This is a genomic window from Pedobacter sp. Leaf216 (assembly GCF_001421515.1).
Taxonomy (GTDB): domain Bacteria; phylum Bacteroidota; class Bacteroidia; order Sphingobacteriales; family Sphingobacteriaceae; genus Pedobacter.
The window spans coordinates 1-57,671 of record NZ_LMKM01000008.1 but is presented as its reverse complement, the minus strand read 5'-3'; the positions used below and the strand labels follow the sequence as shown (position 1 = coordinate 57,671).

The following is a 57,671-nucleotide window of genomic DNA, read 5'->3' as shown; positions in this document are numbered from 1 at the left end:
CTCATTGGAACTGGAAGCAAGGAAAATCAGTTGAGGTATGGGCTTATTACAATAATGCTGATGAAGTAGAACTTTACCTGAACGGGAAATCTTTAGGTAAAAGATCAAAGCATAATGATGATTTACATGTGCTTTGGAATGTGCCTTTTGTGCCTGGAACATTAAAAGCGGTATCACGCAAAAACGGGAAAGATGTTTTAGTACGAGAGGTTAAAACCACAGGAGAGCCGGCAAAAATCGAATTAATAGCTGATCGGAAAAGTATTAAAGCTGATGGAAAAGATCTTTCCTTTGTAACCGTACGCATTTTAGATGCTGCCGGAAATGTAGTGCCGAATGCTGATAACCTGGTAAATTTTAAAGTAGATGGGGTTGGCTTCATTGCTGGCGTTGATAATGGGTTTCAGGCAAGTTTAGAACCTTTTAAAGCCAATTACCGCAAAGCTTTTCATGGTTTATGCTTAGCCATTGTACAGTCAACAGAAAAAACCGGAACGATTAACTTGACAGCATCATCAGCTGGCTTAGTTTCCTCGTCATTCACAATTAACACTGGAAAATAATGAGCACGTACAAATTTTTAACCACAAAGACACGAAGAACACTAAGCTTTTATTCTATCGGTTGGTGTCTCACCGACCGAAAATATGTAAAATAAAACCATGGCCGGTGGAGACACCAACCATTAGAAGAATAATTAAAATAAGATAAGTGGAGAAGACGATCAATTTAAAATTATTCTATCGGTTGGTGTCTCACCGACCGAAAATAGGTAAAATAAAACCATGGTCGATGGAGACACCAACCATTAGAAGATAAATAAAGTGGAAAAGACGATTAATTTAAAAGGAATAACCTGGAACCACAGTCGTGGGCTTTTGCCGATGGTGGCCACGGCACAGCGATTTTCTGAATTGCACCCAAATGTGAACATCACTTGGGAGAAAAGAAGTTTACAGCAATTTGCAGATTTTTCAATCCAGGAATTGGCCAAGCGATTTGATCTTTTGGTAATTGACCATCCCTGGGCAGGTTTTGCCGCAAAAACAAAATCAATAGTGCCTTTGGATCTTTACCTATCTCCAGAATATTTAAAAGATCAAAAAGAAAATTCTGTTGGGCAATCTTACGAGAGTTACTTTTATAATGACCATTTATGGGCCTTACCAATAGATGCGGCAACACCTGTAGCTGCTTCAAGGCCTGATATACTTGCTGAAAAAGGGCTGCAACTGCCTCAATCTTTTGATGATTTATTGGCACTTGCAGATAAAGGTTTATTGGCCTTTGCTGGTATTCCAATTGATGTTTTAATGAATTTTTATACGCTTTGCTGTTCCGTAGGAGAAGATCCTTGCCAAAATGATGAAGAAGTGGTTTCTATCGAAACAGGAGTAAAGGTTTTGAAAATGTACCGTGAATTGGCTTCAAAAATGGATCAGGCCAATTTCAACAGGAACCCCATTCAAATATATGAAGCAATGACTTTAGACGATGAAATTGCTTATTGTCCTTTCGCTTATGGTTATTCAAACTACTCGCGTAACGGTTACGCACGCAAAACCTTACATTTTCACGATATGATTTCTTTAGATGGTAAAACCAATTTGAGAAGCACATTGGGTGGAACAGGCTTAGCCATTTCTGCTAAATGCGAAGCATTGGAGATTGCTGCCAAATATGTAGAATTCGTAGGTTCACCGGCTTGTCAGTCTACTTTGTTTTTTGAGAATGGTGGTCAACCTGGGCATTTAGCCGCATGGAAAAACGAAGAAGTAAACCGTCAGAGTCAAAATTATTTTTCAAATACCTTACCGGCACTACAAAGGGCTTTTCTTCGTCCACGGTACCATGGCTCCATGTATTTTCAAGACCATGCAGGTGATGTTGTTCGCGATTATTTAATGAATGGTGGAGATGAAATACAGGTTTTAAAAGCAATGAACGAATTATATCAAAAATCTAAAAGTTTAGTATTATCATGAACAGGCCGTTAGAAGGACTTTTGGTTTTGGAGTTTTGCCAGTTTCTGGCTGGACCCTCGGCTGGTTTAAAACTGGCAGATTTAGGCGCACGTGTAATCAAAATTGAACGTCCAAAAACGGGAGATGCTTGCAGGCAACTATCCATCAAAAACCTTTTTATAGATGAAGATAGTTTGCTTTTTCATACGATAAACCGCAATAAGGAAAGTTATGCAGCCGATTTAAAGAATCCTGACGATTTAGAAAGATTAAAAAAACTAATTAGCAAGGCCGATGTAATGACGCATAATTTCCGTCCGGGGGTAATGGAAAAGATTGGCCTGGATTATAAAACAGTTCAAAAGGTAAATCCTAAAATTGTTTATGGTATGGTAACTGGTTATGGCAACGAAGGCCCCTGGAAAAACAAACCCGGACAAGATTTATTGGTTCAATCCGTTTCAGGTCTAACTTTTCTATCAGGAGTTGATGTAGATGGACCCGTTCCATTTGGTCTTTCCGTTTCTGATATCATGTGTGGTAACCATTTGGTGCAGGGAATTATGGCGGCTTTAATCAAAAGAGCAAAAACCAACAAAAGTGTTTTAGTGGAAGTAAGCTTATTGGAATCAATTTTAGATGTACAATTCGAAGTATTAACAACTTACCTAAACGATGGTGGAAAATTACCTGATAGAAGCGGGGCGAAGGGAAGCGCACATGCCTACTTAAGTGCGCCTTATGGCATGTACGAAACTGCCGATGGTTATATTGCGATGGCAATGGGCAATCTTCCAAATATCTGCGCCATTATTAATTGTGATATCACAGATTTATACGTAGAAGCAGGATCAGCCTTCGAAAATCGCGACAAGTTGATTGTTCGCTTGGCAGCAACGTTTAAAAATGAAAGTACCAAAACCTGGGTCGAACTGTTAGAAAATCATGGTATTTGGTGCGCTGAGGTACTGAACTATCAAAAGGCAACAGCTTTAAGCACTTATAAAGACCTGCAGATTGAACAGGAATTGGTTTTAGATGAAGGTAAAAAAATAAAGACAACCGTTAGCCCGATTAGGTTGGATAACGAAAAGTTATTTGCCAGTAAAGCAGCACCAAAACTTGGTGAGAATACTGTAGAAATTAATAAAGAGTTTGAATTAAATTAATTATATCAATTCGTCACCCTGAATTTATTTCAGGGTCTTATTGGTAAAGATGCTGAAATAAATTCAGCATGACGAGTCAAGAATAAAAAAATAAAATTATGCTACCGCTTGAAGATTATTTAGTTATCGATTTCAGCCAGTTTCTTTCTGGCCCATCGGCAGGTTTACGCCTTGCCGATATGGGTGCGCGCGTAATCAAAATTGAGCGATTGGGCGTTGGCGATATCTGCCGTACACTATACACCTCAAACCTGATTATGAATGGCGAATCGTCAGTTTTTCATGCCATTAACAGGAATAAGGAAAGCTTTGAAATAGATTTAAAAAGCGAAGAAGATTGCGAAATGGTCCGCGAACTGCTAAAAAAGGCAGATGTAATGATTCATAACTTCCGTCCCGGTGTGATGGAACGCCTGGGTTTCGATTATCAGTCGGTTACCGCTTTAAATCCTTCAATTATTTATGGCGAAATATCAGGTTATGGAACCGCTACTGAATGGAAAAATAAGCCAGGCCAAGATTTACTTTTACAATCAGTTACCGGCCTAACTTCTTTAACAGGGAATGCCGGTAGTGGTCCTGTTGCCATGGGTTTATCCATTGTAGACATGTTGACTGGCGCACATTTAGCACAAGGACTTTTAGCCTGTTTATACCGAAAAGCCATCAAAAATGAAGGTGGATTTGTGCAGGTAAGCATGATGGAATCGGCCTACGATTTTCAGTTTGAAACCATTACCACTTTTATGAATGATGGAGGAAGCTTACCCGAGCGTTCAAAAAAGAATAATGCAAATGCATATTTAGGCGCTCCTTATGGGATTTATCAAACAGAAAACGGATATTTAGCTTTGGCAATGGGTTCAATTCCACAGTTAGGCAATTTACTAATTTGCGAGCAACTGGAAAATTACGTTGAAGTGAGCGAAGCATTTGATAAACGGGATGAGATTAAAGCTATTTTAGCCAATCACCTTCTCTCTGCAACTACCGAAAAGTGGCTTTCTATACTCGAGCCAGCCGATATTTGGTGCGCTGATGTGCTAAACTGGAATGCGTTGATGACACACGATGGATTTAAAGTTTTGAACATGATCCAGGAGGTGAAAATGGTAGATGGTTACAAATATCAAACCACGAGGTGCCCGATCCGTATTGATGGCGAGTTGCTTACTTCATCAAAAGGATCGCCTAAATTAGGACAGGATAATGAAAAAATTATCAAAGAATTTATAACACAGCATACCACTGCAAATGCATAACCAGATAGAAACTTTCAGAATAGCCATTCGTAAATTTGCGCCTTTTGAATCTGCCATGCAGAAATTCTGGGATCAATATTGTATGGTTTCAGGTTGTAAAATGAAGTTGGAAATGGTAGTGATGGATTTACACGAGCTTTACAACAGTACCATTGCTCAAAAAGGTTTAGCCAAAGGCGATTTCGATATTGCGCACATCAGCACCGATTGGGTTGTAGAAGGTTATACCAATCATGATTTTGAAGTTTTAAATCCTTACATCAATAAAAATAAACCCGACGATTTTCCGAGAGGCTGGAGCAAGTCGCTATTAAGTTTACAGCGTTTTGGCTGGGAAGTAGTTGGTCTGCCTTTTCATGATGGGCCCGAATGTTTCATTTACCGCAAAGATCTGTTTGAAAATGATACCGAAAAAGCCAATTATTTAGCACAATACGGTAAAGCATTGGAAGTACCGAAAACCTGGGAAGATTTTCATCAGATCGCCAGGTTCTTTAACCGTCCACAGGATAACCTTTACGGAAGTATCTTCGCTTGTTATCCTGATGGCCACAATACCGTTTTCGACTTTTGCTTACAATTGTGGACTAGAGGAGGAAGCCTGGTTGATAAAAATAACCGCATTGACATCAATACACAAGCGGCGATTGATGGGCTTAACTTTTACCGCAAGATAGTGAACGACAAAACTGCTGTTCATCCAAAATCTGCACAATTTGAATCTGTTGCTGCAGGGATAGCCTTTTCACAAGGTGAAGCTGCCATGATGATTAATTGGTTTGGTTTTGCGGCCATGTGCGAAGTAGATGCAAATTCAAAAGTAAAAGGCAAAATTGATGTTGAACTTTTACCTTCAGCCGTTAATCAAAAATCAGCTTCTTTAAACGTATACTGGCTTTACACTATTGCGAAGGGGAGTAAAAACAAAGATATCGCTTATGATTTTCTTCGTTTTGCATTAGATAAAGAACAAGACAAACAACTCACCTTAGAAGGCGGAATTGGTTGCCGGATTTCAACCTGGAAAGATGAGCAAATCAATCAAATTATTCCATATTACCACAAATTAGAAGCTTTACATGAGGTGGCCAACATGTTGCCTCAAAAAACAAACTGGGCTGCAATAGCGGCTATAATCGATCAGCTGGTTCTGCAGGCCATAAATACCGATCAATCTACCGAAGAATTGATTCAGCTTGCACAAAACCAGATTAATGAAATTGACAAATGAGCATTGATATCAAATATAAACCAGAATTACCCAAAACCAAACAACCCATTATAATTATTGGTGCTGGCGGCATTGTAGCCGATGCACATCTCCCTGCCTATAAAATTGCAGGTTTTGAGGTCCACGGCATTGTAAACAGAACCAAAGAACGGGCGCAGAAACTGGCAGATGCCTTCGATATTCCAAACGTGTACAATTCGGTTGATGAAGCGGTAAGGCTTGCACCTGCAAACGCTGTATACGATTTAACCATCATGCCCGAACAATATATTGAAACGCTAAAACAGTTGCCTGATGGCAGTGCTGTACTGATCCAAAAACCCATGGGTGATGATTTTACTCAGGCAAAGGAAATCCTCGAGCTGTGCAGATCCAAAAACTTAAAAGCCGCTATAAACTTTCAATTGCGATTTGCCCCATTTGTAAGTGCTGCAAAATACCTGATCGATAAAGGATTAATAGGTGAGTTGTATGATATGGAAGTTCGCGTAACTATTAAAACGCCTTGGGAGATTTTCCCTCACGTAATTATTCATCCGCGTTTAGAAATTCAGTACCATAGCATTCACTATGTAGATTTAATTCGCTCGTTTTTGGGTAATCCGGAAAGTATTCTGGCTAAAACCCTTAAACATCCGGCTAAAAGTTTATCATCATCACGTTCTACCATTTTATTCGATTATGGCGATACTATGCATGCCGTAATTAACACCAATCATGATCACGATTTCGGTCCAAATCACCAGGAAAGTTATATTAAATGGGAGGGAACAAAGGGGGCAATTGTAGCTAAAATTGGCTTATTGATGGATTATCCGCATGGCGTACCTGATGTTTTTGAATATTGTATTGTAGAGGATGGAAAACAAGCAGAATGGGAAACCGTTAAACTGGATGGTTCCTGGTTTCCTGAAGCTTTTATCGGCACAATGGCCAATTTAATGCGGTACAATGAAGGATCAACCGATATATTGCATACCAGTGTAGAAGATGTAATTCAAACCATGGCAGTTGTAGAAAGTGCATACAAATCGAGTGATATTGGTGGGGTTAAAGTTAAAGAGCAGTTAAATAATTAATTAAATCGTCATTGCGAGGCAGGGATTGAGCGAGCTGAAGCAATCTATTTTGCGAGAAAGATTGCTTCGTTTCGATGAAAAATCGAAAACTCGCAATGACGGATTATAAACTGAATCGTCCTCGTTTGTAACGAGGATGTACGAGAAAAGCGATTGTATCGCTTATAATATTATATATAACTGAATCGTCCTCGTTTGTAACGAGGATGTATGAGAAAAGCGATTGTATCGCTTATAAGAAAAAAAAATTATGTATTTCAAATCAACATTTTTTGAAGATTACCAATTACAGGATAAGCGCAAAACCTTAGGTCGTACCATAACTGAAACCGATTTTGTTGTGCATGCAGGCCATACAGGCGATTTTTTTCCGCACCATATGGATGCAGAATGGTGTGCTACACAACCCTTTAAGCAACGAATCGCACATGGAACCATGATTTTTAGCATCGGAATCGGTTTAACAGCATCAGAAATTAATCCCGAGGCAATGAGCAAAGGATATGATAAACTACGTTTTGTAAAACCAGTTTTTATTGGCGATACCATCCACTCCGAAATAACCATTTCTGAAAAAGGAGATAGCAAAAGGCCAGAATATGGCACCGTAACCGAGCACGTTGAAATCATCAACCAACACGGAATAGTGGTACTCGTATGCGACCACCTTTTAGTAGTGAAGAAAAAGTGAGATAAATAGTCATTGCAAAGAATAACGACGCGGCAATCTTTTTTGTCAATTCAAACAAAAAACCAAATATAATGAACCACAGCACACAACCAGAAATTATAACCGAGGGCGATTCCTCATCAAGGAAGAAGTATTTATTGCCATTTATACTTGTAATCAGTTTGTTTTTCCTTTGGGGAATGGCACATAACCTCGATTCAATTCTGATTCCTCACCTAAAAAAAGCCTGTAATTTAAATAATAAACAATCAACCTTAATTGATACCTCTGTTTTCTTCGCTTATTTTCTAATGGCTATTCCAGCCGGAATAATTTTAAAAAAATGGGGATATAAAGCCACTATGATTGCTGGTTTATTGGCATTTGCTTTCGGTGCATTCCTATTTGTGCCTGCTGCAAATAATTTATCTTACATAACATTTTTGATAGCACTTTTTATTATTGGTTGTGGCTTAACCATGCTCGAAACTTCAGCAAATCCTTATGCAGCCGTATTGGGCGATCCTGCAAAGGCAACAAGCAGATTAAATTTAGCTGCATCTTTTAACGGATTGGCAGCAATGGTTGCCCCAATGATTGGTGGTTTATTTATCCTCTCGGGTAAATCTCACACAAAAGATGAACTGGCTGCTATGACCGACGTTAGCCGAAATAACTACTTCTTGGAAGAGGCTGCATCGGTGAAAACGCCCTATATTACACTAGGAATAGTGCTATTGGTTATCGCCGCGATATTCTACTTTATAAATCTTCCCGAAATTAAAACGAAAAGCATTGATGGTGAGGCAAAGGGAAGCTTTTTCGGTTCGTTACGCCACAAACATTTAAGATGGGCTGTTATAGCACAGTTTTTCTATGTGGGCGCACAGGTTTGCGTAACCAGTTTCTTTATTAGAATGGCGCAACAGGGAGGAGGTTTTGATGAAAAAACCGCTGCATCATACTTAGTAGTTTATGGATTTCTATTTACCGCAGGCCGTTTTGCCGGTACAGCGCTTTTGCAATTTATATCCTCTCATAAATTGCTCACCATTTATGCCGTTATATCAATTTTATTGTGTTTAGTGGCCATATTAGGTAAAGGTTCATATGTGGTTTATGCCTTGGGTGCAATAGGCTTTTTTATGTCGATTATGTTCCCGACCATTTTCGCATTAGGAATTGAGGGTATTGGAGACGATACCAAACCAGGTTCGTCATGGTTAATTATGTCTATTGTGGGTGGGGCTATTTTACCCTTTGGAATGGGAAGTTTAATCGATATGTATGGAGATAATATTCAGATCGGTTACAGCATTCCACTGGTGTGTTTTGTTATTATTCTTTATTTCGGTTTAAGAGGGTATAAAATAGCGCACAAATAATATCATCATTGAATAAGAGGAGCTAAAAGCAATCTATTCTCTAATAAAGATTATTTCGAGGGTTAAAAGCCCCTTGGTATTTAAAGAAAATTAAAAATGAAATTTAGGTTTAGCAAGATTTTAATATTCATGCTGTTGTGGAGCTTTTTTTTGGCTGTAAATGCTCATGCGCAACAGAATGAAAATGCTAAACCCTGGGTATTTTGGTATTGGGTTAAAGGTGCGGTTTCCAAAGCCGGCATCACAGCCGATCTTGAAGCTATGAAATCTAATGGTATTGGAGGAGCTTATTTAATGAGTATCCAGGGACCCGATAAAACGCCGGTTTATTCGCCACCTGCAGTTCAGTTAACACCCGAATGGTGGAAAATGGTTGAATTTGCCATGAGTGAGGCGAAAAGGTTAGATCTGAAATTAGGTATGCATGTGAGTGATGGTTTCGCCCTGGCCGGTGGACCTTGGATTACACCAGAACTTTCCATGCAAAAGATGGTATGGTCGAAGATAACTATCAATAATTCAAGCACTAAAATCACTTTACCTCAACCTGAATCAAAAGAAAATTATTATAAAGATATAGCAGTTTATGCGTATCCATCTCCCGTAGGGGAAAATATTTCTACCAGAACGGTTATCCCAAAAATTACAGCAAGCAATGGTGCTGATGCCACTGGTTTGGTTCAACCTGGCAATAAGAAAAACTTTGGTTCAAATGAACCATGCTACATCCAATATGAATTTGCCAAGCCTTTTACTTGCAAAACGATAACCATCAAAGTTAGTGGCAACAATTATCAGGCACAGCGTTTAGCCATCGAAACAAGTAATGACGGTAAAGTTTTCCGTTCGATTGGGAGGTTAGAACCACCTCGTCATGGATGGCAAGACACCGATGAAGATGTTACACACTCCATCAAGCCCACTACAGCCAAATTTTTCCGTTTTATTTATGATAAAAAAGGATCAGAACCAGGTTCAGAAGATCTGGATGCGGCTAAATGGAAGCCATCATTAAAACTGGTCAATTTGGAGCTATCATCCGAAGCGAAAATCAACCAATTTGAAGGTAAAAACGGATCAGTTTGGCGGGTAAGCAAAAGAAGTACTGACGCTGAAATTGCCAGGAATTTATGCGTACCGTTGAATAAAATTATTAATCTTTCCCGTAAATTAAATAAAGACGGGATTTTAAACTGGAAAGCACCGAAAGGCAATTGGACAATTTTGAGAATTGGCCATACTTCAACCGGACATACCAACGCAACCGGTGGCGGTGGAAAAGGATTGGAATGTGATAAATTTAATCCAGATGCAGTAAAATTACAATTCGAGAATTGGTATGGTGAAGCTTTAAAGCATGGTGGACCCGAAATCGCTAAAAAAGTTTTGAGTGTTTTCCATGTAGACAGTTGGGAGTGTGGCAGTCAGAATTGGTCGCCAGTGTTTAAAGCTGAATTTTTAAAACGTAGAGGTTACGATTTAACGCCTTATTTACCCATTATGACTGGGTTACCGGTAGAAAGTGCCGCAGTTTCTGAAAATTTCCTTTACGATGTAAGAAAAACCATTTCAGAATTGGTGGTTGATCAATTTTATAAAACTTTGGCGCAATTGGCCAAAGAAAAAGGAGTAATATTTACGGCCGAAAGTATTGCACCAACCATGATGAGTGATGGTTTAATGCATTACAAAACTGTCGACATTCCCATGGGTGAGTTTTGGTTAAACAGCCCTACACATGATAAACCGAACGATATGTTAGATGCCATTTCTGGCGCACATATTTATGGGAAAAACATAATTCAGGCCGAAGCTTTTACTACCGTCCGTATGGATTGGAACGAAAGTCCAGCCAATATGAAAACCTTACAGGATCGTAATTATGCCCTCGGAATCAATAAATTGGTATATCACGTTTTTACCCATAACCCCTGGACAGATCGGAAACCTGGAATGACTTTAGATGGCGTTGGCCTATATTTCCAACGCGACCAAACCTGGTGGAAAGCAGGAAAAGCATGGATAGAATATGCAGAACGTACTCAAAATTTACTACAACAAGGAAAACCAGTTGTAGATATAGCCGTTTTTACGGGTGAAGAATTACCCCGCCGTTCTGTTTTACCAGATCGTTTGGTTGAAACCTTACCCGGAATTTTTGGTGCAAAAGTAGTGGCGGCTGAAAAGAAACGCCTCGCAAATGTTGGTGAACCTTTACGGCAAATCCCATCCGGTGTAACCCATTCTGCAAACATGGCCGACCCTGAAAATTGGGTAAATCCGTTACGGGGCTATGCTTACGATAGTTTTAATCCTGATGTATTGAAAACAGCAAGCGTTAAAAATGGCAATGTTGTTTTCGAAAGTGGTGCATCTTATAAAATTTTGGTAATCCCAGGCAACATGAAAATGAATCCAAATTATCAGTATATGAGTTACGGCACTGTTAAAAAACTGCTGGAATTAATTAAAGCTGGAGCTAAAATAATTGTTGGAGATAAGCCTTTGTATCAAATTGGTTTACAGAAAGTTAGTGATACCAAATTTAATGCTATTGTAAATCAAATTTTGGATAAAAATATTGCGGTTAATTTTATCAAAAAGATTGCTCTAGGTACGGTTATTAAAGCTCCATACTATGGTGAGAATTTTGATAAAATAGGAGTTAAAAAAGATATTGAGATATATGACATTGTGCCAATTGAGGATGTTGAAATTCAACCTGCAAATAATATTGCCTATACACACAGAGTGAGTGAAAAAAAAGAAATTTACTTTATTTCAAACCAAGAAAATAAGGACAGAAACCTATATTTTTCATTTCGTGTAGCCAATAAAGTACCACAAGTTTATGATGCTGTTGCCGATAAGTTAACTGACATTAATAATTGGTCTAATGAAGGAGAGCGAACGGTCTTTACTTATAAAATCGCTCCTAACCAAAGTTTATTTTTTCTCTTCGAAAAGGAAACTCCTAAAACTCAATTTAATAGTGGCAACAACTGGTCAAGCTTCAAAACCATTCAGGATATTTCCAAATCCTGGCAAGCGAAATTCGATACGGATTATGCCGGGCCGTCAAAACCTGTCGTTTTTAATGAATTAACCGATTGGACGCTTAATGCCGATAGCCTGGTAAAATGTTATTCTGGCACAGCTATATATACTAAAAACTTCACCTTTAACGGAGATCTTAAAGCTAAAATCTGGCTTAATTTAGGAGAATTCTCCAGTATTGCAGAGGTTAAAATCAACGGTGTAAATTGTGGCACTTTGTGGACAGCCCCGCATCGCCTGGAAATTACCAAAGCATTAAAAAATGGTGAAAATCAAATTACCATCGAAGTAACCAATACCTGGGCCAACCGTTTAATTGGTGACAGCAAACTGCCAGAAAATAAAAGAATTACCAAAACAACTGCACCTTTCCGATTAGAAGGCAAACCTTTAAACCCTGCGGGATTGCTTGGACCGGTAGTAATACAAGTGGAGAAGAAATAAGATATGAGCATTTTAAAAATTAATTTATTAATTGTATTTTCTATAGTTTCGGTCTGTGTTAATGCACAGGATAAAGCTTTGGTAAATACATCAAAATCTCCATATGCCAAATTGCATAGTATCAATATGGCTGATGTAACCTGGACAAACGGTTTTTGGGCCGATCGTTTCAAGGTAGCTATAGAAACGATGGTGCCCAATATGTGGGCCATTTATAACGATCCAAAAATTAGCCATGCTTTTGAAAATTTCAGAATAGCTGCAGGATTAGATACCGGGTCTCATTCAGGGCCGTCTTTTCATGATGGCGATTATTACAAAACTTTAGAAGCTGTCGCTGTTTTATATGCTTCAACTAAAAATCCAAAGTTGAACGAAATGATGGACCAGGCCATTGCAGTAATTGGTAAATCGCAGCGTGAGGATGGATACATTTACACCAAAGCAATGATTGAGCAACGGAAAACCGGTTCAAAAAATCAATTTCAGGATCGCCTAAGCTTCGAATCATACAATATTGGCCATTTAATGACAGCCGGTTGCATTCATTACCGCGCTACAGGAAAAACAACTTTACTTAACATCGCTAAAAAAGCAACCGATTATTTATACAACTTTTATAAATCGGCCTCACCAACCTTGGCACGTAATGCCATTTGTCCATCCCATTATATGGGCGTGATAGAAATGTACCGCACCACAAAAGATCCCAGATATTTAGAACTTGCGAAACATTTAATTGCGATTAAAGGCAAAATCGATGATGGAACAGATGATAACCAGGATCGGATTCCGTTTTTGCAGCAAACCAAAGCCATGGGACATGCCGTAAGAGCAAATTATCTATACGCTGGTGTGGCCGATCTTTATGCCGAAACCGGGAAAGACTCCCTGTTAAATAGTTTAAATTTAATGTGGGATGATGTAAATCAGCACAAAATGTACATTACAGGTGGTTGTGGTTCACTTTATGACGGTATTTCACCAGATGGGACTTCTTACAATCCTGTAGATGTACAGAAAATTCATCAGGCTTTTGGTCGCGATTACCAGCTGCCCAATTTCACTGCTCATAATGAAACTTGCGCAAACATTGGCAACGTACTTTGGAACTGGCGCATGTTACAAATTACTGGTGATGCAAAATATGCCGATGTAATGGAATTGGCTTTGCACAATAGCGTTTTATCAGGGATAAGTTTGGATGGTAAGAATTTTTTATACTCCAATCCATTGGCGCAATCAAATTATTTACCTTTCAAACAGCGCTGGTCGAAAGATAGAGTGCCTTATATTGCATTATCAAACTGCTGTCCGCCGAATGTAGTACGCACCATTGCCGAAGTAAGCGATTATGCTTACAGTGTTTCTGATAAAGGGCTGTGGTTTAATTTGTATGGTGGAAATAAGTTAAGTACTCAATTAGTTGATGGCAGCAAAATTTCTTTAACAGAAGAAACAAATTATCCTTGGGATGGAAAGATAACAATCACCATAAAAGAGACCGCTAAAAAAGCTTATTCGATGTTTTTAAGGATTCCTTCATGGACAAATGGTGCAAAAATTACGATCAATGGGAAAACTGAAAATATTATAGCTAATTCTGGTACTTATGCGGAAATTAATCGTGTTTGGAAAAAGGGAGATGTAATAGAATTAAACCTTCCGATGGAGGCCACATTGATTGAGGCAAATCCTTTGGTAGAAGAAAACAGAAATCAGGTAGCTGTAAAACGTGGACCGATTGTGTATTGTCTGGAATCGACCGATCTGCCTGGAAAACGAATTTTTAATGCATTTATACCCACTTCAACGAAATTCGAGGCTAAAACTATCAATATTGATGGGGCTGAAATGATGAGCCTGATCGGTAAAGCAAAGATAGTAGAGCCGAACAGCTGGAACAATGTACTTTACCGCCCAATCGATCGTAAAAATGAAGAAACAACAATTAAACTGGTGCCGTATTTTGCCTGGGGCAACAGAGGACATTCAGAAATGTCGGTATGGTTGCCTGTAAGTAGATATTATTAAACGCGATCGTCATTTTGAATTTATTTCAGGGCCTTATTTGTGTATTTAGACTATAAAATAAATTCAGGGTGACGGCTATCAAAAAAACAAAAATGAAACTAAAACTCCTCATATTCTTAAACCTAGCATGCGGCCTTGTTGCATCTGCAACGGTTAAACCCGCATCAATTTTTACCAACCACATGGTGTTGCAACAACAAAGCAACGTAGCCATTTGGGGATGGGCAAAAGCCTCAGGTAAAGTAAAAATTAATACTTCCTGGAATAAACAAAGTTATACCGTTACCGCTGATCAAAGTGGTAAATGGAAAGTGAAAGTTTCAACGCCATCAGCTGGAGGCCCTTATGAAATTGAATTAAATGATGGTGAAAAACTTGTTTTAACCGATATTTTTATTGGAGAAGTTTGGTTTTGTGGCGGGCAATCAAACATGGAAATGCCCATGAAAGGTTTTAAAAGCCAGCCAATAATCGGTTCAAATGAGGCAATCCTAAAATCATCAAATAAAAATATCAGGCTATATACGGTTCCTCGTTCTTCAGTTATCGAACGACAAGAAAATAGCAAGCCATCAGATTGGAAATTGGCTGCGCCAGAAACTGTATCTAATTTTAGCGCTACAGCCTATTATTTCGGTTCATTATTGAGCGAAATGTTAAATGTGCCTATCGGAATCATTAACGACAGTTACGGCGGTTCAACTATTGAGGCATGGATGTCGCCGGAAGATTTAAAACCTTTTGCTGAAATCAAAATTCCAATAAAAGGAGATAGTATAAAAGAAGTGAGCCGTACACCAACCACCCTAAACAATGGTATGCTCTACCCGGTTATTGGTTATGGCATAAAAGGGGCGATCTGGTACCAGGGCGAATCAAATTACGACCGTCCTGATCGTTACGAAGATTTATTTCCAGCGATGGTTTCCTCATGGCGAAAAAACTGGGAAAATGGCGAATTTCCTTTTTATTATGCCCAAATTGCACCTTATAATTACAATTTCTCATCATTGGCCAAAGGAAGTAAAAATAATAATTCTGCATACCTGAGAGATGCACAACGTAAATCCTTAACTAAAATACCGAATTCCGGAATGGCTGTTTTATTGGATATCGGCGAAGAAAAATCAATCCATCCAGCAAATAAAAAACAAGGCGGACAAAGACTGGCTTACCTTGCTTTGGCACAAACTTATGGCATTAAAGGTTTTGGTTTTGCAAGTCCGAATTACGAATCATTAACAATTGAAAAGAATACAGCTATAGTCAAATTTCAAAATGTGCCGAATGGCTTAACTTCATTTGGTAAAGAACTGTCTTTATTCGAAATTGCAGGTACCGATCAAAAGTTTTACCCCGCAAAAGCAGCGATAAAAGGAAGTAGTATAGTGGTTTCGGCCCCCGAAGTTAAAGTTCCTGTTGCGGTTCGGTATGCATTTAAAGATTTTGTAATCGGCGACTTATTTGGAAACGATGGCCTACCAGTTTCTTCTTTTCGTACTGATAATTGGAATAACTAATATGATTTTAACCAACAAGACGCAAATAACAAGTTTTTTGGCTAAGCACATTAATATTCTTACAGGTATTAATTGGACAAATAACATAAACTTAAAAAAACCAGCCATTTTTCTGGTGTTCTTCGTCTCTTTGTGGTTATCCCCAAATGCTTTTTCACAAGAAAAAGATAACGTCATCTGGGCTTCACAAAGTAATACCTCCTCCGAATCCATGCCCGTAGGAGGTGGCGATATTGGCTTAAATCTTTGGGTAGAAAAGGGGGAGGTATACCTCTACTTATCGCGTAGCGGAACATTCGATGAAAACAATACTTTGCTTAAACTGGGGCGCGTAAAACTTAATTTAATTCCAAATCCATTCGAAGGAAAATCATTCAAACAAGAATTGATTTTAAAAGATGGTTATGCGCAGATTTCAGGTGAAAATGGAAACTTAAATGCTCAAATTAAAGTCTGGGTTGATGTTTTTAATCCCGTAATCCACCTTAATGTTAAATCCAATCAAAAAATTACAACCGAAGCAAGTTATGAAAGCTGGCGTTTTGAAGACCGAATCACAAAAGGCAAAGAAAATAACCAAAATTCGTATAAATGGGCACCGCAGGGCATTGTAAAAACATATAAAGATGAAATAGCTTTTAAAAACAATACAATTCAATTCTATCACCAAAATAAACCTGAAACAGTATTTGATATTGTTGTAAAGCAACAAGGGTTGGAAGAAAGAAAGGCTGAATTATTTAATCCTTTGAAAAATCTAATTTTCGGAGGCTTAATGGAAGGCCATAATATGGTACCCGCCGGAAACTATACCGGAATATACTTAAATACACCTTTTAAAGCCTGGAAATTAAGAAGTAAAACACCTTCAACTTCAAATCAGATTGCGATTACACTCAATACTTTAAACACGCCATCAATTGCTGAATGGGAAAAGGGCTTGAATGCTGTAAATTGCAAAAATGACCAAAAAGCCAGTATAAAATGGTGGAATGATTACTTTAAAAAGAGTTTCATTTACATCAATGCTAAAGATGAGACAGCAAATCAAGCAGCAAAAAACTATCAATTGTTCCGCTATATGTTAGGCTGCAATGCCTTTGGCAAATACCCAACAAAGTTTAATGGCGGTCTTTTCACTTTCGACCCTCAGTTAACCGACACCACGTTAAAATACACACCCGATTTTAGAAACTGGGGCGGTGGAACGCATACCGCTCAAAACCAACGCCTGGTATATTGGCCCATGCTAAAAAGCGGGGATATCGACCTGATGAAGCCTCAATTTGATTTTTATCTGAATTTATTGAAAAATGCAGAAATTAGAACCGAAGCTGCCTGGGGGCACAAGGGCGCAAGTTTTACCGAGCAATTAGAAAATTTCGGCTTACCAAACCCTGCTGAGTATGGTTGGAAACGCCCTGCCGATTTTAATAAAGGCATGGAATACAATGCCTGGTTGGAATACGAGTGGGATACCGTTTTGGAGTTTTGTATGATGATTTTGGAAACCGAAAGCTATGGCGGCAAAAATATTGATAAATACCTCCCTTTAATTGAAAGTTCACTTACTTTTTTTAAAGAACATTACACTTATTTGGCCAAGCAAAGAGGGGCAAAAGCTTTAGATGCAGATGGTCATTTGGTTTTATACCCAGGTTCAGGGGCAGAAACTTATAAAATGGCTTACAATTCTACCTCTACAGTTGCGGCTTTGAAAACGGTTTTAGAAAGATTGATTGAACAACCTTCTTTATCTGAAGCTAAGAAAACGGAGTGGAAAGCCATGCTGAAAACCATTCCGCCAATAAGTTTCAGGGCATTCGACGGACATAGCACCATTTCGCCAGCAAAACTCTGGGAACGCATTAATAATACTGAAAGTCCGCAATTGTACCCAGTATTTCCTTGGGGCATGTATGGGATAGGGAAGCCCGGTTTAGATACCGCGATTAATACTTTTAAATATGATACCGATGTGCTTAAATTCCGAAGTCATGTTGGATGGAAACAGGGTAATATATTTGCGGCAAGGCTCGGTTTAACAGAAGATGCTGCGAAATTAACTACTGCTAAACTAAAAGATTCAGGGAGAAGGTTTCCTGCATTTTGGGGGCCAGGTTTCGACTGGACTCCAGACCACAATTGGGGCGGATCAGGCATGATCGGTTTACAGGAAATGCTGATGCAGGTTGATGGAAAGAAAATATATCTGTTTCCAGCATGGCCAAAAGATTGGGATGTTCATTTCAAACTTTATGCGCCATATCAAACCACCGTTGAAGGCAGCTTAAAGAATGGAAAATTGATAGATTTAAAAGTATTGCCGGCATCAAGGAAAGCGGATATAATAAATATGATTAACTAAACGGTATCGTTATCCCTGAACTTTCTTCAGGACCTAATCAGCATGAAAAATCGCAGAATTGAATTTAGCGGAGACGAAACAATAAAAAATAAAAAAATGGATTTACAATTAAAAGAAAAAGTGATCATCATCACTGGTGCTGCAAAGGGCATTGGCAGAAGTATTGCAGAAGTTTTTGCAAAGGAAAATGCAATTGCAGTAATCGTAGGTAGAAAAGCAGAAGACAATCAAAAAGTAGTTGATGAAATTGCCGCAAATGGAGGAAAAGCAGCGCAATTTGTAGCGGAGCTTTCAAACCCTGACGATTGCGAATCAGTTGTGAAGGATATCGTGGCCAAATTTGGCAAAATCGACGGTTTAGTGAATAATGCAGGCGTTAATGATGGCGTAGGCTTAGAAAGAGGAAATTATAAAGATTTTATGGCCTCATTGCATAAAAATGTAGTGCATTATTATTTGATGGCACACCATGCACTGCCCGAATTAATTAAAAGCAAAGGTGCAATTGTAAACATCACTTCTAAAACTGCAGAAACCGGACAAGGAAATACCTCGGCCTATGCTGCTGCAAATGGAGGTAGAAATGCCTTAACAAGAGAATGGGCCGTAGAGTTGCTTAAATATGGCATTCGTGTAAATGCAGTAGTGGTTGCCGAATGTTGGACACCCGCTTACGAAACCTGGATTGAAACTTTGGATAACGCGGAAGAGAAACTAAAAGAAATTACTTCTAAGATTCCATTGGAAAATAGAATGACAACCGCTGAGGAAATTGCAAATATGACGGCCTTTTTAATGTCGAATAAATCAAGCCATACCACCGGACAGATTATTCATGTTGATGGCGGTTATGTACATTTAGACCGAGCTTTGGCAAACGCATAGCGAGTTTTCAGTTAACAGTTCCCAATTTACAGTTAACCGATAAAACCAATTTTATACAATTAACCTTCATTAAAATGAAAACCCTTACCTGTACAACACCCGGAACTTTCGAATATTCAGAAACATCAAAACCTGAGCTTAAAAAGGACAATGCGATTATAAAAATTAAAAGAATCGGCATTTGCGGAACCGATTTACATGCCTTTGAAGGTACTCAACCTTTCTTTAATTACCCAAGAGTGTTAGGTCACGAATTATCTGGCGAATTGGTTGAAGCCGATGGAGCCACTGGTTTCAAAATAGGAGAGGCTGTTACCTTTATTCCATACTTTAATTGTGGCGAATGTATTGCCTGCCGGATGAATAAACCCAACTGCTGTGTTAAAATGCAAGTTTGTGGGGTACATGTAGATGGTGGTATGCGCGAATATCTACAGGTTCCATCAAAAACACTTTTACATGGCGAAGGCTTGAGTTATGATGAACTGGCTTTAGTAGAACCTTTAGCCATCGGGGCGCATGGTGTTCGCAGGGCAAATGTACAGCCTGGAGAATTTGTACTGGTTATCGGTGCCGGTCCAATTGGTTTAGGTACGATGGAATTCGCCCGAATTGCAGGAGCAAATGTAATCGCTTTGGATATTAATGAAGACCGTTTGGCATTCTGTAAAGATAAATTGAAAGTTGCACATGTAGTTAATGCATTATCACCTGACGTAACACAGCAACTTAGCAAAATTACCAATGGCGATATGCCAACGGTAGTAATTGATGCTACAGGTAATCAAAAAGCAATCAATAACGCCATAAATTACATGGCTCATGGCGCACGGTTTGTTTTAATCGGACTTCAGAAAGGGGATTTAATTTTTAATCATCCTGAGTTTCATAAGCGTGAATCGACATTAATGAGCAGCAGGAATGCTACCATTGAAGATTTCGAGCATGTAATTAAATCGATGAAAGCTGGTTTGGTTAATCCCACCAATTACATTACGCACCAGGTAAAATTTGAAGAAGTGAAAGATAAGTTTGAAAGCTGGTTAGATCCAAAAAATGGGGTGATTAAAGCAATGGTTAGTATGAACTGACATGATCTATCTAATTCTAACACGGTCTTCATTCCTGCGTAGGCGGAAATTTTAAAGCGCTTGCCGACTTTATCAGCAAAATACCTATAAGTGATATTTTAGTTACGCGCCCTCCTAAACTTGTTTCAGGATCTATCCTGCTAGGCACTCCTAAAAAGATCCTGAAACAAGTTCAGGAAGACGATCGCATAAAAAGTAATCGTCCTTGTTTGTAACGAGGATGCATGAAAATGGCGATTGTATCGCCTTCAGCAATTAAACTTCATTATTTATACAAATACTTAATAATGAACAAGTTATTATAGATAAAGTAAGATCCTGAAACAAGTTCAGGAAGACGATGCATAAAAAGTAATCGTCCTCGTTTGTAACGAGGATGCATGAAAATAGCGATTGTATCGCCTTCAGCAAATAAACTTCATTATTTATACAAATACCTAATAATGAATAAGTCATAATATGTGAATTAAGATCCTGAACAAGTTCAGGAGGACGATGCATAAAAAGTAATCGTCCTCGTTTGTAACGAGGATGCACGAAAATGGCGATTGTATCGCCTAAAGCAATCAGCTTTATCATTTGTACAAATACTTAATTATGAATAAGTTATTATATTTAAAGTAGGATCCTGAAACAAGTTCAGGAGGACGATCGCAATAATCGTCCTCGTTTGTAACGAGGATGCACGAAAATGGTGATTGTATCGCCTAAAGCAATTTAGCTTTATGATTTGCACAAATACTTAATAATGAATAAGTTATTGTATGCAAAGTAAGATCCTGAAACAAGTTCAGGAAGACGATCGCAATAATCGTCCTCGTTTGTAACGAGGATGCACGAAAATGGCGATTGTATCGCCTAAAGCAATTCAGATTTATAATTTTTACAAATACTTAATAATAAATAAGTTATTTCATGTGAATTAAGATCCTGAAACAAGTTCAGGAGGACGATCTCAGGGAAGTACGATCAAAGGCGAGGACGATCGCAGCGAATGAGGATCAAAAGCTAGAACGATCACAGGGAATACGATCAATAATGAGGAATATTGACTAATCCTAAAATAGATTGACACTTATTTAAGGTCAAATATAATCCTTGTTGAGTAATATCGGCAAGGATTTTTTGTATACCTGATCGGGTGTTTTGTAACCTAATGAGAGGTGTGGCCTTCTGGTATTGTAAAGACCTATTGCTTCTCGGATTAATGTCCTGGCCTGATCAATGTTTTTGGGTTTGACGATAATGAACTCATACTTGAGAATCCCGTTTATCCGTTCTGCCAAAGCATTTTGATAGCAATCGTATCCATCGGTCATGGATGGAAGGATTCCGTTGCTGGATAGTATCTCCTGATATTGCGAAGAACAATACTGTAGTCCCCGGTCAGAATGGTGAATCAGTTCCTGAGTAGTTGTACGTCCTTTTATTGCCATCTTCAATGCTACCGACACCCCGTCGGTATGGAGGCTTTCATGCAGGTGATAACCAACTATCTTCCTGGAGAATGCATCTGTAACCAAGCTTAAGTAGCCCGTTTTTTCTGCCGTATCGATGTAGGTTATATCACTAACCCAGAATTCATCTGCACGAACGGCCTTGCGGTTTTTATATAAGTTAGGGTGTTTATGTAACCAATGTTTTGAGTTTGTTGTCTTTTGATAGGAACGTCTCGGCTTAATCAGCAAATGCTCCGAACGCAGAAAGGCGAACAACCCATCCCTACCTATCTTAATCCCTTTATCAACAAATACCCCCTTAAGCTGATGGTACAGTTTTCTAGTGCCTAGTCTGGGTAAACTCATGCGTTCTTGCACAACAGCAAGTTTAACTTGTTGCAGTTTCTTAAGCCTTATGTTGGCACGCTGTTCCCGCTGATAATATCCCTGGCGACTGATCCCAAACAATCTGCAGGCCTTTAAAAGGCTTACTTTTCCTTGGCTTTTGAGCCTTTGGACTGCTTGGGTAAAGGCTTTTTTGGCAAAGGGATGCCGTGTTCCTTTTGCAGGATATCAAACATGGTTGTATAGATCAGGTTCCGGTCCTGTTCATTTTTTAAAGCTGTTTCAAGTTGCTTGATTCGTTGCTCCGGGGTAAGTTCTTTATCTTTATCCATGCTATACTGTTTTGGAAGGGTCCAATCTAAGTTACCATGTTTTCTTAACCAAACCAAAACAGTGCTCCGCCCCTGGATACCGTAATGTTGCTGGGCTTTTTTATAAGTGAGCTCGCCTTTTTCAACCTGTTGAACAACCTGCAATTTAAAGGCAAGGCTGTAATCGCGCTGACTGCGCCTGATGATCTTTTTGCTGTGTTTTTTCATAATAAGTCAACTTGTGTGTCAACTTATTTTAGGACGGGACATATGTAATAAAAAAGCCGATAATCGTTTAATTATCGGCTTTTTTATCGAACATCGTTAAAACTATTTATAAAAAACCTCGTTCCAATGCAATTCATTCCTGAATTGATTGATCTTGGTATCAGCACCAATATTTACATATTCTAAACCAGCAATATTGGCAAAATCCAATAAATGTTCAGTAGTTAAATTCTGACTATAAGCAGTATGATGTGCACCACCAGCATAAATCCATGCGGCACAACCGGTTTTCATATCAGGGAGTGGTTTCCACAATACACGGGCTACCGGTAAGTTTGGTAAATCATGTTCAGCCTCAACAGCTTTTACTTCATTTACCAATAAACGGAAACGGTTGCCCATATCAATTAAAGATGCGTTTAATGCATCGCCACCAGCAACATTAAAAACTAAACGTGCAGGATCTGCCTTTCCTCCAATACCCAATGGATGTACCTCTAAACTGGCTTTTCCACTCGCCAATGAAGCATCAACCTCAAGCATATGTGAACCTAAAACCATCGAATTTGCCGGGTCGAAATGATAGGTATAATCTTCCATAAAAGCATTGCCGCCTGCTAAACCTGCGCCCATTACCTTACAGGCACGTACTAAAGCTGCAGTTTTCCAATCGCCTTCACCTGCAAAACCATAACCATCGGCCATTAAACGCTGTGCTGCAATCCCAGGTAATTGAATCATACCATGTAAATCTTCAAACGTATCAGAGAAACCCTTAAAGCCTCCATCTGTCAAGAATTTTCTTAAACCCAATTCAATTTTGGCGGCCTCGTAAACAGATGAATGTCTGGCACCGCCAACTTTTAAATCGTCGGCCATTTCGTAAGTAGCTTCATATTCTTTCAATAATGTTTGAATCGAATCTTCACTTATTCCATTAATAACGGCTACTAAATCACCTATCCCATAAGTATTTACGGCAAAACCAAATTTCATTTCAGCTTCTACTTTATCACCATCTGTAACCGCAACATAACGCATATTATCGCCAAAACGGGCAAATTTAGCCCCTTGCCAATCGTGCCAGCCAGCAGCGGCCCTACACCAGGTATCAATCTGTTTAGCCACTTCTTCATCCTGCCAATGGCCTACAACCACTTTACGATCTTTACGCATACGCGAAACCATAAAACCAAACTCACGGTCGCCATGCGCACTTTGGTTCAGGTTCATGAAATCCATATCAATGGTATTCCATGGAATATCACGGTTAAATTGCGTATGTAAGTGCAATAATGGTTTTTGCAAAACATTTAAACCCCTGATCCACATTTTAGCAGGAGAGAAGGTGTGCATCCAGGTAATTACTCCAATACAATTTTCATCAATATTGGCTTGTTGCAAGGTCTCGAAAATCTCTTCGGTTGTTTTTACAATTGGCTTGTACACTACCGAAACAGAAATACTTCCATTCTGGTTCAACGAATCGACCACTTGTTGTGCGTGTTCTGCTACTTGTTTTAAGGTTTCTTCACCGTACAAATGTTGAGTACCCGTTATAAACCAAACTTGTAATTTTTTTAAATCAATCATTACTATTTATGTTATTTTTAATTTATTCAATGCCATGGTCTGTGTCCTCACAGACCATTATGTATATCTTTTAAAGCCTACCACTCTTCTTCCTCGGTCTGTATCCTTAAAGACCATTATTCATATTCTTTTTTTGAAAAGCAAGGTTCTGTATTTCATCGGTTAGGGTAGTCCTGCTTTCCGTTTTATTCACCCACCTGCGGTTGGGTTCATGCCCACTCCAATCAGGTTTAATTTACTTAGGTAAACCTTACCATGTTAAACCCGCCCCCGCTTCTGCCGATTGAAAAAATCGGCAGAAGCGGGGGCGGGGCTTTCGTTTCCTAAGCACCACTGCAATTGCTTTCCAAAACCCTTAATTCAATTTATGCAACCGAACTCAAAACTCACTTCTGTCCATAATAAGCACCATCACCATGTTTACGCTCGTAATGTTTCTCTATTAACGAATCTTTCAGCTTCGGTGCCTGCGGGTTAATCTGCTCGGTTAACAAAGCCATTTGCGCTACAGTTTCCAAAACGGCACTATTGTAAACTGCTTTCTCAGCCGTTTTTCCCCAGGTAAAAGGAGCGTGGTTCCCTACCAAAATCATTTCTACTTCTTGATAACTTAAACCTAAACTTTCAAAATGTGTTATAATCTGGAAACCCGTTTCGTACTCGTAATTTCCTTTGATCATTTCATCGGCCATTGGTGGTGCACATGGAATATCAACTGTTAAATGGTCGGCATGGGTTGTTCCAAATATTGGAATTGCCCTTTGTGCCTGTGCCCATGCTGTACCGTAAGTAGAATGTGTATGCACAATTCCACCAATTTCTTCCCAATGTTTATATAAAACGGCATGGGTTTTTGTATCTGATGATGGGCGGAGATTCCCTTCAATGGTATTTCCGTCAAAATCTACAATGACCATTTTCTCTGGCGATAAATCCTCATAAGGTACACCACTAGGTTTAATGGCAAAAACACCCTTCGACCGATCTGCAGCACTCACATTTCCGAAGGTAAAAAGTACCAAACCCAATTTTGGCAACTGCATATTGGCCTGGTAAGCCTGTTCTTTTATATCTTGATAGGTGCTCATGATAGATAAGGTTTTACATCTTTTTTATTGTATTTTTCCAGGTATCTGCCTAATCCCAAATATTGTTGGTAATGCTGGCGGTAAAGTTTCTGCTTTTTAATGTTAGGTTTATATTCTTTCTCAAATCCAGTTCCCATGGCCGCCATTGCTGCTTCGATGTTTGGATACAAACCGGCTGCTACCGCTGCAAACATCGCAGCACCTAAAGCACAGGTATGTTCAAAACGGTGAATTCTGATTGGCATTTCCAATACATCAGCCATCATTTGCATAATATAGGCCGATTTTTTAGCTACACCACCAATACCAATAATGCCTTTAACGGGCACACCTTGCTCTTTAAAACGATCTACAATAGCTTTGGCACCAAAACATGTTGCGGCAGCCAATGCACGAAAGAAACGTGGAGCGTCGGTTCCTAAACCCAAACCCGTAATTGCGCCTTTAAGTTCCTGATTTGCATCTGGTGTTCTGCGTCCGTTTAACCAGTCTATTGCCAGCTCAGCATAATCGCCATCGGGTAAGGCAACAGCTTCGGTACTTAACTTTGCAATTATTTTCCCTTCCAATTCTGTCTTTAATGCCAGAGCAGTAGCATCATCAATCACTTTAGATTCGGCAAGTAAATGATTTAGAGGCCAACTGATTAAATTCTTAAACCATGCATAAACATCACCAAAAGCAGATTGACCAGCTTCTAAACCAGCCATACCTGGAATTACAGAGCCATTTACCTGCCCGCAGATACCATTAATTAATTTTCCGTGTAAATCCTGGTTCGGTGCCACCAGGATATCGCAGGTACTCGTACCCATTACCTTACTGAGGTAATAGGGCTCAATTTGCCCGCCAACAGCACCCATGTGTGCATCAAATGCACCAACGCCAACTATTACATCTTTACTTAAGCCGAGTTTTGTTGCCCATTCTTCACTTAAGGTACCAGCAGCAATATCAGAAGTATAAGTATCGTTAAATAATTTTTCTCTAAATCCAGCTAAAAGTGGATCAAGGCTGCTAAAAAAATCTTCGGGAGGTAAACCGTTAAATTCTTCGGCCCATAAGGCTTTATGCCCAGCGGCACAACGGCTGCGTTTCATTTCCTTAATGTCGTTTCCACCACAAAGTAAAAATGGGATCCAGTCGCAATGTTCAACCCATGATGCTGCACCTTTTTTAATAGTAGAATCTATCCTTAAAATGTGTAATAATTTAGCCCAAAACCATTCAGACGAGTAAATTCCGCCCACGTATTTAAGGTAATTGGTGCTGAACTTTGTAGCGTGTTCATTAATCTCGGCTGCTTCTTTAACCGATGTATGATCTTTCCACAGCACAAACATAGCATTTGGATTTTCCTCAAAATCTTTAGTCAATGCAAGGGGAGTACCTGTTGCATCAACTGCCACAGGACTAGAACCTGTTGTATCAACTGAAATCCCTTTTACCAGGTGTGCAATTTCTGCTCCACCGGCTTTTTCAAGGCAATCTTTTATCGTGTGGGTTAAACCTTCAATATAATCTAAGGGGTGTTGGCGAAACTGATTTACAGCGGGCTTACAATATAAACCTTTCTGCCATCGTGGATAGAGGAAAACAGATGAGGCAATCTCGTTTCCGTTTGCGGTATCGACTAGAACAGACCGGACAGAATCCGTCCCGTAATCTACTCCAATTACATAATTTGCTGTGCTCATAACAATAAATAAATGTCTAATTAACGTTTATTTATTTGAATTAAAAAATTTAATTGATTTTTTAATCCGAAAGCTTGATTGTAAGTGAATATAGCATAGATAAGTTTGATTTATAATATTCATCAATATATAGTATGGATGTGTTTTTTCGGGAAGAATGTAACCAAGTTTGCTGATCCTAAATAATTATATAATTCTTAGCAGTGAATTCAATTTTGCGAAGTAAATCATAGCCCAAATAAATCGCCGTAGAGAAAGATGCGGCACTGATATGTTCCGTGCCGCATCTTAATATGTACTAATTTAATTTGCGCTTACCTTTATAGAAGAAATATTATCATCAAAGTTTTCATCTGATAAGCAAGTGTTATCGGCAGTAAGTGTTATTGATGGCCCTGTAAAATTGTCGCCCTGATAAAGCTGTATTTTAATACCCGAAGGAACAGAAATAGAAGATATGGCATCGTTTGTTACACCAAGAGCAGCCAACTGTGCGGTAGTATAATTTCCTATCGGGAGTTGTTTTGCCCAGCCTTTATACTGGCATTCTTGAAATACGGATGCTTTTCTGGTTTTGTAAACCCTTACCCAGTCAATATCCATAAAATCAGGGTAGGTTCCTGTAAAACGATCTCCACCAAATCCGGTAATTTCCTGACTAAAAATAAGGTATTCGCTTGTATGAGATATAGCAGTACTGGTGCGCCATCTTTCCACGCCATCTACATAAAATATATAAGCCGAAGATGTCCATTCCACACCAAAAGTATGAAAGCCATATTGAAGTCCGCTTATGGTTTCCAATGATCCAATAGTTTGATGATCAGCACCATATCCATTCCAATGAAGGTTATGCCGGGCAATATTAGCTCCATTAGCCATATGGTGCTCAAAAACATCAATTTCAGTTCCAGAAACACCTGGATCATTTGTATTACCATAGGTGGGTGATTGTATCCAAAAAGAACAATGCGGACCAACTGTTCGGTTTACAAGCACACGGCATTCAAAATAACCGTATTTCTGTAAAAACGAATTCTGTGTCGAAATCTGACTAGCGGTAAAGCTATCACCGTTTCTTTTTGCCGCTAACCTTAAAATGCCTGCTCCGCTTACTGCATACGATACATTTGAACGCAGAATGGTTGCATATCCTCTAACCGTATTTTCGGCCCTGTAGTTCCAGCGGGCATTAAGTGGACCAACGCCATCAAAATTATCTTCCAATGTTAACGTGTAATCATCAAGGTTAACGGAGTTGGCAGTTAGTTCGGTTTGTGCCTTTGCCGAAATCTTTTCTGTGGTTGAAATGGTTTTTTCCTGATTGCTCTTTTTACAACCGAACAAACATGCTCCGATTAGGAGTGTAGATAGAAATTTTTTCATATTGGTAATTGATTTATAAGTGGTTATCCAAATCTACCGAACATGAAATTTACCGTAGGGGTAATATTATAAAGAAATAGGGGGATTATTCTAAATAATAACTTTTATTTTATGCTCATCCATTTTAAGAAACAATTGAAAAAATCGTGTTGGAAATTCTCAATTGTACACTTAAATACAAGCTGCTTTTTTCCGTATCGAATAAGAAATGAATACTATGACTTATGATAGGGAAAAAAAAACTGTTTTTAAAACAAAATGAAGATCAATTGATCTTCATTTTTCTATAATCCAGCTAGGATTTGCACCTAGTGTGGGGGGCGCTTAAAATGGACAAACAACTGATGCTAAACAATTTAAGCTTCCCTTAATAGCCAACCAATATTCGAATTTTTTGAGATAGGTGAGGACCCACTATCCCAAAATTAAAATATAAAACAGAATAAGGTATTGGCATATGCTACTAATTCTTGAATTTTTTAATTGCTTCGGTAAAAACAGGAGTGAAAAAATTTACGAGGTTACCGTCCGGGTCACGTAACAATAGGGATTTATTTCCCCAGGGCATTATTGTAGGCATTTGCACAATGTAAGGTTGAAGAAAGTCGGCTAGCCTTTGATATTCACTATCTACATCCTCAACCATAAATTCTATGATTGCCGTTCTGTTTTGGGCAGCTTTTGCAACTTCGCCACCTCCAAAAAACTGTAAGGTTCTTGTACTTCCTATTGCAAGTGTTGCTGACTTGGTTTTTATTTCTGCAAAATCATCAGTGTGTTGTAATACTGGCATCTTTGTCAATCGCTCATAAAAGTTAACTAGCAATTTGACGTCTTCAGTAATAATTCTAATCGAAATTAAATTCATAATCCTAATTTTTGTGTAATCGTGTATTGGCCTTCGCCATTGCAAAGGTAAATTAGGGTTAAGACAACAGTGTGTCAGGGGTATCAAACTTTTTTTTCTTTTCTTCTAAATACTCCGCCAGGGTTAGTTTGTGTGGTTGAAAACTCGAATCAAGCTTTTTAATTTTTTGAATTCTCTCTAGGCTAAACATTCTAAAATCTTTTCTTAACCTACAAAAAGCAATCAACAGCCAACTTTCTTTTAGGCTGAAATACAGCGCAAATGGCTCAATTTCGCGTTGAGTAAGCTCCCCTTTAAGATTTGACCGGTATGTGATTTCGAGCAGATTAAAAGAGGTGAGCGCATTTTGAATCATTGTCAGTGAATTACTTTGATGATCATGAAAAATCGCTGGACTAATCGCTATTCTATCAGATAGCAATGTCACTTTTTCTTTTGTTAAATGTTGGAGTACAGATTTTATTTTGCTGATCGCTGCCTGGTATTCTCTGCTTAGTGATGTGTCGGAACCTTTAAATAGAATCTGTTCAGCAGTGATTAAAGCACTGGCCTCATTTTCTGTGAACATTATAGGTGGAACCCTATATCCATCCATTAGGCTATAGCCTTTGCCCTCCTCCTTATTAATGGGAATACCTGCTTGTTCCAACGCTTTTACATCACGATAAATAGTTCTGACACTTACATCAAACCTGTCGGCAAGCTCGCTGGCGGTCAACAATCGTTTGCTCTGCATTTGTGTGATAATTGCCGTAAGCCTTGATATTCGCTTGATATCAGCATCTTTCATTTTTTAAGGCTTTTAAGTGAAATTGGATTAAGATTTAACGCTTTAAAGATACATAAGACCGTCAAGAAAATTGATCATCAACATTACTTTATCAAAAAATGGTAGTTTTAATAATTGCTGTAATCATAGCTAAATGTTATGGACGAAATTCAACATCCAATATTGGATTTCATTTATAATTTAGCTTACAGAGTTAGAACTCAATGTTAGGATTTTTTCGATGGGATTGAAATTATTCTAAGATATGGCGAGAAAATTTGTTTTAAAAACAAAAGGAAGATCAAATTGATCTTCCTTTTTCTGTGATCCCGCTGGGATTCGAACCCAGGACCACTACATTAAAAGTGTAATGCTCTACCAGCTGAGCTACGGAATCTACTTTGTTTAAAAACGTTATCCGTTTCCTTTAAAGTGGTGCAAATATAGGGTTATGGAGTGTTTCCTGCAAATAAAAAATCATCAAATGCGTTAGTGTATTGATTTATAGGCGAATTAATTATTTACCTTCTCTTTTTTAATTAGAATTGATATTTTTATGGCTCATAATTTAATATTATCCTATGCGTAGATCTCTTGCCGTCTTACTTTTTTTGCCGATGCTCACTATATTTTCCTGCCAATCCAATAAAGTTAAAGAAGAAGAACAGGCGAAGCACAAACAAGATTCATTAGCATCCTGCGAAAAAAATATGCCAAGCCGTTTTGGTGCAGTAAAAGATTCTTCGAGTTTTGCTTCGAATGAAGTTAGTCATGAAGGGATGGTTTTAATCCCTGCCGGAGAATTTGCCATGGGTGCATCCGATAAAGAGGGTAGAGATGATGAATATCCGCAACATCAGGTAAAACTTGCTTCGTTTTGGATTGATGTAACTGAAGTAACCAATGCAAGTTTCAAAAAATTTGTTGATGCAACCGGATACAAAACCACTGCCGAACGCAAACCAGACTGGGAAGAAATGAAAAAACAGCTTCCTGCAGGCACGCCAAAACCACCAGATAGCGTTTTTGTTGCCGCATCTCTGGTTTTTTACCAACCAAAAAGCATTAGTTCATTAAACGATGCTTCGCAATGGTGGCGCTGGGTAAAAGGAGCAGACTGGAAACATCCTCACGGACCTAAAAGTAATATTAAAGGAAAAGAAAATTATCCTGTAGTACATGTTTCTTGGGATGATGCGATGGCTTATTGCAAATGGTCTGGAAAACGTTTACCAACAGAAGCAGAGTGGGAATATGCAGCAAGAGGTGCTTTGAAAAACGAAAAGTATCCATGGGGAAATGAAGATATAGAAAAAGGTAAAGCGAAAGCCAATACCTGGCAAGGTAATTTCCCGGTTAAAAATACCGATTGGGACGGACACAATGGTTTAGCGGCTGTAAAACAGTTTAAATCGAATGGTTACGGATTATTTGATATGGCAGGTAATGTTTGGGAATGGTGCAGTGATTGGTATCGTCCTGATTATTACGGAACGCTAACCGGCTTAACCAACAATCCAAAAGGGCCAAAAGATAGCTACGATCCTATGGAGCCTACTATACCCAAAAGGGTTGTAAGGGGCGGTTCTTTTATGTGTAATGGCTCTTATTGTAAAGGATATCGTGTAACTTCAAGAATGAAAACCTCAGCAGATACCGGCCTTGAACATACTGGTTTCAGATGCGTAAGCACCAATTAAGTTTATTTATCAATCAAAGATGAAATCACGCAAACGTTTGCCCTACACATTATTTAATATTATTGTTTAGTTTGGTCGCTACAACTTAAACCGAACCAAATTTTATGCAACAAACAACAAAATCGGGTCAAGCACAGGGCCCTAAACCACTCCTAATTATTTGTGCCCTATTTTTTATTTTTGGCTTTGTAACCTGGGCAAATGGAACATTAATTCCTTTCTTTAAATTGTCTTTCGGCTTATCAAACTTACAGGCATTTTTTGTAACGTTTGCTTCATATATGGCTTACTTTTTTCTGGCATTACCATCATCATGGATACTTAAAAAAGTGGGATTTAAAAATGGTATCGTGTTAGGCTTGGTAATTTTGGGTGTAGGTTCGCTTATTTTTATTCCGGCGGCACAAACCAGAACATTTGGTTTATTTTTAACAGGGATTTTTGTTCAGGGTGCTGCATTGGCCTTGCTTCAAACCGCTTCAAATCCATATTTAACCATTATTGGCCCCATAGAAAGTGCGGCAAAACGCATTAGCATAGCGGGTATCTGCAATAAATTTGCAGGAATGATTGTGCCTTTAATTATGGGAAGCCTGTTCTTGAAAAATGCATCTGAAGTAGAAAAGAAAATTCAGGCAGCTACAGGTACTGTGCATGAGCAATTATTAAACGACGTTTTAGGCCGTGTAAACATGCCATATATTGTTTTAGCCATAGTTTTTTCGCTATTCGCCATTTTTATCAAATTTACCGATTTACCGGAAGTTGAGGTAGAAGAAGATATTGTTGACGAAAGTAAAGGAGCCGTTGTTAAACACCAGAGCATATTTCAGTTTCCACATTTATTTTTAGGCGCACTCTGTATTTTTGTATACGTAGGTGCTGAGGTTATGGCAGGTGATATTATTGGTATTTATGGTCGCGAATTGGGAATAAGTACCGAAATTAGTGGGAAATTAACTTCAATTACGCTATTTAGTATGTTAATTGGTTATATTGTTGGTATAATTACCATTCCAAAATACATTTCACAACAAAAGGCACTGAGGATCTGTGCCATTTTAGGTATCATATTCACGGTATTATCTTTTGCGATTTCGAGCTGGTTCGCTGTAATTTTTGTGGCTTTATTAGGATTGGCGAATTCATTAATGTGGCCTGCGATTTTTCCACTCGGCATCAGCCATTTAGGTAAATTTACTAAAATCGGTTCGGCTATTATGGTAATGGGTATTGCCGGCGGTGCAATTATGCCGTTATTATATGCATTTCTAAATGAAAAACTCCATGTAAACTTCCAGTTGGCTTATTTGCTAACCGTATTGCCTTGTTATTTATATATCTTGTTTTTCGCCATAAAAGGGCACAAAGCCGGATTGAATTTAAAATAAACCCAACCAAATAAATTATATGATTAAGCCCGGTCTCTAAAAAGATTGGGCTTTCTTTTGTCCTTAATTTTTCCTTATTTTGGCGATTATAAAGAAAATGTATCATTTGTAGCAATTCCATTCGAATTTTTCACGTCGAGCATGTCCAAATGCTGAGAGGCATTTAAACAGGTCATTGATAGGGCGGGTGACAATTCTACATTTATGATACATGCTCTAATCACAATACTCTTATCTCAAATCACAATAATGAATAAAGCTATTTTTCTCGATCGCGATGGCGTACTCAACCACGAAATATATGATTACATCTGCCGCGTAGAAGATTTCGAAATATTAAACTATCAGATACCAGTACTAAAAAAGCTATTCGATGAAGGTTATCTCCTCATTGTAATTACAAATCAGGGTGGTATCGCCTTAAAACGTTATACAGAACAGGAATTAGGGGTAATGCATCAAATGCTTAGAAATGCTTTTTTAGCAAAAGGGGCAGATATTGCAGCGTTTTATTACTGTCCACATCACCCAACAGTAGGCGGCGAATGCAAATGCAGAAAACCAGCTTCAGGTATGATTTTGGATGCAATTGAAATGTACGATATCGACCCTGCACAATCTATCATGATTGGCGATAAACCCAGAGATGTTGAAGCCGCAAACGGGGCAGGAGTGAAGGGAATTTTGATAGAGCCGGATGAGCAGATTAGTTATGAAAAGATTAAGGAAGTTTTAAGCCGGGAATCTTTAGTTTAGTTTGCAGTTTGGGGCTTGGAGTTTGGAATAAGCAAATCGCAATATGATCTTAACTTCTTAATGAGTAACTGTGGTAACTCATGATAAAGATCGTGAAACAAGTTCAGGAAGACGCATGAGTTGAAGGTGTACGCATGAATGCTCAGTATGAAACTACCAAAATGAGTAATACGCATAGAAAACACAATAAATTTTCCGTGAATTCTGTGTTTTTGTGGCAAACGCAATAAGACACATTAAGTACCTGTCTAATTACATTCTTTATAACACAAAAAAAGACCTAAGTTAAATACTAACTTAGGTCTTTTTTATGCATTTGGAACTCAACATTCCAAACTAAAATCTCCAAACTTATTTACCAGCTGCTTTAGCATGGTCAGCTAAGAATGTAGCCAAACCGCTATCGGTTAATGGGTGTTTCAATAAACCAACTATCGCTGCTAATGGTGCAGTAATAACATCAGCTCCCAATTTAGCACAGTTTACAATGTGCAATGGTCCGCGGATTGATGCTGCTAAAATTTGAGTTTCGTAACCGTAATTATCAAAAATAGTTCTGATATCTTCGATTAAAACCAAACCATCACTCGAAATATCATCTAAACGACCTAAAAACGGAGAAACATAGGTAGCTCCAGCTTTTGCAGCCAATAAAGCCTGGCCTGCAGAGAAAATTAAAGTACAGTTGGTTTTAATTCCTTTAGATGAAAAATATTTAATGGCCTTCACACCATCTTTAATCATCGGAACTTTAACTACGATTTTTGGATTTAAAGCTGCTAAAGCTTCACCTTCCTTAACAATCTCATCGAAAGTTGTAGAAATTACTTCAGCACTAACGTTATCATCAACGATATCGCAGATGGCTTTATAATGATTGATTACATTTTCTTCGCCGGTAATACCTTCTTTAGCCATTAAGCTAGGATTAGTGGTTACTCCATCTAAAATGCCAAGATCTTGCGCTTCTTTGATTTGATCAAGATTTGCTGTGTCAATAAAAAATTTCATGCTTATAAATTCTTAAAATGATTACTAGGTTCTGTTACAAGAACCCCTGAAGAATTTAATATCCCCCCTTCAGGGGGTAAGGGGGTAAAAAAAAGGGCAAGCACCTTCTATCGCACCGCTACAACCTTCTACCCTTGCTGTGTTCCCACCCTGGGGGAGTTCAAAGGGAGCTGGTCGTAAAAGACTTGCCCGGCCACAAAGGTAGAAAAAGAAGTTGTTTCCCGAAATGCATTTTTCTATTTTTTTTATCAAATGCGCTATCTTGTTGATTAGTAAATTAATAAAATTTAAATGTGTAATTTTAAAATGCATTAAAAATATGGATGCATAAGCAGACAGGTTCAATATTTTCATTTATAAATAGTTTGTTTATATGTAAATACTTAAATAAAACGTTTTAGGCTGATTTTTGCGTTTAAAATTGAATTTATTGTATAATCTTACCATTATTAATATGATAATTATATTGAGCTTATATTAGTATTATTTTAATTTTAAGACTTTAAATTACATAAGGGCTAAAATTTTTCTAAAAAACATGTCAACTCTGTAATTTAAAGATTGTTTTTCGTATCTTAGTGTTTCCTATACACTAACAACTAACGAGCAAAGAATGGAACCAAACAGTGGATTGTACGATGCGCAATTTGAACACGATGCCTGCGGTATTGGGTTCGTTGCACATGTGAAGGGGCGAAAATCGCATCAAATCATCTCCGATGCACTTACTATTTTAGAAAATCTAGATCATAGAGGGGCATGTGGAGCAGAACCGAATACTGGCGATGGTGCTGGTATAATGATTCAGATTCCCCATGAATTTTTTTATGATGAATGTTTAAAAGCTGGCTTTAGCTTACCTGAAACCAATAATTATGGTGTAGGTATGTTATTTATGCCAAAGGATATCAGATCCAGAGAAGAGTGCAGAGAATTAATTTACCGTGCCGCCGAAAAACTTGGCCTTGAAATTTTAGGCTTCAGAAAAGTTGATGTTGATACAACAGATATCGGCAATATGGCACTTTCTGTAGAACCCGAAATTGAGCAGGTATTTATTGCCCGCCCTTATACAGTTGCTCCAGGAGCAGATTTCGAACGTAAACTTTATATTTTTAAAAACTACCTCATTAAGCTAATCGTCAATACCGTTCATGGCGGTAAAGATTTTTATATTGTTTCGCTTTCTGCGCAAACCATTATATATAAAGGTCAGCTTACTTCATTGCAGGTACGTACTTATTTTACCGATCTTTCCGATAAGCGAATGGTTTCTGCTTTAGGTTTGGTACATTCACGTTTTGCCACAAATACATTCCCTTCGTGGAGATTGGCCCAGCCATTCCGCTTTATTGCCCACAATGGTGAGATTAATACTTTACAAGGAAATTTAAACTGGTTCAGGGCTGGGGTTAAATCTTTTGCTTCGGCATATTTTACTCCGGAAGAACTTGATATGTTATTGCCAGTTATCGATGAAACCAACTCAGATTCAGGATGTTTAGATAACGTTATTGAATTGTTGCTTCATGCAGGCAGAACTTTACCACACGTACTAATGATGCTGGTTCCGGAAGCGTGGGATGGCAATGAAGACATGGATCCTGTTAAAAGGGCATTCTATGAGTTTCATGCTACTTTAATGGAACCATGGGATGGACCAGCGGCAATTGCATTTACAGATGGAAAATTAATTGGTGCTACTTTAGATCGTAACGGTCTGCGTCCATCGCGGTACGCCATCACCTCTGATGACCGTGTAATTATGGGCTCAGAAGCTGGTGCACTTGCGATAGATCAAAGTACAGTAATAGAAAAAGGCCGTTTAACGCCTGGCAAAATGTTCGTAGTAGACATGGAGCAGGGTAGAATTATAAGCGATAACGAAATTAAACAACAGGTTTGTGGTAAAAGCCCATATGCTGACTGGATTAATCAGTACCAGATCCGTTTGGAAGAATTGCCTGAGCCACGTGTAATGTTTACCGGCTTATCAGAAGAATCTATCTTTAAATATCAACAGGTTTTTGGTTACAGTAGAGAAGACGTTGATCTTTTGCTTAAACCAATGGCTAAAGAAGCCAAAGAGCCAATCGGTTCAATGGGAACTGATACCCCTTTGGCCATTTTATCTAAGCGTCCTCAGCACTTATCCTCTTATTTTAAGCAGTTATTTGCACAGGTTACCAATCCACCCATTGATCCTATCCGCGAGAAAGTGGTAATGAGTTTGGCAAGTTTTATGGGCAGTAATGGAAATCTTTTAGAAGAAAATCCATTACAATCTCATTGCGTAGCCATTAAACACCCAATTTTAACCAATCAGGAGCTTGAAAAATTAAGAAGTATTGATACCGGAGTTTTTCAGGCGAAAACTTTACAGACGTATTTTAGGGCTGATGGCAAACCAGGTGCAATGGCAAAAGCTTTAGACCGTTTGTGCCGTTACGCTGTTGATGCCGTGGAAGATGGTTTCCAGGTAATTGTATTAACAGATAGGGCAATCGATTCAGAACATGCAGCTATGCCATCATTATTGGCAGTTTCTGCAGTACACCACCATTTAATCCGCAAAGGGTATCGTGGTGCTGTAGGTATTGTAATTGAAGCGGGCGACATCTGGGAGGTACATCATTTTGCTACTTTATTAGGTTTTGGTGTAACTGCAATTAACCCATATTTAGCTTTAGAAACCATAAACGGTTTCCAAAAAGAATCTGGTTTATCAGCCGAACAATTAACAAAAAACTACATTTACGCCGTAAACAGTGGCTTGCTTAAAATCTTTTCTAAAATGGGTATTTCTACCCTGCAATCTTACCAGGGAGCGCAGATTTTTGAGATTTTAGGTTTAAATAAACAGGTGGTAAACACTTATTTCACTGGCGCAGTTTCCCGTATCGGTGGCTTAGGTCTGGATGAAATTGCTAAAGAAACATTAATCAAACACCACCGCAGTTTTGGTCCGCTGACTGAAACAGAGCATTTATTGCCTGCCGGAGGAACATATAAATTCCGTCGTAAAGGTGAGGCGCATTTGTTTAATCCGCAAACCATCCACTTGCTTCAAAATGCAACCCGCAAAAACGATTACAATATCTTTAAACAATACTCTAAACTGGTTAATGAGCAAACGCAACAAGCTTATACCATCCGCGGATTGTTTGAATTTAACTATAGCCGTCCGTCGGTACCGCTAAACGAAGTTGAATCCACTGAATCAATTCTGAAAAGATTTGCAACAGGGGCTATGTCTTTCGGTTCAATCTCTCACGAGGCACACTCTACTTTAGCCATTGCAATGAACCGCATCGGCGGAAAGAGCAATACCGGTGAAGGTGGTGAAGATGAAATGCGTTATACTAAATTGCCAAATGGCGACAGTATGCGCTCAGCGATTAAACAGGTAGCATCAGCACGTTTTGGTGTAACCAGTTATTATTTAACCAACGCTGACGAGTTACAGATTAAAATGGCTCAAGGTGCTAAACCAGGAGAAGGTGGCCAGTTGCCGGGGCATAAAGTAGATGATTGGATTGCAAAAGTTCGTCACTCTACACCAGGAGTTGGTTTAATTTCTCCTCCACCTCACCATGATATTTATTCTATTGAGGATTTAGCACAGCTGATTTTCGACTTAAAAAATGCGAACCGTGCTGCCAGAATTAATGTAAAACTGGTTTCAAAAGCAGGAGTTGGCACAATCGCAGCTGGTGTGGCTAAAGCACATGCCGATGTAATTTTGGTTTCGGGATTTGATGGTGGAACAGGAGCTTCTCCTTTAACATCAATTCAACACGCAGGCTTACCATGGGAACTTGGTTTAGCAGAAGCGCATCAAACATTGGTGAAAAATAAATTGCGTAACCGCATTGTGTTACAAACTGATGGACAGCTTAAAACTGGTAAAGATATTGCTATCGCTGCATTATTGGGCGCCGAAGAATGGGGGGTTGCAACAGCTGCCTTGGTAACTTCAGGATGTATCATGATGCGTAAATGCCATTTAAATACTTGTCCGGTTGGCGTTGCAACGCAAGATCCTGAATTAAGAAAACTATTTACCGGTGATGCCGATCATGTGGTTAACTTATTTTATTTCCTTGCTGAAGAATTGCGTGAGATTATGGCTGAATTGGGTTTCAGAACCATCCACGAAATGATTGGCCAGGCCGATATTTTAAAAGTAAGAGAATTGCCTATTGAAGACTGGAAATTGAAACACCTTGATTTATCAGCAATATTATATAAAGCTGAAGACAATGGCCTGCCTTTATTTAATACAGAAGGTCAGGATCATGGTTTGGATCATGTTTTAGATCATAAATTAATAGCAGCGGCACAACCTGCCATAGCTAATAATGAGCCTGTTTTTGCGAGTTTCGAAGTTAAAAATACCGATCGCGCTTTAGGAACGATGTTATCTAATGAAATTTCTAAAGTTCATTTAGGTGCAGGTTTACCGCCTGATACCATCAACTTTAAGTTTGTAGGTTCAGCCGGACAAAGTTTCGGGGCTTTCAATACCCGTGGAGTTACGCTATCATTAGAAGGTGAAGCTAATGATTATGTAGGTAAAGGCTTATCAGGTGCCAGATTGGCGATTTATCCTTTTGCTAATTCTACTTTTGTTCCAGAGCAAAATATTATTATTGGTAACGTGGCACTTTATGGTGCAACTTCGGGCGAATTATTTGCACGTGGTAAAGCGGGTGAACGTTTTGCTGTTCGTAACTCTGGTGCAACAGCTGTTGTAGAAGGAGTGGGCGATCACGGATGCGAATACATGACTGGTGGTGAAGTGCTGATCCTTGGTGATACCGGAAGTAATTTTGCAGCAGGTATGAGTGGCGGTGTGGCCTGGATTTATGATGCCAATGGAACTTTTGCACGCAAATGCAATAAAGAAATGGTAGATCTTGATCCACTACAGGCTGAAGATGAAGAACGTATTTTAGCTTTACTTAAAACACATATCCGCTTAACGGATAGTAGAGTAGCAGAGTTTATCTTAAGTGATTGGAAGACTCAATCTGCACATTTTGTTAAAGTATTCCCTAAAGAATACAAAGCAGTTTTAAGCAAACGTAATCAACAAGTAAAAACACACTAAGCCATGGGAAAAGTAACAGGATTTCAAGAATACGATAGAGTTGCGCCCACTAGAGAAGAGGCTGCAACTCGTGTAAAACACTATGGGGAATTTTTAAATGAATTACCCTCACAAGAATTAAATAATCAAGCTGCACGCTGCATGGATTGCGGCGTTCCATTCTGTCAGTCAGGTTGCCCATTAGGTAATGTAATTCCAGAATTTAACGATGCTGTTTATCAGGGTCAATGGGAATTGGCAGCAAATATTTTATTAAGTACCAATAATTTTCCTGAGTTTACAGGAAGGATCTGTCCTGCACCTTGCGAATCTGCTTGCGTGTTAGGCATTAACCGTCCGCCTGTTTCTATTGAGGAGATTGAGAAACACATTATTGAAATTGCCTTTGAAAAAGGTTTTATAAAGGCTAAAGCACCATTAATCAGAACAGGTAAAAAAGTAGCTGTTATCGGTTCAGGCCCTGCAGGTATGGCTGCTGCTGCTCAGTTAAATAAAGTTGGGCATGAAGTAACTGTTTTCGAACGTGATGATGCACCAGGTGGTTTATTGAGATACGGTATTCCGGATTTTAAATTGCAGAAAAATGTGGTAGACCGCCGAATCGATTTGATGAAAGAAGAAGGAATTATCTTCAGATGTAATGCTAACGTTGGCGAAAATGTTGAAATAGGCACTCTGCTTAGAGATTTTAATGCCGTCGTATTAGCTGGTGGTTCTACAATTCCTCGCGATCTATCAATCCCTGGCCGTTCGGCTAAAGGAGTGCATTATGCTATGGACTTCTTAAAACAGCAAAATAAACGCGTTGCAAGTAGGACTGTTGAAGTAGAAGAGATTATGGCTACAGGTAAAAATGTAATTGTAATTGGTGGTGGTGATACCGGATCAGACTGTATTGGTACTTCAAACCGTCACGGTGCGAAATCTGTTACACAGTTTGAAATTATGCCAATGCCTCCTCAAACACGCAATGAAAATATGCCTTGGCCAAATTATCCGATGTTGCTGAAAAACACTTCGTCACATGAAGAAGGTGCACAAAGGGCATGGTCGGCAAATACGAAAAACTTCATTGCTGATGAAAATGGAAATCTTAAGGCTTTAAAAGTGGTGGATGTTGAATGGGAAATTGATGCAAACGGACGTCCGGTTACTTTTAAAGAAGTTGCAGGTACCGAAAGAGATCTTCCTTGCGAACTGGTGCTTTTAGCAATGGGTTTCTTACATCCTCAAAAAGAAGGTTTAATTGAAAAGTTAGGGGTGGAGCTTGATAACCGCGGAAACGTAAAAGCTTCAGAACATACTTATCAAACAAATATTGCAAAGATTTTTGCAGCAGGTGATGTTCGCCGTGGACAATCATTAGTGGTTTGGGCCATATCTGAAGGTAGAGAGGCTGCCCGCAAGGTAGACGAATACTTAATGGGAACAACCAAACTGGCATCGAAAGATGCTGTCGCTTATGCTTAATTAAGTTTAAATTCTATATTTTTTTGGTCGTGGTGCAAATCACGACCTTTTTTGTTTTTATGCAGTCTTCACACGGAAATCACGGAGTTGAATTCTGTTGTAGCGATACGTATGTGAGCAGGTCGTCATGCTGAACTCGTTTCAGTATCTATCTAACTAGATTATTATCAGCTGTTTTTTGCCACGGAAACACAGAAATCACGGATTTAAATTCTGTTGTAGGGATCCGTATGTGAGCAGGTCGTCATACTGAACTTGTTTCAGTATCTACCGGTCTATCGTCCTCGTTTGTAACGAGGATGAACGAGAAAGGCGATTGTATCGCCCCTAAAAACTTATCAATTAAGATTTCTATAAAATTTTACTAAAATTTCGTGCCTCTGAGTCTAAAAAACATACTAAAACAACTTCAACTGCTCGTTTCTTGGCGGTTGCTCTTTTCCAAAAACCGTTCTGCCACCATATTTCCAGCTTTCGTTACGCTCCTTCTGAATTACCTTATCAAAATCCATATTGGGAATAAAATCATTTTCTGCATTGCGTGCAATTTGATGCAATGACTTTATTGCCTGCTGTTTATCTGAGTTTCCAATTTTAGCTTTATCAATTGCCTTTTGCAAAACGCTTATTGTTTCATCAAATACATTTACAGGAACTGGGAAGGGGTGTCCATCTTTACCTCCATGTGCAAAAGAATAACGTGCAGGATCAGTAAAACGTGATGGCGTACCATAAATTAGTTCGCTCACCAAAGCCATTGATTGCAAGGTTCGTGGGCCCATACCTTCCAATAACAACAATTCTTCAAAATCACTCGGCTTTTTTTCTTGCGCCAGCCACAAAATACTTCCTAAACGTTTTAAATCTACATCTTTCGATTTTACATCATGGTGATTCGGCATGACCAGTTTTTGTATTTCGGCAAGCATCCTGTTGGGCGATTCAGCCGTGATATCCATCATGCTCTGCCTTGTTTTGCCTGCATCATTTGAAGTCAGATTTAATATCTGGCCCTGGTTTATTCCGCAAATTCCGGTGTGGGGTTCCTCAACAAAAGATTTCAGGTTTTCAGAATGCCAGTGGTATCTTCTTGCAGTAGAACTGCTATTGCTCATGCCTTGTTGCACCACAGCCCAATCGCCTTCATTGCTTAAAACAAAACTGTGAAGGTACAACTGGAATCCATCTTGTATGGCAGTATTATCTACCTTAGCACTGAGTTTGCTCGCCCGTAACAATTCTGTTCCGTTTAAACCTGTTTTATCGGCTATTTTTAAAAGCTCATTTGGCGTTTCCCTGCTGTATTTCCCTTTGCCACCACAAATATAGATGCCCAATTCTTTAGATAACGGATTGATTGATTTTTTTAAAGCACCCATTACCGATGTGGTAATGCCAGATGAATGCCAATCCATACCCATAACAGCCCCGAGGCTTTGAAACCAAAACGGACTGCTTAAACGGCGGATAACTTCTGCCTTGCCATACTCTAACAATATCGCTTCAGTAATGGCCAGGCCGAGTGTAGCCATGCGTTGAGCCAGCCATGGTGGTACATGGCCATAGTGTAAGGGTAAATCTGCACTTCCTGATCTTTTCAATACTAACAAATTTAGTAAAATATTTTTTATTTATTTAGAATTTTAATCTACTAATTCTCTATTACAGAAAATGTTTTAGTTGTGTAAACGGAATACTGTAAAATGGTTGCTAATCTTTGAAAAGATTTTTACCCTACAAATTCTTTTGGTTTTCTGCCCTAATTATCTTTTGGAACCACAGTTACAATGAAATAAAACGATTAACAATATTTTTTGTTACTTTGAAACACAACCCAATATTAAAGCGAATTCCCAATTATACATGCGAAAACTCTTACAACGTTTACTGAGTGCCTGGATCATCCGCATGTCGAATAGATTCGGTTCAAGACCAGATCGCAAACGTATTCATGAAGCCCTAAGCAAATTATACAAAACCATTAATCAGGACCCTGGTAAACGAGGACTTATTTTTGAAATCACCAATGAAGATAAATTTATCATTTTGTCCGACCAACATAAAGGTGCCCGTGATTACGCTGACGATTTTTCATTATCAGAAAAAAATTACTTAAAAGCACTCCAATATTACAACGAAAAGGATTTCCATTATATAAACCTTGGCGATAGTGAAGAGCTTTGGGAAAATTTAATGGAATCGGTAATCAAACACAATAAAGATACTTTTGAAGCAGAAAAATTATTTATTAATAAAAACCGTTTCACAAAAATATTCGGCAATCACGATTTATATTGGGACAATGATCCACTGGCAGGATTTAACCTGAACAGAATTTATGGAAAAAAAATCCGCATTTATGAAGGCGCAATCCTCCGGGCGCAAATTGGAGAAAACAAACTGGATATTTTCCTTACACACGGTCATCAGGGTGATTTGCAAAGCGATGGCAATTGGTTTAGTAAATGGTTTGTAAGTACCATTTGGGCACCACTGCAAGCCTACCTACAAATTAACCCAAATACACCCGCTTACGATAATCAGCTTAAAACGGTGCACAATACCATGATGTACAGCTGGATTGCTGAACAGGAGAATATGGCATTGATTACCGGACATACCCACCAGCCAGTATTTGCATCTTTAACGCACCTGGAGCGGATTTATGTAAAATTAGATCGGGCTCAAAAAGAGAAAAACGTAAAAGATCTCGAGTTTTTGGAAGTAGAACTTCATAAACGCATTAAAGAAGGCGATAAAGCACCACGTTTAGGGAAGTACCAGCCCAGCTACTTTAACAGCGGCTGTTGTTGTTTTAACGATGGAGATATTACCGGAATTGAAATCGAATCTGGTATGATCAGGCTGATAAAGTGGTCGTACCATGAAAATGATATCCCAAAAAGAATATTACTTGAAGAAATGAAACTCAGTGATTTATCTGATTTAAAGTTATTTAATGGGTAACGTAACATAAAAAGTTGTACCTAAATCTTTTCCACTACTTTCTGCCCACAGTTTTCCTTTATGTATATCAATTATTGCATTTACGGCAATCAATCCTAAGCCGTAATTATTTTCATTATTGGTCGCTTTAGCACTCAATGGCGCAAATTTTAAGAAAATTTTATCAAGATCTTCTTCAGTTAAACCCACACCACTATCTTTTATCGCAACGGTTATTTCATTTTCATGGATTTGATGAGAAATAACAATTTCAGTCCCCTTAGGAGAAAACTTAACTGCATTATCGATAATGTGCTCAAAAACAACTTTTACTTTATCAGCATCTGCAAAAACTTCCAAAGAATTTTCAATACCGATCAATACTTTCTGGTTTTTATGGTTGAGTTTTAATCTCAGATCATCAATTGCCTGTTCGATAATTGCTTTTAAATCTACCTTTGCTTTTTGCGGTTTAAAAGAATGACTTTCTTTACGTGCATTGCTTAAAATTCCATTTAAATTATCAATCATCCGCTTCGATTGCATATTGATTTTACCTGCAACTACCGCTGCGCGCTCATCAATACCGGGTATTCTTCCCAGCAGTTCCGATTGTAATGAAATTGTAGTCATAGGATTTTTAAGATCATGAACCAATACATGCAGGCGGTCATCATAAGCCCTGAACGTTTTTCTGATTGCGATTCTGGATTCAAGCTTCTCCATTACCATATCGGCCAAAGTACCTAACATCTCCAATTGTTTCTCATCAGCATTTTGGGCCGAATCGGAAGCCACATATATTAACCCAATAGCATAACCATCTGCGGTTACAATTGGCGAGGATTTGTAAAAAGCGAATGCACTGTTTGCAGGTAAACCGTATTGTGATTTCACAAATATCTGTTCTCCTGCCATAAAGCCTATTCCTGCATGCGCCACATCAAATATTTGAGCAGCAAGCTGTGTTATCCGATCAAAAGCACTTTCAGCCGGGGTATTCAGAATTTCGTAGGATGCTAATTTGGCAAAAAGCATATCTTTATCTGTATGCTTAATCGGTTCGGCTTTTTTAATCTGCATTTACTATATATTTATTCGGTGGCAATGAAACACTAAAGGTAAAGATTATGATTAATAAGTAAATAATATAAACAATTCAACCGTAAATTCCGTTAGTATATTTTGTAGGCGATTGAGGATAAGCGTTAAAATTATCACCCAAATAACTTAAATAATGAGATTATATATAGAACGTAAACCTGTTAAGGTAAACCCAGATACGAAAAGAGTTATTGCCCGTTTTTTTTTTAACGGGGAGGAGCGCGCATTAGAAGTAATAAAAAAGGTTTTAGAGTTTTCTGATGACAAAGTATTTTCACTGATATCACCCATCTTACAAGAATATTCTAAACGGCATAGAAATATTACCAAAATACTAACCCGCCACTGCAAAAAATTAAAAAAACAGTTTATTGCCCTTGGAACCGAATTTGAAGATCTCGACGAATATACTCGTTTACTAATCGGTGCCTATTTTACACACGAATATTCAATAGAATCAGCAGCATTTTTTAATCCAAGTATCGTTGATGATCCAGACCAGACTGACCTTGTTGAGGGAGAAAAACGTGTAATCATTAGCTTTAGGGCGGTAGGCGAGGGCCATATTTCATCAATCGTTTTCAGGCGGGCACTTATTGATAAAAACAACAACATCCAGGTTTTACCTGTAGGTAATTATGTAGATGAGGCAGAGGTAGTTAAGAACGCCATTTACGTAAAAAAATTATTTTTAAAAAAAGCTGCCTACGCACAGATTGATACCTCAGTACTGGAAGAAATTGAGTCGAAACTGGATGACAAATTTGAATATACAAGTTTGAGTAATATCATTAAAGATTCCAAAGTACTGAACAAAGAAAACCCCGCACGTTTAATTGAATATGATAAAGTGCTTTGGTTATCTGATACTTACCATACGATCACTTTTTCTAAAGATACTGATATTTCTGACCGCGTAATTTTCCCAATTTCAGAATTTGAACGTAAGGGGATTGAGGATGCCCGCTTTGTGAAATTCATTAAAGATGATGGCAAAATATTGTATTATGCCACATATACTGCATTTGATGGTTCATTAATTATACCGAAACTGGTACAAACCGAAGATTTTTACGAATTTAAAGTTATTCCACTTTATGGCGATGGTGCCCAGAATAAGAACCTGGCTTTGTTTCCGCGGAAAATTAATGGCAAATATGTTATGATGAGCAGGATTGATGGCTGGAACAATTACCTCATGTTCTCTGACAAAGTGAACGTTTGGGAAAATCCCATCTTACTGAAACAACCACGATATGATTGGGAACTCGTGCAGATTGGCAATTGCGGATCACCAATAGAAACCGATAAAGGCTGGTTAGTAATTACCCACGGCGTGGGGCCTATGCGCAAATACTGTATTGGCGTGAGTTTATTAGATCTCGACGACCCAAGCAAAGAGATCGGTCACTTAAAAGAGCCACTAATTATGCCAAACAATGAAGAACGTGAAGGTTATGTACCGAACGTGGTTTACTCATGTGGATCAATCATCAGCAATGGCGAATTGATTATTCCTTACGGCTTATCTGATTATAGTTCTTCATTCGCAACTGTTAATTTAGAATTGCTGTTAGATAGGTTATTGGATAATAAATAATCATTCGTGTTTTAATGAATATTATAAATTCTCCGCGTTGAACTTATCGAGTCGTCCTGCTGAATTTATTTCAGCATCTAATGTAATTAAAGTTTAGTCCCTGAAATAAATTCAGGGTGACGCATAGTATAAACTCTCCACGTTGAACTTATCGGGTCGTCCTGCTGAATTTATTTCAGCATCTAATGCAATTAGAAAGTCCCTGACATAAATTCAGGGTGACAAATAGTATAAACACTCAGAGTTAAACTTATCGAGTCGTCCTGCTGAATTTATTTCAGCATCTAATATTATTAAATGGTCCCTGAAATAAATTCAGGGTAACGAATAGCTTAAAATCTTACCTCACTCAATAACATCATAAAAAAAGGCTGGTTCATTTCTGAACCAGCCTTAATATTTCCAAGACAAATTAATTCTTAACTACATTTATCCGCTTCCACTAAGGGGGAGGATAAAGTTTCATATTCAGCTTCTGCAGCCTTTAAAATAGCAAGGTGGGAGATAAAATACGCCAACGTACTTTCTGCACCTTGGTTTCTATTTACACTGTTAAATTGTAACCCATCGGCACAACCATGGGTTTCAAAGTCGTACAAAGGAATATGCAGACTATTTTTACCAAGGAACCATTCATAACTGATATGCATTAAATTCAAATACTGATTATCTTTCGTAATTTCGAAAACTTTGGCATACAATAATACCATTGCCATCGTTTCTATAGCCTGCTGATCGTAAATAGGATTTTTCCCATGTTTTTTCATCCAGCCTGCATTGCCAACAGGATTTAAGTAACCATTTTCAAAAGAAAAACTATTTAAAAATGCAACGCTCTCCATGGCTATTTTATAAGAGGTAGCATTACCGGTAACTTCATAATGATGAAGCAAAGCAAGTGGTAATATTGCATTATCGTAAGTTAAAATATCCTCGAACCAATGCCAATCGCCGTCTTTGTTTTCCTGGTATGAGGCTACCAATGAGTTGGCTAACATATTAATTTCTTTAACAATCACCTCATCACCAGGATGAGCGCATAAGAAATAAGAAAGACCAATAATTGTATTTGCCCTTCCACGGAGATATTTTAATTCTTTAAAGTGTGGAATTGAATGCGAAAACAATTCTCGTCCAAATTCGCGGTATGAATTGTTCGGTGCTGCACTAATCAAATAACCGAGCGACCAAATCGTTCTTCCGAATGAATCTTCAGAACCTACTTCATCAAGATAATTACGGTTAAAACTTAAAAAATTCCTGAAGTTACCGTCCTCAGTCTGCATGTACTGAATAAAACTAAGGTAAACAGGCATAAATTTTAAGGCTTTTGGATTTTTATCCCTTTCAGTAGCCATTAAGGCCATGATCAATGCTCTGGCATTATCATCTATACAATAACCCTCTTTAAGATTTGGAATCCCAAAACGAGCATGTTGTATAATTCCAGTATCATCTGTTAATAACGAAATGTGATTTAAATTTAAAGCAGGCATACTTTCCACATCAATAATTGGTGGAGTTACCCTTTCTGGTTTTTTACCTGTAATTACAGCATCTTTCAATACCTTTAAATAAACACTACCTATGGCTGGCCAACGTAACTTTAAGCCATATTCATAAGCATTTTGTCTAAGTTTTTGATACTTATCATTGTCATTTAAAAGCTCATTTACAATTGTTGCCAACTGATCATCATTTTTAAAATCGAATAATTTACCTCTGTTTTCGGCTAAAAGTTCTTGTGCATGCCAATATGGAGTTGAAACTACTGCTGCGCCTGCACCAATTGCATAAGATAATGTACCACTGGTAATTTGTGCCTCATTTAAATATGGTGTAATATATAAGGAACAAGCAGTTAAATACTGATGAAGTTCGCCTTCAGAAACAAATTTATTTACAAAAGCAATGTTGTTTTCAACACCTAGCTCTTTTGCTAGTGCTTTTAAACTGTCGCGATATTCTTCTCCATTGTGTTTTACAACCCCTGGGTGTGTATTCCCTAAAATTACGTATAAAACATCGGGATGCTGCGCCACAATTTTAGGCAAGGCATTAATTACAGTTTCCAAGCCTTTATTGCGGCTGATTAAACCGAAAGTAAAAAGTACCTTGCGGTTTTTAAAGAGTTCGCTACGGGAAATTTCATTGTTTAGAACTGGTTCCAAATCTGGCACACCATGTTCTATCAATTGAATAGATGCTTTTGGAATCTGGTAGATGCTGGTTAAAAATAACACAGCTTTTTTACTCATCACCACAATTTTGGCAGATTTTACAGCAATCTCTTTAATAATGGTTTGCTGCATAAAATTCGGCTCCTTTAAAACTGTATGCAAAATGGTGATAAATGGTTTCTTTAATCTATTGATTAATGAAAGTAAAAATACGCCACTATTGCCTCCATAAATACCAAATTCATGTTCAATAATTACACTGTCTACATCGCTGTTGTTAATAAAATCTGCCGCCTCGATATAATCTTGCTGGTTTTGCTGGCTGATCACAAATTTTACCTCATCGGGGTATTGATGCTCATTGATATCATCCGATTCATTTAAAGCAACAACAAAGCTATTTTTCGGATTATAATCTGGATTTAAACTTAAAGCATTAACTAAATTTTGATTAAAGGTAGCTAAACCGCATTCGCGTGGGGGATAGGTCGAAATATAAGCTATTTTCATAAGTATTTCAATAGAGTTGATACTTGAACAACATTATATCAGCTAAATAGTTTGTGATTTCATTAATTTGCAGTTAATAAAGCCAAAACATTCTGATTTGGGTGCTTGTTAGTAAGTAAAAATTAAGCTATGAGATCAATATGGAAAGGTTCGATTGGATTTGGTTTGGTAAACATTCCGATTAAGTTATTTTCTGGTATCCAAAACAGTAATCTCGATCTGGACATGCTTGACGAACGCGATCAGGCCAAAATTAAATTTTTAAGGGTAAATGAAAATACCCATAAAGAGGTGCCCTATGAAAAAATAGTTAAAGGCTACTTTTTAAATGATCGGTATGTAGTTTTGGATAAGCACGACTTTGAAGAAGCAGCACCTGAGAAAACAAAGATCATTGAACTCGAAAATTTTGTAGACATAAAAGATATCAATCCTATTTATTACGAAACTTCTTATTATACCGAGCCCGAAAAACAGGGCAAAAAAGCTTATGGATTATTATTAAAAGCTTTAGAAAAATCGGGTAAAGCCGGGGTAGCAAGGTTTGTATTAAGAAATACTGAAAATCTTTGTGTAATCCATCCTATGGAACATGTTCTGGTAATTACTAAAATCAGATTTGAACAAGAAATCAGGAGCTTGTCCGAAATTAATAAGGTAGATGATATTACGATCACAAAAAAAGAAATGGATGTAGGTTTGGCACTTATTAAACAATACAGTTCAAAATTCGATTTAAGTGCTTTTAAAGATGATTATAGTTCCGAACTGTTAAAAATAATTAAAGCAAAAGCCAAAGGAAAACGAGCCACCGTTAAAAAAATGAAACCTCAAAAAGCAACCAGCGATGATTTATACGATCAATTGATGCAAAGTTTAAGCTCGAAAAAAGGTGCTTAATCAGTTTGGAGTTGAGTGTTTTGAGTCAGAGATAACTCGCTTTGCGCTAAACGCTATACAAAAAAGGCATTGAAGTGGTAAACACTTCAATGCCTTTTTTCTATTTAAATGCAGCTTTCAACTGATCTGCAGCAAAGGCCTGCGCAGCTTTCGCTTCAGGAACAAGGATAGCCATTCCAAAAAACTCATGTGTAACACCTTCATAATTTTTACTGTCAACCTTTACGCCAGCAGCTTTTAATTTATCAGCGAGCATTACACCATCATCATGTAAAGGATCAATTTCTGCAGTGATAATTGTAGTTGGGGGTAAACCTTTTAAATCAGCATTAACCAATGAAATTTTAGGATTCTGTGCCTCAATCATGGTATTTAAATACTTTTCAGTAAACCAACCCATCATCGCTTTATTTAATGGTTTCGCCTTTTCGTACATTTTATACGAGGCTGTATTCATATCGGCTTGAGCAATTGGATAAACCAAAACCTCATGTACCGGAATCATAATGTGCTTATCTCTAGCCATAATCGATACGTTAGCAGCTAAATTTCCACCGGCACTTTCACCCACTACCGCTATTTTAGCAGGATCAGCTTTTAAGCTTACAGCATTTTTTACAGCCCATTCATAAGCAGCAAATGCATCATTATGCGCTGTCGGAAATTTATTTTCCGGAGCCAAACGATAAGCTACAGATAAAACAATTGCACCAACCTGCTCAGCTAACGCTTGTGCAGAAGCATTGTAAACATCTAAATTAGCAATAACAAATCCACCACCATGATAATAAACAATTAATGGATGAGGGCCGTTTCCTTCTTTTGGTGTATAAATTCTTAAATGTATTTTGCCTCCACTCACATCAATATCTTTTCCGGTTGTATCCACCTTTGGTGTAGGCACCTTAATGTTATTTTGTTTTACTAAATCCATCACTGCATCAGTTGGTGTATGGTTTTTACGGGCATCGGTCGCACTTAAAGTTTCTATAGGTTTATCACCATAAGTACTCAATTTTTCGATTATCGTTTGCATTTCTGGCTTGATGGTTTTACCCCACTCTGGTGCGGGTCCACCAGGTTTTAATCCTGCTACAGCAGTAGAATCAGTTATTGTAGAATCCGTTGTGGTAGTGGTTTTAGTTCCACCAGAACAGGCAGCGAGCGAAACTGCCACACCACAAATGAGCGCACCAAGTTTTAATGAGTTGGTTTTCATAAGGTTATTTTTTTTTGTTTTTTAAATGATATGCTTCTATAACATTATCAGTGAGATACAGTTTTTGCATCTCTACAACTTTTTAGAATTTAATGAAACAGCAAACATCTTTATGATTTAGTATGTTCTAACATAAACAACTAAGTATGTTAACAGAAATAACAGGGCTGCCAGACCATATTTTTGGCGTAAGGGCTACAGGTGAAGTAACCAGCGACGATATTAAAGATGTATTGTTAACAGGCCTGAAACGAACAGCACAACGTTTTAAAGAAATCCGATATCTACTCGTACTGGAAACCGATGTTAAAAATTTTACCGCTGGTGCCTGGGTTCAGGATGCTAAAGCGGGTTTACAAAATTTTACCAAATGGAAAAAAATTGCAGTTGTAAGTGCAGAAAAAGGAGTGGAGTGGTTTACTGATGTTTTTACAATCGCCACACCGGGTAAATCAAAAGGATTTAAACCCGAAGAAATAGAAGAAGCCAAAGCATGGCTCAATACCGAAGACTAAAACAAAAATTAATTATGAAAAGTTCTAAAACACCACAGGAAAGTAGCAAGGCTACCGCTCCAAAAAATACAAAAGCAAAAGGTGCTGATGATAAAGTAACATCGGCAAAAGATGCAAAAAAAGTAAATGTAACTAAAGATGCTCCCGTTAAACATAAAAAACCATAAAAGTTAAAAATTTGCCGTTTTATGAAAGCTGATGCCAGTAATATTAATCATTTCTATAATAAAGCATACGATTGGATAATTGATAAAGGACCAGCTGTAATTTTAGGTATAGCGATACTTATTTTAGGGCTTTGGTTAATTAAATTGTTAGGAAAGTGGATGCAGAATGGAATGCACCGTAAAGATGTAAACCCATCTTTAAGGCCTTTTCTTACAAGTTTAATGCTTATTACCTTACGCATTTTACTGGTACTCACTGTAATGCAAATAATCGGCATACAGCTTACCTTTTTAACCGTATTAATAGGCGGTATTGGCGTTGCAGCCGGCTTAGCACTATCGGGAACTTTACAAAACTTTGCCAGCGGAGTACTGATATTACTTTTAAAACCTTTTGTGGTTGGTGATAATATTATTGCACAAGGCCAGGAAGGTACCGTAAAATCCATCCAGATATTTTATACCATTGTTCAAACTTTCGATAACAGAACGGTTGTAATCCCCAATGGTAAGCTATCCAACGAGGTAATCATCAACATCAGCAGGGAAGGAAGTAGAAGATTGGATATTGAAATGAAGTTTAGTTATGGTATAGATTACGACCAAATTGTAAGTATTTTTAATAAAACTGTTGATGAGTTTAAAGATTGCCTTAAAACTCCTGAAAGAAGAGTAGGAGTATCCGCTTTAGAAGACAGCGGATTTAAAGTAAACCTCAATGTTTGGGTAAATTCGCATGGTTTTACCGATACTAAACTGTCGTTTTTAGAAGTATTAATGAAAAACTTAAAGCTTGGAGGAATAAAATTACCTGGAATGCCCGATTAAATAATCAATTTTTGAGCAGTGCGTAAATTTTATCCATTAATTCATCAATATTAAACGGCTTAGACATAAAGTCGTTAGCTTCAACACCATCTAATGAATAATTAGATGCATTATATCGTGCCGAGATCATTAGAACGGGTATGTGTTGGGTTGCAGCAGTATCTTTAAGCTCTTTCAATAATGTTCTTCCATCGGTATCAGGCAGCATAATGTCCATAATTATAACGTCTGGTTTAAACTCGTGTACATGTTTTATAAATTCTGCACCTTTGTTTAGTCCGGCAACATTAAAAGCTTCACTTTCTAAAATAAGGGTTATAACATCTAGGATTGCATGATTATCTTCGATAACCAAAATGTTTTTCTTTGCCAAGTTTGGGATAATTGTTAAATTTCTAACAAATATAGAATAAAAAGTAAATTCATAAACCGAATTTGTCAAATTAGAGGCATTCTAAAATGGGCGCAATATTTGTTTATCGTTAAAATCTAATACTTTTGCAATATCAAAATTTAATATGATCAAATTTTCTGTAGATTTAACCAACTGTGATAAAGAACCCATCCACATTCCTGGTAAGATTCAATCACATGGTTTTCTTATCGCTGTTGATAAAACCGAACTCTCAATTACCTATCTTAGTGAAAATACAGGAGATTTTCTGAAAGAACAGGCAAAAGATCTTTTAAATAAAACCCTCACCGATTTAAGCAGCTTAATTAAACAGCAGGATGTGGCATTTAACATTGAAGATCTGTTGCAACTTGGCATTATCCGGAAAAGCTTTGATGCCATCAGTCCGTATCCCATCGAAATAAATGGCAAACCTTTTTATCTGATTATCTCCGCGGCTGTAAATGATTGGTTACTGGAATTCGAACCCGTTACCCTTCAATATGATATCCAAAGTATGATAGGCCGTTCGGCATCATCCATGCTGCAGGGCAAAACCATTTCTGCTTTATTAAGCGGTGCCGCATTGGAAGTTAAAAAGCTGATCAATTATGATAGGATCATGATCTACAAATTTTTAGATGATGGACATGGCGAAGTGGTAGCAGAAGAAAAAGAAGATCGTTTAGAACCATTTTTCGGGCTCCATTACCCCGCATCCGATATTCCTAAACAAGCCAGGGAACTTTATAAACTAAACTTAACCAGGCTTATTGCTGATGTTAATGCCGAAGACTCGGCCATTATTACCTTTAAAGAAAATGAACCACTCGATTTAACAAATAGCGGCTTACGTGCAGTTTCGCCCATCCATATACAATACCTTAAAAATATGGGCGTGCATTCAAGCTTTAGTATTTCGCTAATATCACATGGCGAACTATGGGGTTTGATTGCCTGCCACAACTATAGTCCAAAATTTATAGATTATAAAGCCAGGGAAGGCTCAAAATTAATCGGACAGATACTTTCTTCTGCCTTAGAATACCGCGAAGAAGAAGAAGATGCTAAAGTGATCGAACAGTTTAAGGATACTGCAAATATACTAACGGATCATTTAACAAGGGATAAATACCTCCTGGAAGCCATAACAACACATAAAACCAGTATTTTAGATGTAACAAAGGCTGAAGGTGTGGCTGTTATTTTTGAAAACGAACTTAAAACCCTCGGAAATGTACCAACGGTGGATGAAATATGGGAACTGACCGAATGGCTTAAAATTAATAGCGACGAATCCATCTATTATACGCACCGTTTGCCAGAAATCCATTCCCAGGCAAAAAAATACAAATCAACGGCTTCCGGAATACTTTCCTGTATCTTGAATAAAGAACTTGGCGAAATGATTATTTGGTTTAAACCCGAAATGATCAGCAATGTAAACTGGGCAGGAAACCCCGAAAAGCCGGCTACACCATCAGAAAACGGATTATTAAACTTATCACCAAGAAAATCTTTCGAAACCTGGTCTGAAGTGGTAAATAATACTTCCGATAAATGGATGCCCGAAGAAATTGCATCTGTTTTAAGAATTAGGGAGATCATTATTACCGATATCAATAAAAAAGCAAACGAAATTAGGTTGCTTAACGAAAAACTACACGCTGCATACGAGGAATTGGATACCTTTAGTTATACCATCTCTCACGACTTAAGAACGCCTTTAACATCTATTAAAACCTATGCAGAATTGATGCTGAAAAATAAAAGCATTGATGAAAACGGTAAAAAAATGTTATCGCGCATTTTAACCGGGGCAGATAAAATGAATTTTTTAATCAAAGAAATTCTTAACCTGGCTAGAGTAGGCCGCTCAGAACTTAATTTTGAAATTGTTAATATGCCATCCTTGTTAGAGGAAATAAAAAACGAAGTGTGGACGGCTTTTAAAGCAGACAATTCTGAGTTTATTTTAGGGCAATTACCTAACTTAAAAGGTGATAAGACAATGATTGCTCAATTATTTACAAACCTCATTGGTAACGCCGTAAAGTACTCCGCAAAGGTTGATAAACCACAGATTGAGGTTTCTGGCTATATTGATGAAGGTGAGATTATTTACGCCGTTAAAGATAATGGTATAGGAATTGATAACCGATATTACGACAGAGTCTTTGAACTTTTTAAACGTATGGACAATGTTAAAGAAATTGAGGGAACAGGAGTAGGGCTGGCTATAGTAAAAAGGATTGTAGAAAAACACAACGGAAGAGTTTGGTTCGAAAGTACGTTAAACATCGGTTCTACCTTTTATGTAGCTTTTAAAAATAGATAAAAATGAAAACGCCGGATATATTTTATGTTGAAGATGATGTGGACTATGCATTTTTTATGCAAAGTGCCGTGCAGGAAGTAAAAGATACGCTTAACCTAACTATTGTTGAAGATGGGGCAGAAGCATTACAAAAACTTCAAAGTTTTGCCGATACTAAAACAAAACCGAAATTGATAATGCTCGACCTTAACCTGCCGGGTTTATCAGGCTTAGATCTGTTAAAATTCATTAAGGATATTCCTTACCTTAAAACAATTCCGGTTATCTTATTTTCCACTTCCGATAATCCGGATGATGTTAAAGCCTCGATAGAATTTGGTGCCAATGCTTATTTAACCAAGCCTACGGGATATGAAAACCTCGTAAAATGTGTACATTCAGTCCACGATTTCTGGTTTAATCAACATTTAAGGTTAAACTAGATTTATAAAAAATATAGAAAGATTCGGGTATCATTATCCGGATCTTTTCTTTTTAAACTTATTATAATACTATTGAAAGATATGATTGCCAATTTATTGAGAACAGAAACCGCCGAAAACCACAAAGCTTTAGAATCGTTAATGTTTGTGAATGAGATTATGAACAATTCATTAACAGTTGATCAATATAAAAAACTCCTGACCATCAATTACATCATCCACCAGAAATTAGAAAATATGCTCGCCAATATGCTCGATGCGGAAATTGCAGCAGAGCTGGAAATGAACGGCAGGTTAAAATTATCTGCATTGGAAAGCGACCTCAATTATTGGGAAATCGACAGTTTAACATTACCTGGTTTAAATTTCGAACTATTTGTACCTCAAAAGAATACTGCAGAAGTACTGGGTGCATTATATGTGCTGGAAGGGGCAACACTGGGCGGAAACGTGATTAAGAAGCATATATTGGCCAACCCAAATTTTAATGACCATGAAAGTGGTTTAAATTATTATGGCGTTTATGGTGAAGCACTTAGCGCAAAATGGAAAAAATTTGTTTCTGTAATAAACGAACGTGTTCCAGAAGCAGATTACGAACGTTGCGTTAATAGTGCAAACCAAACCTTCGCTAACCTGATCAACTTATCCAAACAGCTCAACTAAATTGTTGTAATTTATCGTTGAAATTCAAAAAAATACGTCTATAATACTTCCAGGGCATTTTTTTGATTGTGTAAATGTGCAAAACTTCTTTCAAATAAATATTTGCTTTCTGTTGTTAATTCAAGGTAAATATGTATTATTGAAAAAAATAAATTTTTTAAACCTTAAAAACATCAATTAGCGATGGAAAAATTCTCAAAAGTTAAAGCTGCTGTTGCTGCTATTGAAGCAGATGTAGAAAAATTTTATAATGCTGGCAATGCAGCTGCTGGTACTCGTGTGCGTAAAGCAATGCAAGATCTTAAAGTTTTAGCACAAGAAATCCGTGCAGAAGTAACTGACAAGAAAAACTCTGGAAAATAATATTTCGCGAGTAAGAAACAAAAAGGGTTCTGGTATGCCGGGGCCCTTTTTGCGTTTAGGGCAAAATTGACTTATGAAGTCAATAGAGGGATCAAGCGGAAAAGTTGGGGGTAATCGAATAATTTGTTTCTTTTGTAGTTAATAGTAATTACAAATTCCCTTGAATCCAGCCGAACAAACCCTTGTCAGTTTTTT

42 protein-coding genes, 1 tRNA gene and 1 other RNA gene (1 of these 44 running past the window's edge) are annotated in these 57,671 nt (G+C 38.0%); 29 read left to right on the top strand and 15 right to left on the bottom strand.

Features of this window, described 5'->3' with window-relative positions:
* The 14 genes from ASE74_RS07895 to ASE74_RS07830 all read left to right on the top strand — a co-directional run.
* A protein-coding gene (locus tag ASE74_RS07895) for a glycoside hydrolase family 2 TIM barrel-domain containing protein (protein WP_055906770.1) crosses the window boundary here: on the top strand, positions 1–563 show its 3' end. It extends 1,861 nt beyond the left edge of the window; the window shows 563 of its 2,424 coding nt (coding positions 1,862–2,424); the start codon falls outside the window, past its left edge; its stop codon occupies positions 561–563.
* Positions 564–824: 261 nt separating this feature from the next.
* Positions 825–1,985, top strand: a complete 1,161-nt coding sequence (locus ASE74_RS07890) for an ABC transporter substrate-binding protein (protein WP_082458691.1) — start codon at positions 825–827, stop codon at positions 1,983–1,985.
* On the top strand, positions 1,982–3,133 hold the full coding sequence (locus ASE74_RS07885; RefSeq protein WP_055906764.1) for a CaiB/BaiF CoA-transferase family protein: 1,152 nt from the start codon (positions 1,982–1,984) through the stop codon (positions 3,131–3,133). The genes ASE74_RS07890 and ASE74_RS07885 overlap by 4 nt, the downstream gene beginning before the upstream one ends.
* Before the next feature lie 98 nt (positions 3,134–3,231).
* A complete protein-coding gene (locus ASE74_RS07880) occupies positions 3,232–4,395 on the top strand; it encodes a CaiB/BaiF CoA-transferase family protein (RefSeq protein WP_055906761.1) in 1,164 nt (387 codons plus the stop codon).
* Complete coding sequence (locus ASE74_RS07875; RefSeq protein ID WP_082458690.1) at positions 4,388–5,626, top strand: extracellular solute-binding protein; 1,239 nt, start codon at positions 4,388–4,390, stop codon at positions 5,624–5,626. Before ASE74_RS07880 ends, ASE74_RS07875 begins: the two co-directional genes overlap by 8 nt.
* The gene (locus ASE74_RS07870; protein WP_055906758.1) at positions 5,623–6,705 is read left to right on the top strand and encodes a Gfo/Idh/MocA family protein; all 1,083 of its coding nucleotides are present in this window, start codon (positions 5,623–5,625) and stop codon (positions 6,703–6,705) included. The genes ASE74_RS07875 and ASE74_RS07870 overlap by 4 nt, the downstream gene beginning before the upstream one ends.
* 250 nt (positions 6,706–6,955) lie before the next feature.
* On the top strand, positions 6,956–7,396 hold the full coding sequence (locus ASE74_RS07865) for a MaoC/PaaZ C-terminal domain-containing protein (protein ID WP_055906755.1): 441 nt from the start codon (positions 6,956–6,958) through the stop codon (positions 7,394–7,396).
* Between the two features lie 71 nt (positions 7,397–7,467).
* Entirely contained in the window at positions 7,468–8,760 is a 1,293-nt protein-coding gene (fucP, locus tag ASE74_RS07860) for an L-fucose:H+ symporter permease (protein WP_055906752.1), read from the top strand.
* 96 nt (positions 8,761–8,856) lie between these two features.
* Positions 8,857–12,261: a glycosyl hydrolase gene (locus tag ASE74_RS07855; protein ID WP_055906749.1), complete on the top strand. Its 3,405-nt coding sequence runs from the start codon at positions 8,857–8,859 to the stop codon at positions 12,259–12,261.
* 3 nt (positions 12,262–12,264) lie between these two features.
* A complete protein-coding gene (locus tag ASE74_RS07850; RefSeq protein ID WP_055906746.1) occupies positions 12,265–14,295 on the top strand; it encodes a glycoside hydrolase family 127 protein in 2,031 nt (676 codons plus the stop codon).
* A gap of 92 nt (positions 14,296–14,387) precedes the next feature.
* Complete coding sequence (locus ASE74_RS07845; RefSeq protein WP_055906918.1) at positions 14,388–15,815, top strand: sialate O-acetylesterase; 1,428 nt, start codon at positions 14,388–14,390, stop codon at positions 15,813–15,815.
* Between the two features lies 1 nt (position 15,816).
* On the top strand, positions 15,817–18,183 hold the full coding sequence (locus ASE74_RS07840) for a DUF5703 domain-containing protein (RefSeq protein ID WP_235526031.1): 2,367 nt from the start codon (positions 15,817–15,819) through the stop codon (positions 18,181–18,183).
* A 96-nt stretch (positions 18,184–18,279) separates the two neighbouring features.
* Positions 18,280–19,068, top strand: a complete 789-nt coding sequence (locus ASE74_RS07835) for an SDR family oxidoreductase (RefSeq protein WP_055906912.1) — start codon at positions 18,280–18,282, stop codon at positions 19,066–19,068.
* Positions 19,069–19,142: 74 nt separating this feature from the next.
* Positions 19,143–20,159 carry a zinc-binding alcohol dehydrogenase family protein gene (locus ASE74_RS07830; RefSeq protein ID WP_055906743.1) on the top strand — a complete coding sequence of 339 codons (1,017 nt, stop codon included), beginning with the start codon at positions 19,143–19,145 and terminating at the stop codon, positions 20,157–20,159.
* Positions 20,160–21,244: 1,085 nt separating this feature from the next.
* Here the strand turns inward: ASE74_RS07830 and ASE74_RS07825 are convergent.
* The 8 genes from ASE74_RS07825 to ASE74_RS07785 form a co-directional block, all read right to left on the bottom strand.
* Positions 21,245–22,482, bottom strand: a protein-coding gene (locus tag ASE74_RS07825; protein WP_369800141.1) for an IS3 family transposase whose coding sequence is annotated in 2 segments (ribosomal slippage) — positions 21,245–22,140 and positions 22,140–22,482 — 1,239 coding nt in all. Because the reading frame shifts where the segments join, the coding sequence is not laid out codon by codon here.
* Positions 22,483–22,584: 102 nt separating this feature from the next.
* Complete coding sequence (araA, locus tag ASE74_RS07815; RefSeq protein WP_055906734.1) at positions 22,585–24,075, bottom strand: L-arabinose isomerase; 1,491 nt, start codon at positions 24,073–24,075, stop codon at positions 22,585–22,587.
* A 386-nt stretch (positions 24,076–24,461) separates the two neighbouring features.
* Positions 24,462–25,163, bottom strand: coding sequence for an L-ribulose-5-phosphate 4-epimerase (locus ASE74_RS07810; protein WP_055906731.1), 702 nt, complete (start codon positions 25,161–25,163; stop codon positions 24,462–24,464).
* Positions 25,160–26,860 (bottom strand): ribulokinase, encoded by a 1,701-nt coding sequence (locus ASE74_RS07805; protein ID WP_055906728.1) that lies wholly within the window; start codon positions 26,858–26,860, stop codon positions 25,160–25,162. The genes ASE74_RS07810 and ASE74_RS07805 overlap by 4 nt, the downstream gene beginning before the upstream one ends.
* A gap of 303 nt (positions 26,861–27,163) precedes the next feature.
* Positions 27,164–28,246 carry a family 16 glycosylhydrolase gene (locus ASE74_RS07800; RefSeq protein ID WP_055906725.1) on the bottom strand — a complete coding sequence of 361 codons (1,083 nt, stop codon included), beginning with the start codon at positions 28,244–28,246 and terminating at the stop codon, positions 27,164–27,166.
* A gap of 463 nt (positions 28,247–28,709) precedes the next feature.
* Positions 28,710–29,114 (bottom strand): VOC family protein, encoded by a 405-nt coding sequence (locus tag ASE74_RS07795; RefSeq protein WP_055906722.1) that lies wholly within the window; start codon positions 29,112–29,114, stop codon positions 28,710–28,712.
* Between the two features lie 58 nt (positions 29,115–29,172).
* The gene (locus ASE74_RS07790) at positions 29,173–29,904 is read right to left on the bottom strand and encodes a YafY family protein (RefSeq protein ID WP_055906719.1); all 732 of its coding nucleotides are present in this window, start codon (positions 29,902–29,904) and stop codon (positions 29,173–29,175) included.
* Positions 29,905–30,207: 303 nt separating this feature from the next.
* Positions 30,208–30,280: transfer RNA gene (locus ASE74_RS07785), tRNA-Lys, on the bottom strand.
* Positions 30,281–30,500: 220 nt separating this feature from the next.
* Here ASE74_RS07785 and ASE74_RS07780 point away from each other — a divergent pair.
* The 3 genes from ASE74_RS07780 (at position 30,501) to ASE74_RS07770 (ending at position 33,730) form a co-directional block, all read left to right on the top strand.
* Positions 30,501–31,583 carry a formylglycine-generating enzyme family protein gene (locus ASE74_RS07780; protein ID WP_235526028.1) on the top strand — a complete coding sequence of 361 codons (1,083 nt, stop codon included), beginning with the start codon at positions 30,501–30,503 and terminating at the stop codon, positions 31,581–31,583.
* A 104-nt stretch (positions 31,584–31,687) separates the two neighbouring features.
* The gene (locus ASE74_RS07775) at positions 31,688–32,974 is read left to right on the top strand and encodes a sugar MFS transporter (RefSeq protein ID WP_055906713.1); all 1,287 of its coding nucleotides are present in this window, start codon (positions 31,688–31,690) and stop codon (positions 32,972–32,974) included.
* Between the two features lie 249 nt (positions 32,975–33,223).
* Complete coding sequence (locus ASE74_RS07770; RefSeq protein WP_055906710.1) at positions 33,224–33,730, top strand: HAD-IIIA family hydrolase; 507 nt, start codon at positions 33,224–33,226, stop codon at positions 33,728–33,730.
* 351 nt (positions 33,731–34,081) lie between these two features.
* Here the strand turns inward: ASE74_RS07770 and fsa are convergent, their stop codons facing one another.
* On the bottom strand, positions 34,082–34,741 hold the full coding sequence (gene fsa / locus ASE74_RS07765) for a fructose-6-phosphate aldolase (protein WP_010602758.1): 660 nt from the start codon (positions 34,739–34,741) through the stop codon (positions 34,082–34,084).
* 91 nt (positions 34,742–34,832) lie between these two features.
* An RNA gene (gene ffs / locus ASE74_RS24355) (signal recognition particle sRNA small type) lies at positions 34,833–34,932 on the bottom strand.
* 422 nt (positions 34,933–35,354) lie between these two features.
* On the opposite strand from ffs, the gene gltB reads away from it, so the two are divergent.
* Both gltB and ASE74_RS07750 read left to right on the top strand, forming a co-directional pair.
* Complete coding sequence (gene gltB / locus ASE74_RS07755) at positions 35,355–39,854, top strand: glutamate synthase large subunit (RefSeq protein ID WP_055906704.1); 4,500 nt, start codon at positions 35,355–35,357, stop codon at positions 39,852–39,854.
* Positions 39,855–39,857: 3 nt separating this feature from the next.
* Positions 39,858–41,324, top strand: coding sequence for a glutamate synthase subunit beta (locus ASE74_RS07750; RefSeq protein WP_055906701.1), 1,467 nt, complete (start codon positions 39,858–39,860; stop codon positions 41,322–41,324).
* Positions 41,325–41,722: 398 nt separating this feature from the next.
* Here the strand turns inward: ASE74_RS07750 and ASE74_RS07745 are convergent, their stop codons facing one another.
* Positions 41,723–42,925, bottom strand: coding sequence for a DUF763 domain-containing protein (locus tag ASE74_RS07745; RefSeq protein WP_055906910.1), 1,203 nt, complete (start codon positions 42,923–42,925; stop codon positions 41,723–41,725).
* Positions 42,926–43,187: 262 nt separating this feature from the next.
* On the opposite strand from ASE74_RS07745, the gene ASE74_RS07740 reads away from it, so the two are divergent.
* Complete coding sequence (locus ASE74_RS07740; protein WP_055906698.1) at positions 43,188–44,291, top strand: metallophosphoesterase; 1,104 nt, start codon at positions 43,188–43,190, stop codon at positions 44,289–44,291.
* On the opposite strand, the gene ASE74_RS07735 is transcribed toward ASE74_RS07740, so the two are convergent.
* Positions 44,277–45,353: a sensor histidine kinase KdpD gene (locus ASE74_RS07735; protein WP_055906694.1), complete on the bottom strand. Its 1,077-nt coding sequence runs from the start codon at positions 45,351–45,353 to the stop codon at positions 44,277–44,279. The two genes, ASE74_RS07740 and ASE74_RS07735, sit on opposite strands and share 15 nt — an antisense overlap.
* 154 nt (positions 45,354–45,507) lie before the next feature.
* Here ASE74_RS07735 and ASE74_RS07730 point away from each other — a divergent pair, with 154 nt between their 5' ends.
* The gene (locus ASE74_RS07730) at positions 45,508–46,974 is read left to right on the top strand and encodes a glycoside hydrolase family 130 protein (protein WP_055906691.1); all 1,467 of its coding nucleotides are present in this window, start codon (positions 45,508–45,510) and stop codon (positions 46,972–46,974) included.
* A 419-nt stretch (positions 46,975–47,393) separates the two neighbouring features.
* Here ASE74_RS07730 and ASE74_RS07725 read toward each other — a convergent pair whose 3' ends face one another.
* A complete protein-coding gene (locus ASE74_RS07725; protein WP_055906688.1) occupies positions 47,394–49,664 on the bottom strand; it encodes a glycosyltransferase family 4 protein in 2,271 nt (756 codons plus the stop codon).
* A 129-nt stretch (positions 49,665–49,793) separates the two neighbouring features.
* Between ASE74_RS07725 and ASE74_RS07720 the strand changes: the two genes are divergently transcribed.
* Positions 49,794–50,564 carry a Ku protein gene (locus ASE74_RS07720; RefSeq protein WP_055906685.1) on the top strand — a complete coding sequence of 257 codons (771 nt, stop codon included), beginning with the start codon at positions 49,794–49,796 and terminating at the stop codon, positions 50,562–50,564.
* 100 nt (positions 50,565–50,664) lie between these two features.
* Here the strand turns inward: ASE74_RS07720 and ASE74_RS07715 are convergent, their stop codons facing one another.
* A complete protein-coding gene (locus ASE74_RS07715; protein ID WP_055906682.1) occupies positions 50,665–51,783 on the bottom strand; it encodes an alpha/beta hydrolase in 1,119 nt (372 codons plus the stop codon).
* Between the two features lie 146 nt (positions 51,784–51,929).
* Here ASE74_RS07715 and ASE74_RS07710 point away from each other — a divergent pair, with 146 nt between their 5' ends.
* Genes ASE74_RS07710 through ASE74_RS07700 form a run of 3 tightly spaced genes read left to right on the top strand, consistent with a single transcriptional unit; the run spans position 51,930 to position 53,293 of the window.
* Complete coding sequence (locus ASE74_RS07710; protein ID WP_055906680.1) at positions 51,930–52,298, top strand: STAS/SEC14 domain-containing protein; 369 nt, start codon at positions 51,930–51,932, stop codon at positions 52,296–52,298.
* A gap of 14 nt (positions 52,299–52,312) precedes the next feature.
* Positions 52,313–52,465 carry a hypothetical protein gene (locus tag ASE74_RS07705; protein ID WP_157255372.1) on the top strand — a complete coding sequence of 51 codons (153 nt, stop codon included), beginning with the start codon at positions 52,313–52,315 and terminating at the stop codon, positions 52,463–52,465.
* Between the two features lie 21 nt (positions 52,466–52,486).
* Positions 52,487–53,293, top strand: a complete 807-nt coding sequence (locus ASE74_RS07700; RefSeq protein ID WP_055906674.1) for a mechanosensitive ion channel family protein — start codon at positions 52,487–52,489, stop codon at positions 53,291–53,293.
* 4 nt (positions 53,294–53,297) lie between these two features.
* On the opposite strand, the gene ASE74_RS07695 is transcribed toward ASE74_RS07700, so the two are convergent.
* The gene (locus ASE74_RS07695) at positions 53,298–53,666 is read right to left on the bottom strand and encodes a response regulator transcription factor (RefSeq protein WP_055906907.1); all 369 of its coding nucleotides are present in this window, start codon (positions 53,664–53,666) and stop codon (positions 53,298–53,300) included.
* 145 nt (positions 53,667–53,811) lie between these two features.
* Here ASE74_RS07695 and ASE74_RS07690 point away from each other — a divergent pair, with 145 nt between their 5' ends.
* The 4 genes from ASE74_RS07690 (at position 53,812) to ASE74_RS07675 (ending at position 57,476) form a co-directional block, all read left to right on the top strand.
* Positions 53,812–56,025, top strand: a complete 2,214-nt coding sequence (locus ASE74_RS07690; protein WP_055906671.1) for an ATP-binding protein — start codon at positions 53,812–53,814, stop codon at positions 56,023–56,025.
* 2 nt (positions 56,026–56,027) lie between these two features.
* Complete coding sequence (locus ASE74_RS07685; RefSeq protein WP_055906668.1) at positions 56,028–56,447, top strand: response regulator; 420 nt, start codon at positions 56,028–56,030, stop codon at positions 56,445–56,447.
* An 81-nt stretch (positions 56,448–56,528) separates the two neighbouring features.
* Positions 56,529–57,113, top strand: coding sequence for a biliverdin-producing heme oxygenase (locus tag ASE74_RS07680; RefSeq protein WP_055906665.1), 585 nt, complete (start codon positions 56,529–56,531; stop codon positions 57,111–57,113).
* A 183-nt stretch (positions 57,114–57,296) separates the two neighbouring features.
* Positions 57,297–57,476: a hypothetical protein gene (locus tag ASE74_RS07675; protein ID WP_010602585.1), complete on the top strand. Its 180-nt coding sequence runs from the start codon at positions 57,297–57,299 to the stop codon at positions 57,474–57,476.
* The last annotated feature ends 195 nt before the right edge of the window (positions 57,477–57,671 follow it).

What these genes read in the sequence shown, in the direction of transcription:
- ASE74_RS07705 (WP_157255372.1), top strand. Translation starts at nt 52,313, where the DNA reads ATGAAAAGTTCTAAAACACCACAGGAAAGTAGCAAGGCTACCGCTCCA.
- ASE74_RS07875 (WP_082458690.1), top strand. Translation starts at nt 4,388, where the DNA reads ATGCATAACCAGATAGAAACTTTCAGAATAGCCATTCGTAAATTTGCG.
- ASE74_RS07805 (WP_055906728.1), bottom strand. Translation starts at nt 26,860, where the DNA reads ATGAGCACAGCAAATTATGTAATTGGAGTAGATTACGGGACGGATTCT.
- ASE74_RS07775 (WP_055906713.1), top strand. Translation starts at nt 31,688, where the DNA reads ATGCAACAAACAACAAAATCGGGTCAAGCACAGGGCCCTAAACCACTC.
- ASE74_RS07715 (WP_055906682.1), bottom strand. Translation starts at nt 51,783, where the DNA reads ATGAAAACCAACTCATTAAAACTTGGTGCGCTCATTTGTGGTGTGGCA.
- ASE74_RS07690 (WP_055906671.1), top strand. Translation starts at nt 53,812, where the DNA reads ATGATCAAATTTTCTGTAGATTTAACCAACTGTGATAAAGAACCCATC.
- ASE74_RS07840 (WP_235526031.1), top strand. Translation starts at nt 15,817, where the DNA reads ATGATTTTAACCAACAAGACGCAAATAACAAGTTTTTTGGCTAAGCAC.
- gltB (WP_055906704.1), top strand. Translation starts at nt 35,355, where the DNA reads ATGGAACCAAACAGTGGATTGTACGATGCGCAATTTGAACACGATGCC.
- ASE74_RS07810 (WP_055906731.1), bottom strand. Translation starts at nt 25,163, where the DNA reads ATGAGCACCTATCAAGATATAAAAGAACAGGCTTACCAGGCCAATATG.
- fucP (WP_055906752.1), top strand. Translation starts at nt 7,468, where the DNA reads ATGAACCACAGCACACAACCAGAAATTATAACCGAGGGCGATTCCTCA.
- ASE74_RS07780 (WP_235526028.1), top strand. Translation starts at nt 30,501, where the DNA reads ATGCTCACTATATTTTCCTGCCAATCCAATAAAGTTAAAGAAGAAGAA.
- ASE74_RS07855 (WP_055906749.1), top strand. Translation starts at nt 8,857, where the DNA reads ATGAAATTTAGGTTTAGCAAGATTTTAATATTCATGCTGTTGTGGAGC.
- araA (WP_055906734.1), bottom strand. Translation starts at nt 24,075, where the DNA reads ATGATTGATTTAAAAAAATTACAAGTTTGGTTTATAACGGGTACTCAA.
- ASE74_RS07830 (WP_055906743.1), top strand. Translation starts at nt 19,143, where the DNA reads ATGAAAACCCTTACCTGTACAACACCCGGAACTTTCGAATATTCAGAA.
- ASE74_RS07835 (WP_055906912.1), top strand. Translation starts at nt 18,280, where the DNA reads ATGGATTTACAATTAAAAGAAAAAGTGATCATCATCACTGGTGCTGCA.
- ASE74_RS07675 (WP_010602585.1), top strand. Translation starts at nt 57,297, where the DNA reads ATGGAAAAATTCTCAAAAGTTAAAGCTGCTGTTGCTGCTATTGAAGCA.
- ASE74_RS07680 (WP_055906665.1), top strand. Translation starts at nt 56,529, where the DNA reads ATGATTGCCAATTTATTGAGAACAGAAACCGCCGAAAACCACAAAGCT.
- ASE74_RS07870 (WP_055906758.1), top strand. Translation starts at nt 5,623, where the DNA reads ATGAGCATTGATATCAAATATAAACCAGAATTACCCAAAACCAAACAA.
- ASE74_RS07750 (WP_055906701.1), top strand. Translation starts at nt 39,858, where the DNA reads ATGGGAAAAGTAACAGGATTTCAAGAATACGATAGAGTTGCGCCCACT.
- ASE74_RS07800 (WP_055906725.1), bottom strand. Translation starts at nt 28,246, where the DNA reads ATGAAAAAATTTCTATCTACACTCCTAATCGGAGCATGTTTGTTCGGT.
- fsa (WP_010602758.1), bottom strand. Translation starts at nt 34,741, where the DNA reads ATGAAATTTTTTATTGACACAGCAAATCTTGATCAAATCAAAGAAGCG.
- ASE74_RS07770 (WP_055906710.1), top strand. Translation starts at nt 33,224, where the DNA reads ATGAATAAAGCTATTTTTCTCGATCGCGATGGCGTACTCAACCACGAA.
- ASE74_RS07725 (WP_055906688.1), bottom strand. Translation starts at nt 49,664, where the DNA reads ATGAAAATAGCTTATATTTCGACCTATCCCCCACGCGAATGCGGTTTA.
- ASE74_RS07710 (WP_055906680.1), top strand. Translation starts at nt 51,930, where the DNA reads ATGTTAACAGAAATAACAGGGCTGCCAGACCATATTTTTGGCGTAAGG.
- ASE74_RS07720 (WP_055906685.1), top strand. Translation starts at nt 49,794, where the DNA reads ATGAGATCAATATGGAAAGGTTCGATTGGATTTGGTTTGGTAAACATT.
- ASE74_RS07730 (WP_055906691.1), top strand. Translation starts at nt 45,508, where the DNA reads ATGAGATTATATATAGAACGTAAACCTGTTAAGGTAAACCCAGATACG.
- ASE74_RS07885 (WP_055906764.1), top strand. Translation starts at nt 1,982, where the DNA reads ATGAACAGGCCGTTAGAAGGACTTTTGGTTTTGGAGTTTTGCCAGTTT.
- ASE74_RS07845 (WP_055906918.1), top strand. Translation starts at nt 14,388, where the DNA reads ATGAAACTAAAACTCCTCATATTCTTAAACCTAGCATGCGGCCTTGTT.
- ASE74_RS07700 (WP_055906674.1), top strand. Translation starts at nt 52,487, where the DNA reads ATGAAAGCTGATGCCAGTAATATTAATCATTTCTATAATAAAGCATAC.
- ASE74_RS07880 (WP_055906761.1), top strand. Translation starts at nt 3,232, where the DNA reads ATGCTACCGCTTGAAGATTATTTAGTTATCGATTTCAGCCAGTTTCTT.
- ASE74_RS07790 (WP_055906719.1), bottom strand. Translation starts at nt 29,904, where the DNA reads ATGAAAGATGCTGATATCAAGCGAATATCAAGGCTTACGGCAATTATC.
- ASE74_RS07740 (WP_055906698.1), top strand. Translation starts at nt 43,188, where the DNA reads ATGCGAAAACTCTTACAACGTTTACTGAGTGCCTGGATCATCCGCATG.
- ASE74_RS07735 (WP_055906694.1), bottom strand. Translation starts at nt 45,353, where the DNA reads ATGCAGATTAAAAAAGCCGAACCGATTAAGCATACAGATAAAGATATG.
- ASE74_RS07865 (WP_055906755.1), top strand. Translation starts at nt 6,956, where the DNA reads ATGTATTTCAAATCAACATTTTTTGAAGATTACCAATTACAGGATAAG.
- ASE74_RS07685 (WP_055906668.1), top strand. Translation starts at nt 56,028, where the DNA reads ATGAAAACGCCGGATATATTTTATGTTGAAGATGATGTGGACTATGCA.
- ASE74_RS07850 (WP_055906746.1), top strand. Translation starts at nt 12,265, where the DNA reads ATGAGCATTTTAAAAATTAATTTATTAATTGTATTTTCTATAGTTTCG.
- ASE74_RS07795 (WP_055906722.1), bottom strand. Translation starts at nt 29,114, where the DNA reads ATGAATTTAATTTCGATTAGAATTATTACTGAAGACGTCAAATTGCTA.